This is a genomic window from Pseudomonas sp. p50(2008) (genome assembly GCF_015351605.1).
Classification (GTDB): Bacteria; Pseudomonadota; Gammaproteobacteria; order Pseudomonadales; family Pseudomonadaceae; genus Aquipseudomonas.
Window position 1 is genome coordinate 1 of sequence record NZ_JACMYF010000005.1, and the last position, 57671, is coordinate 57671.

Sequence of the window (57671 nt, forward strand, 5' to 3'; positions counted from 1 at the left end):
AGCTGACCGCCTGGTTGCTGGATCGGGCGAAAAACAACCCGAATGAAATCGGTGCCGCCTCGGTCGAGTACCTGCAAGTCTTCGGCTACGTGGCTTACGCCTACATGTGGGCACTGATGGCCAAGGCTGCATTTGGCAAGGAGGCGCAGGAGGATTTCTACGCGAGCAAACTGGGCACGGCGCGGTTCTACTTCGCGCGTTTGCTGCCGCGGATTCACTCGTTGAGCGCGTCGGTGAAGGCGGGTAGTGAAAGCCTGTACCTGCTAAATGCCGAGCAATTTTGATGCGGCACGTATCACGCCAACTGAATATCAAGGAATTCCCATGAACGTTTTAATCGTGCATGCCCATCCCGAGCCAAAATCCTTTACCGCTGCGCTGCGCGACCAGGCCGTTGAGACGTTGCAGGCCCAGGGGCATCAGGTCCGGGTATCCGACCTTTACGAGATGGACTGGAACCCGGTGGCCAGTGCCGGGGATTTCTCCGTCAGAGAGAATCCCGAATATCTGGTTTACGCGCTCGAACAGCGACGCAACAGCAAAGAACTCACCCTCGCCGCTGATATACAGCAAGAGCTTGAGAAATTGTTATGGGCAGACCTGTTGATCCTCAATTTTCCGATTTACTGGTTCTCGACACCGGCCATTCTCAAGGGCTGGATAGATCGGGTATTGGTGTCCGGCATCTGCTATGGCGGTAAACGGTTTTACGACCAGGGAGGCCTGAGCGGCAAAAAAGCACTGGTAGCCGTGACACTGGGCGGGCGCGAACATATGTTCGGCGAGGGCGCGATCCATGGTTCCCTGGAAGACATGTTGCGCCCGCTCTTGCGCGGGACTCTGGCTTATGTCGGGCTGGAGGTGCTGAAGCCTTTTGTCAGTTGGCATGTGCCGTACATCAGTGCTGAGGCTCGACAGGAATTTTTGCTCAGCTATTGCCAGCGCCTGGAGAACATCGATGCGGATGAGCCCCTTGAGTACCCGCGCTTGAGTCAATTCGATGATCGTCTTTATCCCGTCAAACCCATTCCGTAAAAACGGACACCGACTCCTTGTGATCCAGGCAGGCTAGGCGCTCGCGTCAGTTTCATGCTCGTCTGCAAACGCCATGAGTACCTCCAGATCGAGTACCTCCAGCTTGATCCGGGAAATAAAAGCGGAGAACGCCAGGTTGGCGGCGAGCAGACGCAGATCGGACGCCCAGGCCGGGACATGGACCGGTCCTTGGAGCCAGCCGGACTCGAAGAGCGGGGCCAGGCGTACGGTATCTCCCAGATTGAGGCGCCCGGCGAACAAATGGCCCACCAGTTCCGGCCGGTTGTCGCGGATCGCGATACGCAGCAGGGTGTGGACGCCGAGCAAACCCGTCAGGTAGGCGGCATCCTTGGTGAACGCCGAACCGCCGCGCAGGTCGGCGCCACGGAAAACCCGTTGGGTCGAGCGGAAGGATTCCTCTTGCGACTGACCGGCCGCGAGAAAGCTTTCGAACACCTGGATGAAATCGGCGCCATCCAGCGCCTGCTGGACCGCGAGCACGCGCAGAGCGAGGCGGCGCAAGCGATTGATGTCCATGCTGCCGGTGAACAGCTCGGCCAGCGTGGCGATGCCTTCCTGGGTCTGGGTCGTGCGTGGCGCCCCCAGCCCCAGGCTCTTCAGGTTAGGTTGCAGCGCACCGTTTTGTGCCGTGGCCACATGCACGAAAGCTTCGTGCTGCAATAGCTGATTCTTGTCCAGCTCGGAGAACAGGGCGCTGGCCCGCAGCCGGATGCGACTCGCCCCGGCGATGGCTTTGGCGGCCAGGGTCGGGTCGAGCACGACTGTGATCCGTCCCGGTCCGAAGAAACGGTCGAGTTCCGGCTGCATCCACCCGGCGAAGACTTCGGCCGGGATGTCGGCCGGGCTCGGTGGAATCCGGGCGCTGCCCAGAAGGGCGTCGGTGGTTTTGAGGAAGAATCGGGCCGCGTCCAGCATGCTTAACTTCTGGCTCGAATAGTAGAAGTCCGGGCGCCGGTACAGCGCTGACGAATACTGAGTAAAGGCGGGAGTGCCGATGGCACCGAGCATGCGCCCGGCGGTGGCATAGCTGCGCGCCGTCATGGCGAGGTGACGCCCGGCCGGATGGCCCTCATCGCAGCGGCCGATAAAGGCTTCGAGGGCGGCGATGTCGGCGTTGTGGTTGCGGGCGCGCAGCTCAACCCTGGGCAGTTCTGCCTGCCCGGCGCGCCAACGCGCCAGGAAGACTTCCTCAACCCCTTGAGGCCAGGCCAGGGCATCCAGCACACGGATCTTGCGGGCCAGACCGGGCAGGGCGGCATCGAGTTCGGACAGGGGCGCGGCGCTCATAGAGATCTCCCTGGGAAACAAGGTTCAACCGAAAAAGCTTAGTCGTTGTCGATGCATTGCGTTGTGACAGGCAAGGCTGCGCAGACGTTGAAAGACCAGAGGAACGAGGCACTTGGATTGATCCATGTGATCACAGGAGCGAAAAAATCTTTTCAACCTACACTCAACTGGGTTGAGAACGCCCTGGAAAAGAACCGTGCTTTTTATATTGGTGAGGTCTCGAGCATGGCAAAAGACAAGAAAAAAGCCCCCAAGCGTCACGCTGCTGAAAGCCTGAAACTGAAGAACAAGGATTATCTTGAGCAGCTGCGCAGCCTGCATGTCGAACTGGTCAAATTGCAGGAGTGGGTAAAAGCCAAGGGCATCAAGATCTGTATCGTCTTCGAAGGTCGAGATGGCGCGGGCAAAGGAGGGACGATAAAAGCGCTCACCGAACGCGTGAGCCCCCGTGTCTTTCGGGTGGTGGCGCTGACGGCGCCGAGTGAGCGCGAGAAAAGCCAGATGTACGTCCAGCGTTACCTGCCGTACCTTCCTGCGGCTGGCGAAGTGGTGATTTTCGATCGCAGTTGGTACAACCGGGCGGGCGTCGAGCGGGTGATGGGATTCTGCACCAAAGAGCAGGTTGTCAGCTTCCTGAAGACAACGCCTCTGGTGGAGCGTGCAATCGTCGACTCAGGCGTGATCTTGCTCAAGTACTGGCTGGAAGTCAGCGAAGACGAGCAGACCCGCCGGCTCCAGGCTCGCATCAAGGACGGACGCAAAATCTGGAAGCTGACCCCGATGGATCTCAAGTCATACAGCCGTTGGTACGACTATTCACGCGCACGTGACGAGATGTTCAAGGCCACTGACACCGACCATGCCCCATGGCTGGTGGCCAACTCGAACGACAAGCGCCGGGCGCGCCTTAACATCATCACCGATTTGCTCAGCCGCATTCCGTACAAGGATGTACCGCGCGAGGAGGTGATATTGCCCAAGCGGCAGAAACCAGGCGGCTATCGCGATCCGGATTATCCGCACCGGCGGGTTCCCGAAAAGTTCTGACGGACACGTTCAAGCGAATCGGCGCTGTACACAAAAAGGGCAACGTCCTATGAGCCAGCCGGATTCTTCGTCTCCCGTTCCGGAACCGGGCCGAATATTACGTCGCGATGCCAGCGGTGCGACCGGCTGGGACCGTTGGTTTCCGGGGCTTCAAACGTTGCGCGGTTACCAGCTTGCCTGGTTGCGTCACGACATCGTTGCCGGCCTGGTGCTCACCACGATGTTGGTGCCCGTTGGCATCGCCTACGCCGTTGCATCGGGCGTACCCGGCATCTATGGCCTCTACGCAACCATCGTTCCGCTGCTCGCGTACGCCTTGTTCGGGCCTAGCCGGATTCTGGTGCTCGGTCCGGATTCGTCATTGGCCGCCGTGATCCTGGCGGTGATTTTGCCCCTGTCGGGTGGCGACCCGCATCGCGCAGTCGCCCTGGCGGGCATGATGGCGATCGTATCAGGGGCCGTGTGCATACTGGCAGGCATCATGCGGCTGGGCTTCATCACGGAGTTGCTGTCCAAACCTATCCGTTACGGGTACATGAACGGCATCGCCCTGACCGTATTGATCAGCCAGTTACCCAAGGTATTCGGTTTTTCAATACAGTCCGACGGCCCGGGGAGAAACCTGTGGGCCATCGCCACGGGAGTGCTGGAAGGCAAGACCAACTGGACCGCGTTCATGATCGGCGCAACCACCCTGGTCGTGATCCTTCTGCTCAAGCCCTACAAACGGGTGCCAGGCATCCTGATTGCAGTGGTCGGTGCGACGATCACCGTCGGGGTGCTGGACCTTGGCACGCGTGCCGGGGTGTCGGTGCTCGGTGCTCTTCCACAAGGTTTGCCTGCGTTTGCCATCCCCTGGATCACCCGTGCCGATATTGTTCCCGTGCTCATTGGCGGTTGCGCCGTCGCCCTGGTGTCGTTCGCCGACACCAGCGTACTTTCTCGTGTCTATGCGGCGCGGACCCGCACCTACGTGGACCCGAATAGGGAAATGACGGGGCTCGGGCTTGCCAATCTGGCGGCTGGATTTTTTCAGGGGTTTCCAATCAGTAGCAGTTCGTCGCGTACCCCCGTGGCTGAAGCCGCAGGGGCCAAAAGTCAGTTGACCGGCGTGGTGGGTGCGTTGACCGTGGCCCTCCTGCTGATGGTGGCGCCGAACCTGTTGGAGAATTTGCCCGGCAGTGCATTAGCAGCCGTGGTGATTGCTTCAGCCATTGGCTTGATTGAAGTGGCCGACCTGCGGCGAATTTATCGCATCCAGCGCTGGGAGTTCTGGCTGTCGATCGTTTGCACCGTCGGCGTGGCTGTGTTTGGCGCGATCGAGGGCATCGGCCTGGCCATCCTGATCGCCGTCATCGAATTTCTGTGGGATGCCTGGCGGCCGTATTCCGCAGTGCTGGGGCAAGCCAAGGGCGTCAAGGGTTACCACGACATCCAGCGTTATCCCGACGCGAGCCTTATACCTGGCCTGGTCCTGTTTCGCTGGGATGCACCCTTGTTCTTCGCCAACGCCGAACTGTTCAATGAGCGAGTGCTCGACGCAGTGGCTGCATCACCTACGCCGGTGCGCTGGTTAGTTGTTGCGGCAGAACCCGTCACCAGTGTGGACGTGACCTCGGCCGACATGCTGGATGAACTGGACGAAACCCTGCACGCAGCGGGAATCAAGTTGCGCGTGGCCGAGATGAAGGACCCGGTCAAGGACAAACTGAAGCGATTCGGGCTTTTCGCAAGGCTTGGCGAAACGTCGTTTTTTCCCACCATAGATGATGCCGTCAGCAGCTATCTGCTGACTTACCCCGTGGAGGGAGCAAGTCGGCTGGACGAGGTTCGCTGAGTGTACTGAAGTCCCTCAGTGGCGGTCGTTCTCAGCCTTCTCAGAGGGCGGTATCGCCTTGATCGACTGCGGGGGCTCTAGCTCAAGCCATCCGTGCACGACTGAATGTTTCAAAATGTGAAAAAAATGTCGAAATGAAGAGAGTGATTGAGTTAGATTCCTATTAGCGTTCTCAAAAGTGGTCGCGCTTGACCCCCTTGCCGTAGGAATTTGCTCCTTGAAACTTCGCTTCTCCGCCAGTCTTCTACTCGCCGGTGCTTGCAGCGCCGTGTCCTTCGTTCATGCCGCTGATGATTTGACGTTGCCGGCTACGCAGATCGACGGCAGCACTGAACTTGTCGACGTTCCGAGCGTGGGTTACCAGAGCAATCCGGCTTCGAGCACGACCCGGTTGGGGCTGACAGACAGGGAAACGCCGCAGGCGGTGACGACGATTACCCGGCAGGCGCTTGATGATTTCAAGATCACCGGGATCAAGGACGCCCTGCGTTCAGCGCCATCGGTGACCGTGGAGCAAACCGAAACCGACCGGACCGAATTCACCTCGCGCGGTTTTGACATCAACACGTTCCAATACGACGGTGTGGGCATGCCGTTCGTGGGCACAGTGCTGGTGGGCGACCAGGATCTGGCGGAGTTCGAACAGATCGATGTCTTGCATGGCGCCAATGGCTTGATGAGTGGTGCGGGCAACCCGTCAGCCACGGTCAATTTCGTGCGCAAACGTCCGACCGAGACTTTCCAGGCGCAAGTCGACACCAGCGTCAGTTCCTGGGACGGGCGTCGGGTGGACGTGGACGTTGCCGGCCCGTTGACCCCCACGGGCAATGTCCGTGGGCGCTTCATCTACTCCCACGACAAAGGCAATTCCTGGATGGATCGCTACAGCCATGAGCGTAACGTCGCCGCTGGACTGTTGGCCTTCGATCTGTCCGACGCCGACACCGTGACGGTGGGTTTCTCTCAGCACAACAGCGATTCCAACGGCAGCACCTGGGGCAACCTGCCGCTGGTGGATAACGATGGCAACGCCATCCACTATGGCAGCCGCAGTTCCAGCATCGGTCAGGACTGGACCTACTGGAACCTGCACACCCAGCGCGCCTTCACCGAACTCAAACATGACTTTGGCAATGGCTGGAACGCGACGGTCACCGCAACGGGCATTATCGAGAAGCAGGACACCAACATGCTGTATGTCGCCGGGGTTTCCGGTGATGACACGTCGGTTTTTGCTGCCAACACCAAAAGCGAAGCTCATCAGTTGCTGGGTGATGCCAAGGTCTCCGGTCCGTTCAGCCTGTTTGGCCGCGAGCATGAGCTGACGTTGGGTGCTGCTTATGGTCGTACCCATCAGAAAGCCCGGGAATACGATGCGGTTGAAGGCGGCTACTACGACGCGTCATTCTCGGACGTGCTGGCGGGGAACCTGCCGCGTCCGTCGTTCCTGTTTACCAGCGACACCAACACCCAGAATTTCAGCGACACCCAGAAGAGCCTTTACGCAGGTGCCCGGTTCAGCCTGGCCGATGACCTGCACTGGATCGCCGGTGCGCGGATGATCAGCCTGGACGGTTCCGGCGATAACTACGGGTCCGATTACTACACGCGCGCACACGGCAAGGTCACGCCTTACACAGGCCTGGTTTACGACCTGGACGAGCAGTGGAGCGTGTATGGCAGCTGGACCAAAATCTACAGCGCGCAGTACAACCTGGGCACCGACGGCAAATTGCTCGCACCCCTCGAAGGCAAGAGCATGGAAGCCGGTGTGAAGGGCAGTTTGCTGGATCACCGCCTCAACGTGACAGCCGCTGCCTTCAAGACCGAACAGCAAAACGTGGCAGAGTCCGCCGGCTTCGTCGATGGCCGATTTGTCTACGACCCCATGGACTACAAGAGCCACGGCGTCGAACTGCAAGCCTCCGGCGAAGCACTGCCTGGCCTGGACCTGCTCGGCGGTTACACCTACGTCACCATCGACAACGATGACGGCGACAAGGCGCGTAAATATGTGCCGACCCATAGCGTGCGCGGCATGCTCACCTATCGTCTGCCAAGCTTGCCGCAAGCGAAGATCGGTACGCGGGTCAGTTGGCAGAGCGCAGTGGAAAACGACACCAACAGCGCTATCCGCCAAAACGCCTACGCCTTGCTCGACTTCATGGCCAGCTATGACATCGACAGCAACTGGAGCACGTCGGTGAACCTGAACAACGTCACCGATCGCAAATACCTGCTCTCGCTTTACAACAGCGCCACGACCGCCAGCTACGGTGCACCTCGCAACGTGGTGGCTTCCGTGACCTGGAAATACTGATGTCTTCTGAGGGCTCGGTGTGACTGAGCCCTCGCACCTTTCAAGCACCCGTCGCGGAATCAATCCAGCATGACTGCCCGAAAACTGCGTATCTGGTACCTGGTTCACAAATGGACCAGCCTGGTCTCTACCGTCTTTCTGTTGTTGCTGTGCCTGACGGGGTTGCCACTGATTTTTCATGAAGAGATCGAACACTACTTCGAGCCTCACCCGGAACTGCGTGCGCTGACCGCTGATTCGCCGCGAATCGATTACGACAAGGTCGTCGCCGGTGTATTGGCGACCTGGCCGGACGAGGTCGTGCGTTTCGTCGGATTCGACCCGGATAGCCCGCTCGGTGTGGTGTTCACGGCAACCAGCCTGACGCCTCCGCCGATCGAAGGTCACTCTCAGCCGTTCGATACCCGCACCGGCGAGCTGTTCCCGCCGGCGCAGCCGGACGATGGGTTCATGAACCTGATGTTGCGTCTGCACACTGATCTGTTCATGGGGCTGCCGGGCTATCTGTTCCTCGGTTTCATGGGGTTACTGCTGGTGGCTTCGCTGGTGTCCGGCGTCGTGGTGTACACCCCGTTCATGCGCAAGCTGGACTTCGCCACCGTGCGAACAGGGCGTAGCGCACGCTTGAAATGGCTGGACCTGCATAACGTGCTCGGCATGGTCACCCTGACCTGGGTGCTGGTCGTTGGCGTGACAGGGGTGATCAATACCCTCGCGCTGCCCATCTTTGGCCTGTGGCAGAGTGATCAGTTGGCAGACATGACTGCACCTTACAAGGATGCGCCGCCGCTTGAGCGCCTCGGGTCATTGCACAAAGCGCTGGAAGCCGCCCGCCAGGCTGCGCCAGACATGGAGCCGAGTTTCGTCGCCTTTCCCGGTACTCAGTTCAGTAGCCAGCATCACTACGCGGTGTTCATGCGCGGAACCACGCCCCTCACCGCACGACTGCTGAAACCGGCACTCGTGGATGCGGTGACGGGCGAGCTGACCGATATACGGGAGATGCCGTTGTACGTGAAGACGTTGCTGATCTCGCAGCCGTTGCATTTTGGAGACTACGGTGGCTTGCCGTTGAAGATTATCTGGACGCTGCTCGACGTCATCAGCATCGTCGTCCTGGGCAGCGGTTTGTACCTCTGGATCCGCCGACGCAATCGGCCGATGCCCAAGCATCTGGTTGAGTTGAACGCCAACCGTTCGAGCGTGGAGGGCAGGGCATGAGACGCGGACTGTGGATGATCTTTCGCTGGCCTGTGGTACTCGCTGTTGTAAGCCTGTTCGGCCTGCTGTCGGCACTGATTGGCGATGGCGTCTTTGACGTGTTGTCGTGGTTGGGCCTGGGTGTGCCGCTAGGGCTGCTCGGGGTGGTGTGGCTACGTTTACGGCGCGCAAACCGGTTGAACTTAATTCGCGAAATCGAAGGGAAGTGAACCCCGCAATGAAGCTGATATCATTCAGCAACTTACACGCTGGGTGGACACCATGAATCGTCAAAAGAAATTACAGCAGTTATTCAAGGCGAAGGCTAAAAAAGCCAGTGCCAAACTGGCCCCGGTCAGCAAGGATAAATACATCAGCAAAGCGGACCGGGCGAAGCTGGCTGAGGAAGCCGAGCGCGAGGCCATCAGTTCCGCCGAGAGCTGATCCATTGAGCTGCGTCTATTGAGATGCGTTCACCCGTCGGGCAAACTCCTGCCGCTTCACTGGCCGATAAAAGGAGTTTACGGATGCCATTTCCACTGACGGAATACAATGCCTTGTTAGCCCTGAAGGGCGTAGGTCCCGCCGTTATTGCTCGTCTTGAGCAGATGGGCATCGACTCCCTCGCTGAGCTCAGCACAGCGAATGTGGGTGACATCCTGGCTCAGGCATCCGCCGCAACGGGATCGACTTGCTGGAAGAACAGCCCCCAGGCTCGGGCCGCCATTAGCGCGGCCATCGGCCTGGCAAAAGATGCTCAGTTGAACAGACAGGCAAGTCCACCCAGCGCTTAGAGCAAGCTCCACGACACCCCGACGTAAACCCCCAAACCCTCACCCGGCGTAGACCGTGCGGCGTCCAGACCTTTGTCGTCGTAGCCCGGTGTGACGGTGGCGGCGTAGTGCTTGTTGGTCAGGTTGCGCATGTCCAGCCAGGTCTGCCAGTCACCCTTGGGCGCGTTGTAGCCCAGGGTTGCGCCGAACAGCGCGTAGGGATCGGCTTCGTAGCTGTTGGCGTAGTCGACCTCCACTTTGGAAACCAGCTGCGTGTTGAGGGCCGCGAAGAAACCCAGGGGCCAGTCGTAGCGCAGTTCGCCCTGATAGTAGTGCATCGGCAAGCCGGGCAGGCGATTGTCGCCGAAGCGGTCGTCGTCCTGGTAATGGAAGTCACTGAAGGTATAGCTCTGGCGCAGGCTCAGCTGACCACCGTCGTGCGGCGACCACAGGTTGCTTTGCAGGCTGGCTTCCACGCCTTGGTGGATGGTGGGGCTGGCGTTGAGTTCGTAGGGCGTGGTGGCGTTGGCGTCCGGCAGCACCGAGAGCAACTCGTTGTGCACTTGCGCGTAGTACCAGGCCAGGCTCCATTGCCCCATGGCGCTGTCGCCACGGCCGCCGATTTCCAGCGTGGTCGCCGTCTGGTTTTGCAGCTTGACCGGATCGCGCTGGGCACCCGTGGCGGCGCCGCTGCCTGCCGGGAATCGAACATTCGAGCTGTAGATCAGCGACCACGGGTGCGGCGCTTCGACCGAACGGCTCAGGTTGCCGAACAGTTGCAGGTCAGGCGTCACTTGGTAGCGCAAGCCGAGGCGGGGGGCGTAGTCCCAGTCGTTCAGGCTGGTCTTGCCGCCACTTTCCGGGTAGGTCACGGCGCTTTCGCGGCGGGTGTAGATGGCGGCCAGGCCGGTGGTCAGCCACAGGTCGTCGGCGATTTCCAGATCGTTGCCGATGTGCAAGACGCTGTCCGAACCCTGGTAGGTGAAGTTGCGCATGTGCGTGCCGGGCGCGTAACCGGCGGTGTTGCCGGTGGGGATACGCACCAGCTCGCTGGCGCCGGCATTGGGCAGGTGTTTGGTCACGCGCAAGCCCATCGTGCTTTGGCTTTCCAGACCCCAGAGCGTGTCGCGACGCTTGTAGTCGACCGTGCCGCTGACGTCGGTGTACGCCACCTTCAAACGGTTGGGGCCTTCACGCAGGTCCATGGGATAGTCGTGGTAGACAAGACCCGTCTGGAGGCTCGAATCGTCATCGATGTACCAGGTGGTTTTGTTGCCGAAAAAGGTGCTACCCGGCTGCTCGCGGCGGTCGTCCCGCGAGACGTAGGCCGGGTTGGCCGCGCGTGGGTCGTGCTCGATGGAATGTTTGGTCACCCGCCCGGCGAGTTCGTTGTCGGTCTGGCGGTAGCGCAGGTAAAAGCGTGTTTCCAGGTTCGGGTTAAAGCGATAGCCGACATTGGCGATGATGCCCTGGCTCTCGCTGTCCGTGTGGTCCTGATAACCGTCGGAGCGGGCGTCGGTCAGGGCCACGTAGTAGTCGGCGTTACCCAGCACCTGACCCGAACTGACCTGGCGCTGCAGGTAACCGTGGCTGCCCATCGAGTAGCGTACTTGCAGTTTCGGCGCGTTGTAGCCGGTGTGGCTGATGTAATCAATTGCCCCACCCAGGGCGAGGGCGCCCCTGTCGAAGCCGTTGGCACCGCGCAGCACTTCCACGTGGTCGAGCCACAAGGGCTCCAGCAATTCATAGGGCGTGCCGCCCGGGCCGGTCAGCGGCAGACCGTCGAGCATGGCGTACAACCCCGAGGCATGGGCGCCGGGTGCACGGTTGATCCCTGAGCCACGGATCGAAATCTTGACCCCTTCATTGCCCGCAGACTGCGCATAAATCCCCGGCTGATAAGCCAGCACATCCTGATTGCTCGCCACGCGGCCCTGCAGGTTGCGGCGCATGTCGACCACATTGGTGCCGCCGGGCACCTGTTCAAGCCGGACCTCAGCCTCCTCGATCGACGCGTCTTCGCCGCTGCGATCCTCAGCGCCAATCAGCACCTGGCCCAGTTCCATGCCCTCGGCTCCAGCCATGGCCGGACAGACAAGGGCCAGGCCCAGCAGCGCAGCGGGCAGGGATTTTGGCGAGGGCATGGGGAGAACTCCAGACGTATGGGAACAGGCAGTGAAGAACTGCGACGTAGGGAAGGACGAAGGAAACACATGGCAATTTTGTTTTTTTAGGCCGGGTGCGGCGGTGACGAGTTTGTTTGACGGCGATTCTGGCCCCATCGCGATGGGGCCGGAACAGTCAACACATGCATTGAAACCAGATAATCACTGTAGGGAGGGAACGTGTCGCGAGTCGGATTGCATTTATGTGCGCAGCGGCGCTGACCCCGGCGCACGAGCCGCGCTGTTGCGCACTTCGGTCGCGGTGCAGCCGAAGTGCTGGCGGAAGCTGCGGGTGAATTGGGCTTGATCACTGAATCCCCAGCGCATGGCCAATTCGCCGATCGACAGATGACAGTTAGGGTCGAGCAGGCCTCTATGGACGGCCTCCAGACGTCTCAGACGAATCCATTCCCCAAGACTGTAGGGCGTGCTGTTGAAGAGTTTGTGCAGGTAGCGCACTGACAGGCCACAAGCGTCAGCGATCAATGGCGGCGTCAGGTCGGGGTTGCCCAGGTGCTGCTCGACGTAGTGTTCGATGCGTTGCAAATGCAGCGCGGCGAGGTTCGAGTTTTCGCTGCCGAGCACGCGCTCATCTTCGCGCAGCGCCATCAATAAGGTTGAAAGTGCCTGCTCCAGCAGCATGTGGCGGGCGGCTTCGTTGCATTCATCGAAACGTGCGGCGCACATGGCCAACTGATCGACGAAGATTCGACCGAGCCCGCGCCTGGCATCGAAGCAGAAGCGGGTATAGCGCTCGGCACCGCGCAGTTGTCCGTGCAGCGCGCGCTCCGGGAGTTTGAAGACCCACAGATCGTTGTCGCTGGCGTAGTGAAAGCGGTATGGGGCATCGCCACGTTCGACGATGAAGCCTCCGGGCTGGCAATGCAGTGCCCGGCCATCCTGTTCGAAATGCACTTCACTGCGACGGGGCACGGTCACGAGGTAGCAGGCTTCGTTATCTTCACTGACCTGCGCTTTGCTGCGCGAATAGCCGAGCTGACTGGAGCGCAGGCGGGACAGGGTCAGCGGGGTGCTACCGGTTTCCCAGATTTGCAGGCTGCCACTGAAGGAGGCACTGGGGGCGAATTCCAGGGACAGCGGAAAATAGGCGCAGGCGATGGCGTCTGCCCATAGGGGCTGGCGTTGACTGTCGGACCAGGAGCGTGTGGAAAGTTTGTACGCCATGGCTGCCCTCGTATGATTTTTATTATGAGGACGGTGCCGACGTAAACCACCGTCGGCACCGTGGGGTTGCCATCATTTGCCAATGCTTACGGACGGTCAATCACCAGGCGTCAGCCGGTACGTGGCCGACGGCGCCAGCATTGCCTGCCAGCCGGGTGGCACGACGATGTTGGTCGTCGATTCTTCAATCACGCAAGGGCCCTTGACCGTCTGCCCGGATTGCAACCGATCACCGTCGTACACCGGAGTCTGCTGCCAGTCCGATTGAGCGCTGAACAGCATCGACCGATAACCGCTGGCGCGGGGTACAACATCCTCGTCAGGTGGCGGCAGTTCAGGCATGGGCGGGCGTTGCAGGCGAGCAATCACCGAGCACTCGAGGTTGACCAGTTCCACCGGGCTGTCTGGCTCACTGTAGGAAAACAGCGCTTTGTGCCGCGTATGGAATGCCTCGCGCAGAGTGAGCAGGCCGGCCTGATCCAGTGGGGCGCAGGTCAGTTCGACGCTGCATTCGTGAATCTGGCCGAGGTAGCGAATCTCAAGGTTGTAGAGGCACTCGACATTGTTTTCAGCGCCGAAACCGTCTTCTCGCAAGTTGCCCATGCCGCGTTTGCGCAGGTCATGCAACGTCTGATTGAGCAGGGGCAGGTCGACCAGTTCGTCGTCAAGGCGCATCGGCAGGGTGGTCAACTGGTCGTAACGAATGTCCGACAGAATCTGCCCGTAGGCGCACAGTCCCGACGCCACTTTCGGGATCAGCACCACCTGGCTGCCGATCTCCTCGGCCAGACGCATGACATGCATGCCCGCGGCGCCACCCGCGCCGATCAGGGCGAAATCCCGAGGGTCGTAGCCGCGTTCTACAGACACCCGCCGGATACCGCTGACCATGTTCAGGTTCACCAGGGTGATGATGCCAATGGCTGCGCGCTCTACGCTGATACCCAAAGGCTCGGCGATTTTGCGCTGGATCGCCTCGATGGCCGCCTTGCGATCAAGCCGGATGCTCCCGCCCAGCAGCGCGCCGTCGGCCAGGTAGCCGAGGGCGAGGTTGGCGTCGGTGACGGTGGGCTCGGTGCCGCCCTTGCCGTAGCACACCGGCCCTGGGTTGGCACCGGCACTGCGCGGACCGACCTGGAGCATGCCGAAGTCATCGATGAAGGCAATCGAGCCGCCGCCGGCACCGAGGGTTTCGACCTGAATCATCGGCACGCCGATGCGATAGCGCAGGAAGTCAGTGTCCTTGCTGAAGTTGGTGCGTCCCGACTTGCTGAGGGTGATGTCGAACGAGGTGCCGCCCATGTCCACGGTGATCACGTTGTCGATGCCGAACGGCTGCGCGACACATAACCCGGCTTGCGGTGCGGAAGCCGGGCCGGAATTGATGGCATTGACCGCCCGTTCGCGCATCACTACGCCAGGAGCCAGTCCTCCGTTGGATTGAAAGTAACGGGTAGGTTGCTGCGCACCGAGCTCTTCGAACAAGGCGTCGATCCGTTCGATGTAGCGGCCCATGACCGGGCTCAGGTAAGCGTTGACCACAGTGGTCGAGGTGCGGGTGTACTCGCGGATTTGCGGGAACACTTCGTTGCCGGTACAGACGAACACACCCGGCAGCGCCGCTCGTACCATCTCGGCGGCGCGCTGTTCGTGACTCGGGTTGCGCACCGACCAGACGAACGAGATGGCCACGGCCTTGACGTCCTGCTCGCGGAAATATTCGATCGCGTCGCGAATCGCCTGTTCATCGAGCGGCGAGTATTCACTGCCGTCGCTGATGATCCGGCCGCGAATGGGCCGTCGCAGGTGTCGTGGCACCAGCATGTAGGCGGGTGGGTAACTGGCGTCGTAGCGATGCCCGTCTTCCTTGTGGCCCAGGCGGATTTCCAGGCTGTCTTCGTGCCCATCGGTACACAGCAGGCCCACCTTTACACCGGTTTTTTCGATCAGCGCGTTGAGGGCCACGGTGGTGCCGTTGATGCACAGGTCGCAGTCGCCAATGATTTCGGCGGGCGTGCGCCCGATGGCATCGGCGATTTGCGCCAGGCCGTTACGGATCGCGATCGTGCCGTCCTGAGGTGTCGAGGGCGCCTTGAACAGCTGCACGTTGCCGCTGCGATCCGCCAGGATGAAATCGGTGAAGGTGCCGCCGGCGTCTATGCCCAGACGATATTGTTGCTTGGTCATGATGAAGGTTCCAAATGGCTCAAAGGGGCGGGGTCGATCAGTGCGTGGTACGGCAGGCGCGCGTCGCCACGTCGTCGACCTGGCCATTGCTGTCGATCACCACGCCGTACTCCAGGCGGGCGCCTTCAAGGGACACCAGGCCGTTGCGCACGTCGTCCAGCACACTGGCAATCGGGCGCAGCAATGGGTTGCCATAGCCCCCGCCCCCCGGGTTGACGTTGATGACCCGTTCCCCCGGTTGCGCCGTGAGTTGCGCGTTGTAGATAAAGTGCTGTTCTTCGCCGTCGTGTTTGCGGTGAATCAGCCGGCCCAGCTTGGGCTCGAGCATGACATTGGTCGCGCCCGCGGCCCCCGACGTCGGCAGTTGCCGACCCTCACCAAAACCCACCACGGTCATCGGATGGTTCAAGGGTTCGATCTCGAGACGAGTCCCCGAACCGCCGCGAAATTCCCCCGCGCCGCCGCTGTCGGTCATCAGGCTGTAGCGGTGAATGAGGATCGGATAGGCGTACTCCAGCAACTCGATATCGCCAGACATCAGCGCACCGAAACAACACAGCGGACCGCAGGCCGGCCATCCGTCCATGGCCTTGTTCGCGCCGGCACCGGAGATGATCGATGCGAGCACCATGGTCACGTACTCGTCGTTGCTATTGCGCGGGTCATGGCCGGCAATGTTGATGCCGCTGGCGTGGCCCCAGGAGGCCGTTACGCGATCCGGTGCCGCCTGTTCCAGCGCCTGACGCACGGCATCGGCCAGGGTTTCCATCGGTGTGGTGGTGCTGTTGACGTGTGGCGCGGGTTCCTGGGCATTGCACAACGTGCCCGGCGGGCCGAGATCGACCGACACGCAACGGTACAGGCCTTCGTTGTAGGGCGGCGGCACCTGGGCAAACATCATCAACCCCAGGTACACCCCGGACACCGAGTTGCCCGCGTACGAGTTGATGAAGTAGGGCACCTGCGGCGGGCTCTCGATCAGGATGTGCGCCTCATCACCGCGAATTTCCACCTGGGCCGTGATCGATAATTCACCCAGGCCGTGGCCCGAGTCTTCAAGCACTGCGGTGCCGGTGTAGACGCCATCCGGGACGTCACGCAACAAGGCGCGCATGTGACGGTCCGCCATGTCTTTCAACTCGGCGATGCACGCGCGCACCTGTTCCACGCCATAGCGATCAAGCAGCTCGAGCAAGTGCCGCTCACCGACGTTGCAGGCGCCGTACTGAGCGTTGAGGTCGCCTTCCTGGTAGGCGCGGGCGCGCATGTTGGTCAGCAGCAGATTGATCACGTCCTCACGGCGCTTCCCTTGCGACCACAGTTTCACAGGCGGAATGCGCAGACCTTCCGCGTAAATTTCCTTCGCGTCGGGGTTGTAGCCCGCCGGCACAGGGCCGCCGATGTCTGTCAGATGGCCTTTGCAGACGGCCCAGAACACCAGCTCACCCTGGTAGAACACTGGTTTGTACATGCAGCAGTCGAGGATATGGCTGCCCATGTAGGCGGGGTCATTGTGATAAATCACATCGCCTTCCTGGACGTCGTCACCGAAGAAACCGGCGACGCATTTCATTGCCGGAATCAGTGATCCGAGATGAATAGGGATGTCCTGACCTTGCAGGATCATTTCCGGAAAGTGGTCGAAGAGCGCATTCGAATAGTCGTGAGCGAGATTGAAAACGCTCGAACGACCGGTTTTTTCAAGGGTGATGGTCATTTCGCGCTGCGCGGTTTCGAGCGCGCCTCGCACGACGGCCAGGGTGATCGGATCTACTGTGCTCATGGGTCACCAGAAATCTTGTTGTTATCAGGTGAAGGTCAGGACGAACGTCTAACCCACGGCACAAAACTACGCGTTCGAGCGGGTGAATGGCTTGGCGCAAAGTGCACTGATTGTTGATTCTGAGTGCACCTCTTAGCGAGTCTTCTGCTGGCCGCTGGCAATGATGCACAGGACGCAGTTTTCGAGGACTTCCATCAGTTGTCGTTCGGTCGTCTGCCCCTCGTACCACTGCAAATGGCCGTACAGCAGGCCGATCACTGCATGGGTGATCAGGCAGACCTCACCGTCGCGGGTATCCGTCACGCCATATTCATCGCCGATGATGTCGCTCAACAGCCTGCGGTACGCCTGTTTCAATGCGTCGGCCTGCTGTTTGTGCTCGTCGTTGAGGTTCACGAACTCACGGGTGACCAGGACCAGGCGGTGCTTTTCCTTCAGGTTGAACGCAACAAACGCCTGAACAAAACGACGCAGGCGTTCGCACGGCGTCCTGGCGCCTTTCATGCGGCGCTTCGTCAGGACGAGCAAGTCCGATAAGGCCGACTCGATGAGCTCGAACAACAAGCCCTGTTTATTGTCGATGTGGTGATACAGGGAGCCGGCCTGCAGCCCCATGTGGCCTGCCAGATCGCGCAAGCCGATGGCCTGAAAACCGCGTGTGGCGAACAGTTCGATCGCGGCCTCATTGAGCCGGTCACGAGCCGTGGGTTGCGAATGGGCTGAGGCGTTGACTGCAAGCATGGTGAACCCGTCAAGTAAAGGGCGATCGAGGCGTGGCAGGAACAGGGGCGGCGCGGAGCCGCCCTGTGGTGAAAAGGATCAGAGGGTTTCCTGCGGAAGGATCAGTCGAGCGGGAATCCGTTGCCGCGAACCGCGTGCCACCCAGTAGTAAACCAGGGCGGGGACAGTCAGGCCGATGACCCATGAAATATCGGTGCCGCCTAGCGTTTCGACCAAGGGGCCGGTGTAGAAACTGGTCGCAATGAACGGCATCTGAATCATCACTCCGAGGGTGTAGACCGCAATACCGGGCACGTTCCAGCGCCCATAACGGCCATTTGGGTCGGACAGCGCGGGGATGTCGTAGCGTTCCTTGGTCACCAGGTAGAAGTCGACCAGGTTGATCGCGCTCCACGGGGTGAAAAAGGCCAGCAGGAAGAGTATGAAAGCGGAGAAGTCATGCAGGAATGTATGCCTGCCCAGCAGTGCGAGCGCGGTCGCGAGACCGACCATGAACAGGATGTAGACCATTCGCAGGGTGGTGGAGATTTCCTGGTTCCCGCGAAAGCCGCTGACAATCGTCGCCAGTGACATGAAGCTGCCGTAGGCGTTGAGGGTGGTGATGGTGACCTTGCCGAGCACAATGCTGCAGAACAGCAGCGAAGCCACCACCCCGCTTGCTCCCATTCCAACAATGTACGAGACCTCATGCCCGGCAAACTGATCCCCTGCCAGGGCCGCGACGAACACGCCAAAGACCATCGAGATCTGTGTGCCGATGACGGATCCCAGCCCCACGGCCAGAAAGGTTTTCAGGGCTGAAGTCTTCCTCGGCAGGTAGCGTGAATAGTCCGCCACGTAGGGGCCGAATGCGATCTGCCAGGACGCCGACAGCGAAATCGCCAGCAGAAAACTGCTCAGCGAAAAATGCCGATTACCCAGCAGTTCGCCGATGTCATGGACCGACATCAACCGGTAGAACAGATAGAGAAAAGACACCACGCCAATCAGGCTCGACAACCGTCCGATCAAATGGATGGTCCGGTAGCCGAGCACGGTCAGCACAACGATCATTGCCGCGAAAATCAGAATCCCGGTGGCATCACTGACGTCGGCCAGCTGGCTGATCGCCTGGCCCGCGAGCACCGAACCGCTGGCCGAAAACCCCACATACATCAGGCACGCAAGGACGATGGGAATGACCGCGCCATAGACCCCGAACTGCACCCGACTGGAGATCATCTGTGGCAGACCCAACTGCGGGCCCTGTGCGGCGTGCAGCGCCATGATCGCGCCGCCCAGCAGTTGCCCGATCAACAGGCCGATCAGCGACCAGAACACGTCGCCGCCCAACACCACGGCCAGCGCCCCGGTGACGACAGCCGTGACCTGCAGGTTGGCACCGAACCACAGTGTGAACTGGCTGAGCAGTCGACCATGACGCTCGGACTCGGGGATGTAATCAATGGATCGCCGTTCTATATACGTCTTGCGCTGCGCACTTTCTTTGGAGGCGGACATGGCGGTTCCTCTCGGGCGTCGTCGGATACGACAGCCTTCTCGTGATTGAGGCGTTAAGGAGGAGGCCTGCAGGACAGGCCCCGGTTTTTCGCTCGGTTAGCGCTGGGCGTCGAGCAGACTTCGCGAAATAATGATTTTTTGTACTTCCGAGGTCCCTTCGAAAATCCGCAGGATCCGCGCATCGCGCACATAGCGCTCCAGCGGCAGATCGCGGATGTAGCCATAGCCGCCATGCAACTGGAGCGCGGCGTCCGTGACGAAGCCGGCACATTCGGCGGCCACCAGTTTGGCGGTCGCCGAATCCAGGCTGAAGCGTTCACCGCTGTCGCGGCGCGCGGCGGCTTTCCAGGTGAGCATGCGGGCGGCTTCCAGCTGCGCGTACATATCCGCCAGGCGCCATTGCGTGCCCTGATAGGCGGCCAGCGGCTTGGGCCCGATCTGCCGTTCGCGAACCCAGTTCAAACTGGCTTGCAGTGCGGCGTTGGCGATGCCCAGCGACATGGCGGCGACTTCGACCCGGCCGCGATCGAGCACGGCCATCGCGGTGTTGAAACCGGCGCCTTCGCTGCCGAGCAAGGCCGACTCGGGCAACCAGCAGTCCAGGGCCAGTTCATAGATCGTACTGCCGCGCAGCCCCATGGTTTTCTCCGGTCTGGAGAAGCTGATGCCCGCGGTGCCCTGGGGAATCATGAAGGCGCTGATGCCCTTGTGCCCGGCGTCTGCGTCGGTCTTGGCGTACATCACGATGAAACCCGCCTCGCGGGCGTTGGTGATGTAATGCTTGCTGCCGCGTATTCTCCAGCCGCCGTCTTCGCGTTGTGCACGGCAACGCATGTCGGCGGGGTTGGAGCCGGCGGCGGGTTCGGTCAGGGCAAAGGCGCCGAGCAATTCACCGCTGGCGGCACGGGGTAGCCATTCCTGTTTCTGCGCTTCGGTGCCGCCGATCAGAATCGAATCGGTGGCCAGAAAATGCGCGGTGAGTGCCGAGGCGGTCGAGGCGCACGCGCCGGCCACGGCTTCCACCACGCGGCTCATGGCCAGGCTGCCGATGCCCAATCCGCCGTAGGCCTCAGGCAGGTTGATACTCAAGCCGCCCAACTCGGCCAGCGCCTGCAGGCTTTCGGCGCAGAAGGTTTCGGTTTCGTCGTAATGCTGGGCTCGGGGCTGGATCACCTCCCGGGCGAGTTTTTCGACGGTTTCAACGACGGCCAGTTCGACCTGATCCAATTCAAAGTTCATGGGAAAGCTCCTGTTTTTGCAGTCCGAATGCCGCGTTGTCTGCGCCCAGGCGAGGGGCGAGGGTGAGGGCATGGGGTTTGTGGCCATTGAAGAAAACCGGTTGTGGCACCAGCGGCTGCGTTGCGCCTTCTGGTCGAACCAGCAGTTGACGGACTTGTGCCTGTTCGCTGTCGGCGGCCTGGGCAAGGTTCCACACGGGAGAGGAGGGCACGCCGGCATCCAGCAGGACGTCGCAGACCTGTTCGACGCTCAGTTGGCGCGTCCATATTTCGATTTCAGCTCGCAGTGCAGGCTCGTTCTGCGTTCTTTGCGGGTCGTCGGCATAGCGCGGGTCACTCGCCAGTTCCGGCTTGCCCAGGCATTGGCAAAGGCGCAGGAACAACTTGTTGCTGGCCACGGCAATGACGACCTGGCCATCGGCTGCGCGGTAGGTGTCGAAGGGCGTCGACACCGGGTGGCGGTTGCCGACCAGACCGGGGGCGACACCGTTGGCGAACAGGTTGGACAGGCCGGTCATCTGCAGGCTGAACAGCACATCGAACATCGCGACGTCGATGTATTGCGCGCCCGGTGCATGGCGTTCGCGCGCAAACAGCGCCGAGCTGATTGCCCAGGCCGCATACACGCCAGCGCATAGATCGCCGATGGCTTCGCCGCAGCGTGTCGGTCCTGTCTCGGCAAAACCGGTGACGCTCATCAGCCCTGACATCGCCTGGGCAACGATGTCGTAGGCGGGGTTGGCCGACAGTGGGCCGTGCTGACCGAAGCCGGAAATACTCGCGTAGATCAGCTTGGGGTTGTAGTGCTTGAGCGTGTCGAAGTCGATGCCCAGGCGCTGGGTCACGCCGGGGCGAAAGTTTTCCACGACAACGTCGGCGTCACGGACCAGTTCATAGAGCCGGGCCAGGTCATCGGTGGACTTGAAGTCCATTTCGACACTGCGTTTGCCGCGGTTGATCAGGCCGAAATAAACGCTTTCGCCGTCCTTGAAGGGACCCAGGTGACGGCTGTCGTCACCGTGCCCCGGCACTTCGAATTTGATGACATCGGCACCCAGGTCCGCGAGCATTGCCGTGCAATGCGGACCGGCCAACACGCGGCTCAGGTCCAGGACGCGAACGCCCTGTAACTGTTGGGTAAACGGGCTGCTGGTCATGTTGCAGACTCCTCGGAAAAGCGGCGGGTGATTCTGTTTTTTCAGGTTTGCTTTTCTGTAGGAGCCGAGCTTGCTCGCGATGGCGGCGTATCTGATACACCGCGTTATCGTTCATCGCGAGCAAGCTTTGCTCCTACAGGGGCATCCCTGTAGCAGCTGCCGAAGGCTGCGTCGGGTTGCGAAGCGATCCCCGCATTCCAGAATCAGATGAAGGTCCTTCGGCCCTTAACGCAGCCTGCGGCAGCTGCTACACGGGTTGTTTATTTGCCGGTAATCATCGGCAAATTCAGGCCTTGTTCCTTGGCGCAGTCGATCGCGATCTGGTAGCCCGCATCGGCGTGGCGCATGACCCCGGTCGCCGGGTCGTTGTGCAGCACGCGAGCGATACGTTCGGCCGCTTCGTCGGTGCCGTCGCAGACGATCACCATGCCCGAGTGCTGGGAGAAGCCCATGCCGACACCGCCGCCATGGTGCAGCGACACCCAGGTCGCGCCGCTTGCGGTGTTGAGCAGGGCGTTGAGCAGTGGCCAGTCGGACACGGCGTCGGAACCGTCCTGCATCGACTCGGTTTCACGGTTCGGGCTGGCCACGGAACCGGAGTCCAGGTGGTCACGGCCGATGACGATCGGCGCGGACAGCTCACCGCTGCGCACCATTTCGTTGAACGCCAGCCCCAGCTTGGCGCGCAGGCCCAGGCCGACCCAGCAGATACGCGCCGGCAGGCCCTGGAAGCTGATGCGCTCGCGGGCCATGTCCAGCCAGTTGTGCAGGTGCGCGTCGTCCGGGATCAGTTCTTTGACCTTGGCGTCGGTTTTGTAGATGTCTTGCGGATCGCCCGACAGTGCCGCCCAGCGGAACGGGCCGATGCCACGGCAGAACAACGGGCGGATGTAGGCCGGTACGAAACCCGGGAAATCGAACGCGTTTTCCACGCCTTCTTCCTGCGCCATCTGACGGATGTTGTTGCCGTAGTCGAAGGTCGGAATGCCCATTTTCTGGAAGGCGAGCATCGCTTTAACGTGCACGGCCATCGATTGCTTGGCGGCTTTCACCACGGCAGCCGGCTCGGTCTTGGCGCGGGCGCGGTATTCGTCCCAGGTCCAGCCGGCGGGCAGGTAGCCGTTGAGCGGGTCGTGGGCGCTGGTCTGGTCGGTGACCATGTCCGGGCGCACGCCGCGCTTGACCAGTTCCGGCAGGATCTCAGCGGCGTTACCCAGCAGCGCGATGGAAATCGCTTTGCCTTCCTTGGTGTATTTGTCGATGCGCGCCAGGGCGTCGTCGAGGTCTTTGGCTTGCTCGTCGACGTAGCGGCTGTTCAGGCGGAAATCGATGCTGACCTGCTGGCATTCAATGTTCAGCGAGCAGGCACCGGCCAGTGTTGCGGCCAGGGGCTGAGCGCCGCCCATGCCGCCGAGGCCTGCGGTCAGGACCCAGCGACCTTTCAAGTCATCGTTGTAATGCTGGCGACCGGCTTCGACGAAGGTTTCGTAGGTGCCCTGGACGATGCCCTGGCTGCCGATGTAGATCCAGCTGCCGGCGGTCATCTGGCCGTACATGGCCAGGCCTTTCGCGTCGAGTTCGTTGAAGTGCTCCCAGCTCGCCCAGTGCGGCACCAGGTTGGAGTTGGCGATCAGTACGCGCGGGGCATTGGTGTGGGTCTTGAACACGCCGACCGGCTTGCCGGATTGCACCAGCAGGGTCTCGTCGTCGTTCAGGTTGGTCAGGCTTTCGACGATCTTGTCGTAGCATTCCCAGTTACGTGCCGCACGACCGATACCACCGTAAACCACCAGTTCTTTAGGGTTCTCGGCGACTTCCGGGTCGAGGTTGTTCATCAACATGCGCAGCGGCGCTTCAGTCAGCCAGCTTTTGGCGGTCAGCGTGTTACCGCGGGCGGCACGGATTTCAACGTCACGGAAGCGGGTGGTCTTGGTGGTCATGGTCATCTTCTCAGGCAGTGATTAGAGGGTCGGTAGCTACACTACACGCATGTACATATGCGCTTATACCAACCTGTATGTACAAGTGAATGCAAGTGAAGGGCCAGAACCTGGAATGATGTTAGTCATCGGAGCCTGAAGAAAAGAGAAATATGATTTAAATCAAATAGATAAAAAACAGGAAAAAATAAGTCTGATAAGAGGAGGCTTCAAAATCCTGTTGCAACTTTGATGATTTTGTATGGGAAGGATGAGTGTTAGGTAACACTTTGGTGCGCGATCAGCCGCGAAATGTCACTTTTCTACCACTCGGGCCGGTGGCAGTAACAGTGTCAGGAGGGAAGGTGCAACAAAAAGCATGTCGAGCGGCAGGCGGGGGCCGCTCGATCAGTGAATCAGTTACCGAATTTGCCTTCCAGGCGATAACGCGAGCCGGGATAAACCAGACGGGCGCAGCCCACCTGACCCTTCGCCGCCCACGTCCGACGGCGAATCAACAGGCACGGCTCATAGCGTTTGATCTGCAGCAGTTTGCACTCCGCGGCTTTGGCGTGGATCGATTCGACCACATGCTCGCCTTCGGTCAGTGGCGCCAACTGGATCAGGTAGGCGTAGGGCGTGACTTGGGTGAAGTCCTGCTGCAGATAGGCTGGTGCCACCTCGGCATTGACGAAGCGTTCTTCGATCTGCACCGGCACACCGTTCTCGTGGTGCACCACCACCGAGTGGAACAAACGCTTGACCCCCTCGAGCGGAAAGGGCATCGACGCACGTGCACGCTCGGGCATTTCCTCGAGCACGATCACTTCGCAGCGATGCTCATGACCGCGAGCTTCAATCTCTTCCGCGATGTTGTGAATCTCGAAAAGCGCCGCATGCCCCTTGGGCTCCGCCACAAAAGTGCCGACGCCTTGCATCCGCACCAGCGAGCCCTCGATGGTCAACTCCCGCAGGGCCCGGTTGATGGTCATGCGACTCACGCCCAGCAGATTCAGCAGTTCGCTTTCAGACGGGAGCTTGGAATTGGGCAGCCAGGCACCGGAGCGAATCTTCTGCATGATGATTTGCTTGACCCGCGCATACAGAGGCGAGGGGCTCTCGAGAGAGAAGGACTCGAGGGATGCAGTTTCCTCAATAGATTTGGCCACGTTGATTCCTGATGTGAAAAAGAATTGCTCCGACAAGCATGCGGGCTAGTTTACTCAGCTAACGGTGATACGCCTATGCGCAGACCTGGCGTCGACTTGAGGAGGGCAATGTCACCCCGTTGCCTTCTTCGAATGGGAAGCCCCCAAAAAGTAAAACACACCACCCGCCACGATAAAGAGGGCGAGCATGTAGAAGATAAAGGGGGGCGGGTAGCTGGCCAGAACGATGCCGCACAGCACCGGGCCGAGCGCTGCGCCAAGGTTGGAGAGGTTTTGTGCGCCGTAGTACATGCCGCGCAGATGATCGGGTGCGATTCGGTCGATGAACATGTATTCGGCCGGGAACACGATGATCTCGCCGACAGTGAAAATCGCCATGGACAGGACCCAGAGCAAAAGCGTGGTCGACAGGGCAAAGCCTGCCACGCCGGCCATGAACAGACTGAGCCCTGCCGCCAGCCACAGATTCAGGTGTCGTTGGGAGATCCGTCTGCCGATGGCGTACTGCAGGGCAATCACCATCAGCGCATTGGTCGCCACCACGGCGCTGATGATCTGGTAAGTGGTTTCAGGCGTCGTTGTGACCACCAGGTACTGCGAGAGATACGCCGTGAACTGGCCAAACACCACGGCGGTGAGCAACCCTCCAAGGGTGAAACACACCAGCCGATAGTCCTTGAGCAGCAGCTTTCCCACGGCCAGGAAGGGGGCGGGTTGTTGTGCTGCATCGATTGCAGTCACGCCTGTATTGCCCCGAAAGAAATAGACCCCACAGAACCCTGCACCCAGCCCCGCAGATAGAAGGAACGGTAAACCGATATCCAGTTTCGCCAAGCCGGCGCCAAGAAACGGGCCGACGGCATAGCCGACGTTGGTCAATGTGTATTTGATCGAGAACACTTCGCTGCGATCATTCACCGCCAGCAGGCTGCCAAAGCCGGATTTGACCGCGATTTCAATGACCGCGTAAGCCAGGTTGATCAACACCAGGCAGCCGTAGAACAGCCAAAGATCGCGCGCAAAAAACGTCCCGAGAAAACCCAGTGTGAATGCAACGCTGAAGCCCAGGATGAGCCGGTAACTGGACATCTTGTCGACCAGAAAACCACCGTACAGACTCAGCAGCGATCCAATGATCAACGTGCTGCCAATGACCAGGCCGATATCGGCGACGCTCAAGCCAAAACTGCTGGAAAGGTAGATGACCAGATAGGGCAGGGTGATCGCTCGCGCCAGGGTCAATACAAAAGACGCCGACAGCAGCAATTTGATCGCTGCCGGGTAGTTTTTTAGCGTGGTGAGCATCCTTGCCTCGTCATTGAGCAGGTGGTTTCAGGGCAGTTGCGGGCAGCGTAGCGTTGATAGATCCGCAGGAATCAAGCTTACTGGGGAATGCTGTTCTGATTAGTGACGTTTTTTATCAAATGATCGGAACTGAATTCATGAGTATGGAACGTTTATGTTTTCCTCTGAGCGATTAAAGGGCATTGATGTATTCGTCTGCGTAGCCGATTTCGGCAGCTTCAAGGCGGCTGCCGAGCGGATGAACCTGACCGCGTCGGCCGTCAGCAAAGGCATCGCTCGATTGGAGAGCCGGCTTGGCAGTCGGTTGTTTCACCGCACAACGAGAAGCTTGTCACTGACGGATGCGGGCGTTGCCTTCTATCGAACCTGCACGGGTGTGCTGGCCGATCTGGAAGAAGCCGAGCTGTCGCTGCACGCCGAAAACACCGAGCTTCGTGGCAGGGTTCGCATCGGCCTGCCAGGGGCTTTTGGCCGTTTGCAGGCACTTCCCGTCATTTTGCAGTTTGCCCAAGAACACGGACTGCTGCTCCCGCACATTTCGTTTTCAGACCGTCTCATCGACCCCGCCGAAGAAGGCCTCGATATCGTCGTACGCATCGGTGGCTCGCCCCTATGGCCTGCCACGTTGGGGCATCGCTTCCTGGGCAACGAATGGCATGTGTTCTGTGCGTCGCCTGAGTACCTGAGCAAATACGGCACGCCCATGACGGATCGCGATCTGGACCATCACCAGTGCATCGCCTACGGCTGGGCAGATGGCAGCGTCCACCCCTGGAGTTTTTCCGGGAGCAACCCAGGCGAGATTGAACGCCGGGTCGTACCTGCAAACCTCGTGGTGGGCGATGGAGAAGGTCTGGTGATCGCGGTGTCGGCGGGGTGCGGTATCGCGCAGTTGCCTACGTGGTTGATCAAGCGCCAGCTTGAAGAGGGCACGCTGGTTGAAGTCCTCCCGGATCGGGCAACCGATGGACAGGCGATCAATCTGGTGTGGCCAAAGGGCCGTGAGCGACTTGCGAAAGTCGGTGCTTTGCTGGAGGCGCTAGCCGCAGGTTTAGAGCAGATTCAAACGGGGCAACACCAGGGTTGTCGCCCCGACATGATTGTGAAACTTTGAGACGCTCGCCAATGGCAGTCATTGGCCAGTCGCCAACACCCGCTATCGATCCTGATCGATCTGTCAGAGCGCTGGTAAAGCCAAGGCAACTTAAACGCTTTCCTCTCGTTCAATAACCAGAATCCGCGCTTCGCCACGAGGATGCGCAACATGTTCACATCCAACCCCTGCGAAAAACACGTCGCCTACCTCCAATGTCACGACCCGTTCAATGCCTGACTCGCGATAGTGCATATCAACCGTGCCGTCGAGGACTGCGAAAACCTCCTCACCGTCATTGACGTGCCATTTGTAGGGCTGGTCGGTCCAGTGGAGGCGGACGGTGGTTCCATCCATGTTCGCTATGTCGTGAGCCCCCCAAGCGCGAGAGGCGGTGAAATCCTTGCTGCGAATAACCTTCATGGGTGGTGTTTCTCGACAGAGAGTGAATCGGTAGCAATCTATCAGAATCGTTAGTCGTCCACTGCTGACCGAAAAGAGGCCTGGACTGAATGTCGGCTTCTGGCCGGATTGCAGGCTTGTTGACCGGCTGATATCGGCCAAAAACAGCCGCTTGAAAGGGATCGCTCTCGGCTCATCGTCTGCATCGAAGTATTGTTGACTATTTCGAAGATAGTAGCTTTCTAACTTCGGCAATCATCAAGTCAATGTCGAATGGCTTTGGCAACACCGCATCAAACAGGTCCGATCTCTGCATACCGATGTGCGCCTGAGCACCGCTCATCAAGATGATCGGCAAATGATGGTTGGAAGGAAGGGCTCGGACAGCTGTGGCGAATTCCAGGCCGTCCATGACCGGCATCATAAAGTCGGTAATGACCAAGGCAGGCCGTTCTCTATCCAGCACCTCAAGTCCTTTTCGACCATTACTCGCCGTTACCACCATGAACCCTTCATCCTCCAGCGCGAAGCTGAGAATGTCAGCGATCAAATACTCGTCGTCGACGACCAGGATGGTTGTCATGTTAATTCAATCCGCACAAAGGCTTAAGATGTTGAACCGGGCGATGACTCAGCGAGGACTGATGGTTCATGTCTTGAAGCCTTTTTCAGGAAAACGTCTTGATCACGAATGACGACCTCGAAGCGCGAAGCGTCGTAAGAGCTGTCTCGTACCTTAAGAATGGAAAGCGTCCTGCTTAGTTCAGACTGATTCTCAGAGAACCGCATGAGCATAAGGTTGTCGACGATACTGGACAGATCAGAGTTCGGTGCGCTGACTTCGGAGCCAAAAAGATCGCGCATTTCCCAAGAGGCAAATACCGTAACGCCCCTGGATCGCAGTTCGTTCATCAAAGCGCTGAAGAAGTCATTAATCCGCGCCGGATTTGTCGAGACTCGCGTCATACCACTAAGGCTATCGATGAACAGGCGCTTGATGCCCTTTTCTTCAACAAGACTCAGCAGTCGTGCACCCAACCCATCCAGCAATCCCTCAGTAGTAGGCTGCCAGGCAATGCTCAGGGCGCCGCTGTCTTCCATTTTTTTGATATCGATACCCAGGGATTGGCCTTTGAGTCGCAATCTTTGTGGGCTTTCGTAGAAACCAAAATGTAGGCCCGGCGCCTCTACAGTCGACTCAGCCAGAAATTTGAGGCCCAGTGTTGTTTTACCAATCCCGGACGGGCCTATTACCAGAGTCACACTGGAACTGTGCAAGCCTCCGCCCAAGATGTCGTCCAGTGATTTAATTCCACTGGCGATACGGGTCATGTCGGCGCTGTCGGGGGACGACGGGTGGCTGTAGAGACTTTCAAGTCGTGGGTAAACCACCAAGCCATTTTCGGTTATTTCACACTCGTGAAGACCCGTCATTGCGGGGCTGCCGCGAGTTTTACGAAGCTGAATTCGACGCACCGAACGAGTGCCATATAGCTCCTCACCCATCTCAATCACGCCGTCAACCATGGTGTGCTCAGGACTGCCATCGTCGAGGCGGGAGCTGGTAAGAAACAGCACTGTGCAACCAGCGAAAGCAGCATGACCTTGCAGCTCTGAAATGAATTTCTTGGTATCGATGGGCGAATCAGCTTTCGACCGCGCATTGAGCAAACCATCTACGACCATCACCGTGGCTTTCTGGCGGCTTATTTCGCGCCGAAGCAGCTTCACCACCTCATCCAGGCCTTCGTTTTCCAAGGTGTCAAAAGCACTGACAAACTGAATTTCGACGCCGACCTTAGATGAGTCGAAAAAGCTAAGGGTAGAAAGAAACTGAAAAAGACGGTCATGCGATTCAGCCAACAGGGTGGCGACCAGAACCCGCCCCCCGTTATTCGCATGATGAAACCCAAGCTGGTTCGCGAGGATGGTTTTTCCAGACCCCGGACGCCCCTGGATTATGTATGAAGCCCCCTCGACCAGCCCGCCCTTGAGCAGAGCATCGAGCCCTTCTATTCCGCTTTGAAGGCGTTTTAGCTTTTCCACAATGCGACCCTGATCCGAAAAACAATCTATTTATACTAAGTTAATGGAATGCTAACGCCAATTCTGCTGCGGAGCCATTCAGGTTGAGTGAAAAGCTGGAGCGACATCGCACTCTTGGTGTCGTAAGAGATGCTCACGAGCGCCTGCTTTTGGCCGTTATCTGCCAGTCGCGAGAGGCAGAAAACGACCCAGGCCGTACGTTCGACGATTGGCAGCTACCTGGGCACCAGAAAATATTCACCAAATGCACACTTCAATTTCTTTTTTCAACCCGTCTTACACACCAACCAAGCCCCCCAAAACAAGCTGCTGAAAAACCGGGTAGCGTCCCCGAATCCACACTCATGCAGCAGCTTCTGAACGGCCGCCTCGGAATGCGGAGGGTCAGCGCCTTGCAGGATTTTCCCCAGCTTGGCCTTTACTTCATCCGCGCTCGCACCGTGCTGGCGCCACCGCTGACCCCAGGCAGCCAACAGTAGCGGCTGGCTGGCATAAGCGTATTGATTCCCCGCGACAATCAGCGGCGCACCCGGCTTTAGATGAGCCCGAATGGATCGCAGAATCTGTCGTTTCGCTTCATCCCCGTCGAGATGATGAAGGACACCGATCAGGGTGGCTGCGTCGTATGACTCGTCGGCGGGCAGGTCTTCAACATGCCCAAGATGCAGGTCGGTTTTATCCAGCAGGTTGTTGGCGGCTAGCTGCTGCTTCGCTGCCTCCAGCATGGGCTCCGAAGGGTCAACGGCAGTGAAGCGCCAACCGGGTTCGAGCTTGGCCATTGCAATGATTTCCTGCGCCGTACCGCCAGCGCCGATGACCAGTATCTTGGCCCCAGTTGTCGTGCCCAGGCTTGCTGCCAGCATGCACGCGGCCAAGTCCTGGCAGGCGTCGTAACCGGCGAGTGCAATACGGCTTTGTCGTCCGTACTCGTTGGCGCGAGAGGTATCAAATTTTTCAGCGGAGTTGAGCGTGGTTGATTTCAAGGCGGTTCTCCATGTCCTCAAATCAAGCTACGCCACCCAGTGGGATAACAAAAATTCAATAATTTCATGCCCTGCATTCCTGTGCGGAATGCAGGACGTTGAGCTGTTCCTGGCGTTCAAGCCAAGCTGAAAATGCTGGCTTCTCCAGTCTGCAGGTCGTATGCAACCAATGCTTCCTGGGTGGCGTCGAGGCTGCAAACGAGTTCGCCGTCACGGTTCCAGACGGCCGACTGGCCGGCGCCAATATAGTCGTCGGCGGCGCCTACACAGTTGGCCATCAGCACTGTCATGGAGAGCTTCCTGGCAATCATTGGATAATGACTGTACCCCGACTTAACGCCTCTCTCGGACTTGGCCACACTCGCCAGATAGACCTGAGCGCCGGACTTGGCTGCATGTTCGGCATGGCTCAATTGCAATGACTCATAGCAGATGGCGGGTGCCAGGACTGTGTTGGCATGCTCAAACACACACCCTTTAGTGCCCGGGGTGAAGAACGGAAGTTCGTCGGCGTGCAGTTGCTGTTTTGAGTAGGCCGTGCGCGCCAGCCCTGGCTGGAAGGCAATCATGCTGATCTCGGTGCCTTGGAGCCCCTTTGTCGGTGCGCCCACTGCGATGAGCATGCCGTATCGATCGCTCAACACCTGGAACTCATCAAAACGGTCATCGCTCGGGTGGACTGCCAGAGTCTCCGCCAGCCTTGGCTCGTAACCGGTGACAGAGAGCTCGGGAAAGAGCAGCAGATTGGCACCTTGGCGCGCAGCCAGGTGAATGACATCAAGGTGTCTGGCGATATTTTTTTCGATGTCGCCGGGTGTTGAACGTATTTGCGCAGCAATCAGCTTCATATCCAGTCTCGCGTCCTTGTGTTGGGGTTAAGGTTTTCTGACTCGCTCATCCTGGGGCTTTCGATAGGCCGTGCTGGATGACGTCACTCCAGCACCGGCCATTCATGGCTACTCCATCGCTTCAGCCACACCCTGATCCTCGCCCAGAAACCCACCGCTCTGATGGTGCCACAGCCGCGCGTAGGTGCCGTTTTTGCGCAGCAGTTCGGCGTGGGTACCTTGTTCGATGATGCGTCCGTCATCCATGACAATCAGCCGATCCATGGCCGCGATCGTTGACAGCCGATGGGCGATGGCGATGACGGTCTTGCCCTGCATCATTTCATCGAGGCTTTCCTGAATGGCCACTTCGACTTCCGAATCCAGCGCGCTGGTGGCCTCGTCCAGCAAGAGGATCGGGGCGTTCTTGAGCATCACCCGGGCGATGGCGACGCGTTGACGCTGGCCGCCCGAGAGCTTGATGCCGCGCTCACCCACCAGGGTGTCATAGCCGGTATGGCCCTGGCGGTCGCTCAGTTGGCTGATGAACCCATCGGCCTGGGCATTTTTCGCGGCCATGTGGATCTGCGCGTCGGTCGCATCCGGGCGGCCGTAGGCGATGTTGTCACGAATGGAACGGTGCAGGAGGGAGGTGTCCTGAGTGACCATGCCGATGGCGCTGCGCAGGCTGTCTTGCGTCACGTGAGCGATGTTTTGACCATCGATACGAATCTCGCCGCTGTCCACGTCGTAGAAACGCAGCAGCAGGTTGATGAGTGTGGATTTGCCGGCGCCGGAACGGCCGACCAGGCCGATTTTTTCGCCCGGGCGGATGTTCAGGGTCAGGCCATCGAGCACCTGGCGTTCACCGTTGTAGTTGAAACCGACGTTGTCGAAGGTCACCGCGCCGCCAGCGGGCACCAGCACACCGGCGTTTGGCGCGTCCTGCACCTTGGCACCCTGGGTCAGGGTGGCCATGCCATCCTGGACGGTGCCAATGCTCTCGAACAGCGAGGTCATTTGCCACATGATCCAGTGCGACATGCCGTTGATACGCAACGCCATGGCAGTGATGGCCGCCACGGCACCGGCGCCGACGTCGCCCTGGTGCCAGAGCCACAGGGCATAACCGCCGGCGGCCATGATCAGCGCCACCACCAAGGCCTGGTTGACGATCTCGAACTGGCTGACCAGGCGCATCTGGCGAAAGCCGGTTTGCTTGAAGTCCTCCATCGCAGCGCGCGCGAAGTGCGCTTCTCGATTGGAATGGGAGAACAGCTTCACCGTCGTGATGTTGGTGTAGGCGTCCGAGATACGCCCGGTCATCATCGATCGGGCATTGGCCTGTTCCTGCCCGACTTTCCCCAGGCGGGGCACGAAATACACCATGGCCAGCCCGAACAACGCGACCCACGCCACGAAGGGCAGCATCAGTTTCAGGGCGAAGCCGCCGGCCAGGGCGATGATGGCGATGAAGTACACGCCGATCCCGGGGGCGATTTCGATCAGGGTGAAGAGCACGTCGCGCACCGCCAGCGCCGTCTGCATTACCTTGGTCGTGACCCGGCCGGAAAACTCATCGGAAAAAAACGAAAGGCTTTGCCGCAGCATCAGGCGATGGAAGTCCCAGCGCAGCCGCAACGGCAAATTGATCGCCAATATCTGGTGTTGCACCATGGTGCGCAACGCCACTAGCCCGACGCTGGCCACCATGACGATGCCCATGCCCCACAGCACGCGGCTTTCCTGCGCCGCCGCATCGCCGCCTGCCTGCCAGGTCGAAAGCAGGTCCACGACCTGACCGAGGAAGGAAAACAACCAGGCTTCGTAGATCGACACGCCGGCACTGAGCAGCGCAAACGCAAGGATATAGCCGCGTGCGCCTCGGGTGCAGGCCCACAGGAATCGCGCCAGGCCGTCGGGTGGCGGGGGTACCTCGTCAGGCGGAAAAGGGTCGAGTCTTCGTTCAAATGCCCGAAGCATGGTGGTCTCCAAAACGATCAAGTTAAGGGGATTCTGCCATTGAACGGTTGCTTTGAGGATTTTGCTGGTCAGAGGAGGGCAAATCGCGACGCTGTTTTTGACCCGACACTAAAGAGAGTGACGGGGGCATGCCGGCGCCATTTTACGTGGCACCGGCATTGCGATGAAGATCAGGCTGGATTATTGCGGGTCGTCGGGAACCACCTTCCAGCTGTCATCCGGATCAAAGCGTTTCATCGCCTGCGCGAGTTTTTCGCTATCGGGCCCCAGGTCTTTCTCGAACACCTCGCCTTCATGGCTGATCAAGAAGCTCATGACGCCGGTGTCATCGTATTTCGCCGGCCAGGCAATCAGCGCAAAACCCCGGCTCATCTTGTCGCCGATCAGGTAACTGTAGGCGCCACCCGGTGCCGAAGGGCCTTGGCCATCCAGGATACGAAAGCGGTAGCCATGCCAGTCTTCGCCTTCAATGATTTTGCCGAACGAGGGGCCTAACGGGCTGATCTGGTCCGTGTCGTCATCCGCCCAATACAGTCCGTCGTGCTTGCCGGGGGTGCTGACGATTTTCTGCGCGTATTCGAGCGCGCCGTCTGCGTCACGATCAACGGCGGCATATTCCATCTGGGCGTCGTGGTAGGCCAGCACCGATTGCACCGCAGCAATTTCGTTGCGACCAATGCGACGTATGCGGATTTCGGCATTGCCGGCCTTCATGTCGAAACGCCAACCGGAAGCCTCTTTTACCAAGGGTATTGGCAACGTCCAGTGGTCATTGCCGACCGCCAGATGGGCTTTGTTGTCACCGGTTTTTTCGATCTGGTGTTGCTCCTTGTATTGCTTGATGAACGCATCCACATCTTCTCGCTGCACACCTTCGCGCGGGACGAAATTGTGCCATTCCTCCCCCAGCAACTCGGTCAGGCGCGCCTTGTCTGCGTGCTCTGTCCCCAGGGCTTCAACGAACGCTTGCGCAGCCGCTTCCGGCGTTGGAAATGCCTGCTGCGCCGCTGCAACGCACGACCACAGCAAACCGGCCGCTATCGCGATGACCGTAGGGAGCACGCCCATGCTTATTTTCACTCCAGGATAATTGTTCACCGACGGCCCCCCCGCGAACGCGCTGGCGGACTTGAAGGCCGACTGATCTGGTGACCCGATGGTCGAGAGGCCGTTTGGCGTTGGGCTGAGGCCTGACTGGCCCGACCACGATTAACTTGGGCGTTGGCCTGTGACGGTGTCCGTGCGCCGGCAAATGCATTGTTGCGGGCACTGCCCGTGCTGGCGGCCGGGCGATTGTTGTTCGCCTGGCGCGTCTGCGGGGTTCTTTCTGAACGCTGATTCGCCTGAGCGGTGCGGGGCTGCTGATTCTCACGAGTATTTCTGGCAGGGGTGCCCTGGCCTCGGTCCACTGTCCTGGGTCTATCGGCACCGGCTTGCGCCCGATTGCGATCGTTGGTCTGGGCCTGGGCTTTACGCGTTTGATCCCGGGCTTCGCGGTTGCTGGTGGCTGGGCGCTCGATACCGTGCTTGTCCATGGAGTTGCGGGCATTTTCACGCGCCTGGGCACGTTGGGCATTGTCCCCTCGGTAGGCCTCACGCTGATTAGCCCCGTTCAGTTGCCGGCCGTACTGTTCGCGACTTTTGCCGTCACGATAGGGCACGCCATTGCGATGAACCGGGTTGTGCTGCCATTTGTTCTGGTTGTTGGTGATCTGGTTGTTGCGATTGATGTTGTTGTAGCGATTAACGTCTATGTCGACGTCGTTGTTGCCCCAGTCGCATTCGCCCCACAAGGCGCCGACGATTGCCACGCCGGTCCCGAATGCCAGCCCGGCCACCAATGCCTGACCCGGGTAATAAGCGGGAGGAGGGGGATAGTACGCGGGAGGTGAGGCCGGGTAGGCCCACGTACCGTAAGCGGTGGTCGGGTTATAGGTGGGTACGTACACCACTTGCGGGTCGGCGGGCTGAATGATGATCGTGGCAGGCGCGGGCGCTGGGGCAGCTTCGGGTGCTGCGGCCTTCGGAGCCGGTGCGGGGGCAGTTGCAGGTGCCGGTGGTGCAATGTTCTGAACCGTCACGTTCTGATATTGGTTGCTCTGCAGGTTGCCAGCGGCTTGCGCCTGGCGACGTAAACGCTGAACGCCGTCCATGAGGTCGTCAGGTTGCGCCAGGAAAGCATCACCCAGGCGTTGTACCCAGACGGGATCCTGTCCCAGCGTTGCCAGGACCTGCGGGAACGCGACCAGCGCTTGCACGCTCGGGTCCCAAGGCTGGCTCGCCACTTGTTTGACCGCATCGTCGCCCTTGGCGTCAGGGTGAGCTTTGGACCAGCCCACCGCGTCGGTGATTTCACCGGGGTAGGTGCTGGCCATCAGCACCTGTGCCAGCAACGGGTCGGGGTAAAGCGCAATGGGCGCCAGCATCTGATCCAGCTGCTCCTGGGTAAATACTGGATCTTTGGCCACTGCGGCGACGGGCGCTGGATTGGCAGCGGCGGCCGGGGCCGGGGAGGGCTCTTGCGCCGACTGAGCCAGGGAGGCAGATCCGCTCAACAACAATACAGCTGACAACGCGTACAGTACTGGAATGCGCATTGCACCCCCTATGAGGTCAGGCAGGCTCGAAATGAGCAGATCAATGCCCGGCAGGAGGAGACTGACTGGCTAGCCAAAGCCCTCGGTCCCGATGCCGCTTGGTAATGGTAGCAAAGCTGTGATTTTTGCCAGTTATTCGGTGCTACGTTCGTCCGGAGTCATCGAGATTCGACGAAGCCTGGGAGCGCCGGCAGCCCGTACGTCATCGCAAGTTCCAACGCCGGTTACAAGGGCTATAACTATCAGAACAAACGCCGGGTCACCCGCAATCGGCCCTCCAAAGGCAGCGCCCGAGCAGACGCCCCCCGGCCTGATAGGCACCCGCGGCGCGGAGTGACGTGATGAGTTCCAAAGCATGGCGATGCGCTCGCAAGCGCCTTCTTGGTTGCATCGGACTGACCTTGCTGGTCGCTCCACTGTGCGCCAGCGCCATGTTCAAGTGCCAGGGCAAAGACGGAACCATCAGCTACACCAGCCAGGCCATCGCCAGCGCCCGCTGCACGCGCGTGAATGGCATGCCGGGCGCCGGTGCAGGCGCCAATGCAAAAGCACTGCCACGGGTTGTGCGGAACGACGACCCCGGTGCGGTGCGGATTCGGGTGTTCACCTTCATGCACAAGGGGGTTCGCCAATACGTGAGCCGGCGCCCTGTCGGGATCTCCGCACGGGTCGACGTCCTTGAACTGTATTACATCAAGGACTGCTATCTGTGCATGGCGCCGAAGGATTTCAAGGTCGCCTCACTGAGCCTGGACACCCAGTCCTATCGGCGCGAGATCGAAGCTGCTTCGGGTGATTATGGTGTCGACAAGGCGCTCGTCCGCGCAGTGATACATGCCGAATCGGCGTTTCGCCCCAACGCCATTTCCGTCGCGGGCGCCCAGGGGCTGATGCAGTTGATGCCCGCCACCGCCGAGCGTTTCGCGGTGAATGATCCGTTCGACGCACGACAGAACATTCGTGGCGGCGTGCGTTACCTGGCCTGGCTGCTCAAGCGCTTCAACGGTAACCAGATGCTGGCATTGGCAGGGTACAACGCTGGCGAAGCCACGGTAATCGAGTACAACGGGGTGCCTCCCTATGACGAGACGCGATCCTACGTCACCCGGGTGCAGTCCTTGACCGAACTCTACCGCAACCATCGCTAGTTCAAGCCCGCCTCGCCAACGTTTGACTTCATAAACCAGGCGTCTTATTGAGGCGTGTGGACTTCAATCAAAACCCTTCGGCGTATTGTTCGTCGCTGACCTGTTCCATCCAGTCGACCACCTTGCCGTCCAGTACTTCGGCGATGGCGATATGCGTCATGGCAGTGGTGGCGGTCGCGCCATGCCAGTGTTTGACATGCGGTGGAATCCACACCGTGTCGCCCGGTTTGATGGAGCGAACCGGTTGCCCCAGTGCTTGCACCAGCCCGGATCCCGCCGTGACGATCAAGGTTTGTCCTAACGGGTGCGTGTGCCAGGCCGTGCGGGCGCCGGGTTCAAAGGTCACGGTGGCGCCACTGACCCGCGCCTCTTCCGTTCCCTTGAACGGCGCGTCGACACGCACAGTGCCGGTAAAGTAATCAGCGGGCCCAACGGCAGAGGGCTGCGATCCATTGGGATGAACGATGAGCATGGATTTTTCTCCTTCTGCTCATTCGGCACGTGCTCAAAGACTTCCTTCCCAAATACCCCGACATCTCGGTGGAAGTCTGCTGCGATTACAGCTTCGTCGACATCGCCGCACAGGGCTTTGATGCCGGGGTCAGGTTGGGCGAGGACGTGGCGGACGGCATGATTGCCACGCGTATCGGGCCGGATATGCGCATGTCGGTGGTTGGATCCCCAGACTACTTCGCCAACCGCGAATTACCCAAGACGCCTCGGGCGCTGACCGATCACTTGTGCAATAACCTGCGCTTGCCTACCAACGGCGGTCTGTATGCCTGGGAATTCGCCAAGGATGGCGAGCGTCTCAAGGTCCGTGTGTCAGGCCAGGTGACCTACAACGGCGTTTATCAGCTGTTGGCAGCAGCGCTGGATGGTTTCGGGTTGAGCTATGTCCCCCATGACGTGGTCGCGCCTCACCTCGGTTCCGGGCGCCTGATACAGGTGCTGGAAGACTGGTCGCCATGGTTTTCCGGTTTCCACCTCTATTATCCGAGTCGACGTCAGTCGTCACCTGCGTTTGCGTTGCTGGTGGATGCGTTGCGTTACAAGCAATAGACGTTATTTGATCTGGGTACCCGGCACGAAAAACTTACCGGGATCATCGGCCTCCTTCAGGTCAATCAAGGCGCGGCAGACACAATGCGAGAATTGTTTTTGCAAGGTGTCGGGGTCTTTCCAGGCTATCTGCGAAGCTTGCAGGTGTTGGTTTTCCGGCGATTTATAGCAGGCACAGTTATCAAGCCGGGTGATGCCGTCGTTGTTGCTCTGGCAAGCCGTGGTCAGCAAAGAGATCGCGATGAGCAATACAAGGCGTTTCATTGACTCCCCTCCGAGACGGGCGTGAAAAGCTGACAAAGCGAGGCGCGATCTGCTGAGCAAGCCTGGCAATAGAAGGAAGCTTAGCTGTCATTTTCCGTCGTTCAATTCATGGCTGCTTTGGGTCCATCGTCGCTGGCCGGCAGGACCCGTTCATCACCCGAATTTCACCTCTCGTTGCACAGTGATTGCTCGTAAGCGTTGGTCATTACCTCCCAGGTCCTGGGATCGGCGGGAATCAGGTGCTCGATGCGCAATGAGGTCACGGTGATGTCCTGGGGCATGCCGAACGTCGTGAAGGTGGACAGGAAGTTCAGCTCGCCCTGAGTGGAGGTGATCCGGGTCAGCATCAGCGGGGGGAGTTCGCTGGTCATGAGGGGAGGGCTGGCTGGGGCGGGCAGACTTTCCAGGATGCTGGCCAGCCCAGGGTTGACCAACGCCTCACGGGAAGCGCGCTGCCAGGCGACGGTTCTGATTTCTTCGGCGTTGATCAGATGATCTCCCAAGCCTCCAGGCTGCAGCAGGGTGACGAGAAGGTTCAGTTCCTCTGTCGCGTCGACCGGCAGTCCCACCAACCCGAACAGTACAGCGGTACTGGCGTTGGCGGCGAGGACTTCCCAGTGGCTGCCCAGCACAATCGCCGGCGCGGGATTATTCGCGTGAAGCACGTGAGTGATCGCCCCTCTGACCGCGTCCATCGAGGGGGAGGTGAGTGCCGTCGCTTCGTAGCGAGGGGCGTAACCCGATGCCAGAAACACGCTGTTGCACTGATCCAGGGGGGCGTCCAGACCCGTCAGCAAATTGTGCAACGTGCCGGGGCTCGGTTTGGCGCGGCCCGTTTCAATACAACTCAAATGGCGTTGGGAAATCCCGGTGATCAGGGCGAGGTCGAGCTGGCTCAACCGGGCCTGTTGGCGTAGCTGGCGCAGTTGCGCGCCGGCGGTTGTCGGGGGTGTCGTGCGGGGAAAGGGGCGAGTGCTCATGGGTTGACTCTGGCAGTGCGGATTGTTGGCGTCCATGACCTGTCAGGTCATTGAGGTTGGGGCGACGATAGCACTAACTTGCTTGTGCCCATCACCCCGCTTGTTTGCAAAGGACGCCATGAAAAAACCTTATCTCGCGCTCATCACCTTGCTGGTGTTTTCCCTCTACACGGCATGGACGCTCTGGCACGCCGAGCAGTCGCTTATCGAATTCGGCCTTGCGCTCATGTCGAGCCCGGACACCGCGCAGGTCGTCATCGATCTCTATGTGCTCGCCTGCTTGGCCTGCGTCTGGATGTACCGGGACGCACGTTCGAAAGGACGATCGCTGGTCTCGGTGCTGCCGTACTTCCTGCTCACGGCGATCTTCGTGTCAATCGGACCGTTGCTCTACATCGTGATCAATGGATTGCCGCGCCAACCTCGGCCGGTGGGCAATCCTTGATGGGGAGCTTGTGATCAGATCGTCCGGTTACTTCGCTGCGAGGGGCTGAGCCAGGAATTCGGTGATCAGCGTGATCGTCTGCTGCTGGATCACGTCTCGTGGACGAGCGCCGTCGCCATCCCGGCAAATCATGCCATCGCCCGGCGACGATTCTTCGATCAACGCCACCGCGCCAGGTTTGCAGATCGACATAAAACTGAAGTGGGTGGCGTCGCTGATTTCGACGTAGCGCGTCGACGCATGGGGCAAGCGTTTGGCCAGGTTGGCGGACTCCAGATGAGCGGGAAGGTCTTCAGACGGCACACCCGCTGCAATCACCAGGGTCGGTACCGGTAGCGCTGCCAGGCTTTCGTCCGTCATCCCGCGTGACAGGCCAATGTCTAGTGAAACGATGGCGCTGACGCGTTTATCGCTCAAGTCCGCGGCCAGTCGGGTCTTCGATGCCGGGGAGCTGGCAGGGTTTATTTTTTCGTAGACCGCGCAAGGGGCCAATGTCGGATGAGCGCCGCAATCCTGAGTGAAAAGGTCCGGGTCGAAACGTGCACCCGCGATTTCCAGGGCAGTCCAGCCACCGAGTGAATGGCCCACTACGGCAATTCGGCGCTGCGCGACCACGCCAAATTTTTCCGGCTGTGCGGTAACCGCGTCGATGGCACGGCTCAGGTCAGCGGGTCGCAACCATAACTGCGCCGCGGCTTCAGGACTGCGGTCCTTGCTGGTGGTGCCGGGGTGGTTGACTGCCGCCACGATGTAACCCTTATGAGCGAGTGCGCTGGCCAACCACACCTGATTACCCCAATTGCCCCAGACACCGTGAGAGAGCACCACCAAAGGATGCTCGCCGGTGGCCGGGGGGGCGTCTTGAACGGCGAGGGCGCCGAAAAATACTGGATTGTCGGAAATCAACTGCGGTGGCGAGGTCGTTGGACTGGGATACCAGACGACCATTTCAAGTGGCCTGTCAGTGTGTGCATCTGCCAGCGTAGAAGCGCGGAAGCCGACGAGGTTTTCGTCGGCAAGCACGCTAGAACTGAGGCAGACGAGCAACAGGGCGCCGAGAGCTTTCTTCATTATTTTTATCTTCCTTGATTGAACTGACTCATCAATGCCCGAGACCACCGTCATGCGAATGGCTATCTCGAACGCAGGGTTCGAAAGCCGGCGAAGTGTATCGGCAAATCCTGCGGACAGAAAACGATGCCGCTGGACACATCGCGCTTGGATTACTGATCGTCGGCAATCTGTACCATTAGGCGACACAGATAGTAGCCAGCCCGACGCGTTAATCAATGAGGCTTGCCACTAAAGCAAACAAAACTATTGAAAAAAACCGTTATAAGCCTTAAACGGAATGCGTGCCGGCACATTGCTTGCTATCCATAAGCGGTATCGCCATTTTCTGGCTCAGGGAGCGTTGATGAGTTTTAGTCCATTGCAAGACGCTCCTCGGCAATCGAGCGCGTACGACGTTGACGCGTCTCAGTTGAAACGGAATTCGGATACGGTCGGCATGGCCCTGGCGAGTGGACATGACACGGTCCAGCGATTGCTCGACTCGGCGCGCAATGGCCTCCACACCCGCGCCTGGGTGGTGTACCGCGCCGGTGAGCAACTGCATTTGATCGGGCAGGGTGATCCGCAGGTGCCGTGGCCGGCAATCGTCGCGAATGACGAGTTTGAAGCTTTCTGCCAGACCCGGCGCTTGCACCGCTGGCCGACCGGTAAAGGTGAAACGGTGCTCGGCTGGTTGCTTGCACCCCTCGACGATGCGGCAGACCCCGCGCTCGCCGAATTCGCTCAGCGGCTGGGCATCGAAGTCCAGACCAACACCCTTGCCCGCGCGCAGATCACTCAGCGTGTCCTCTATGAAATCACTTACCTGGCCAGTTCGACCCGTGATCGATCGGTGTTCCTGGTGGGCGTCCACCGCCTGCTGGCCAGCCTGATCGATGCCGAGAACTTCTATCTCGCGCTGTATGACCCGCACTCCGGAAAGATCGACTACCCGTATTACGTCGACATCATCGACGTGGATGCCGTGGAGGCCGAACACTATGAATACCTGGACGTTTCGCACTTGTCGTTGACGGGCCAGGTGCTGACTACTGGCCAGCCGTTGCTGATCGATGCTGCGGGCATTCTCGCGGCGCAGACCGAAGGCCGCTTCTACTGCGTGGGTGATCGTCCCGAGTTCTGGATGGGCGCACCGCTGAAAAATGCCTCCGATGAAGTGTTCGGCATGCTTGCCATGCAGGTCTACGACGTGTCCCGTACCTACAGCGCTGAAGACCGCGCGCTGTTCCTGGTGGTGGCCCGGCACGTGGCCATGGCGCTGGACCGGATTCTGCACCGGGAGGACCTGGAAGCAACGGTCATGCGTCGCACCCTGGAGCTTTCGGCACTGAACGACGAACTGAGGCAGGAAGTGGCCGAGCGTGAGCGGGCCGAGCATCTGCAGAGCGCATTGTTCCAGATTGCCGAACTGTCGAGCCGGCCCGGCGACATGACCGAATTGTTCCAGGCCTTGCATGGCATCGTCGGTGATCTGCTGTTCGCCCAGAACTTCTACATTGCGCTGTTCGACGACGCGACCACCGAAGTGACCTTCCCGTACTACGTCGATGAGCGGCAAACCACCTGCCCGGCTGCACGCCGAGGGCGTCGGGGCCTGACCGAATACGTTATTCGTCAGCGCCGACCTTGCCTGATTGACTCCACCGAGGCTGAGCGCCTGTCGATCAGCGGTGAAGCGGACCTGGCCGATGAGTACGTCCGCTCCTATTCCTGGCTGGGCATTCCCTTGTTCGACGGCGACGTGGTGCGGGGCGTGCTCGCGGTGCAAAGCTATACCTCGCAGGTGCGCTATACCCTGCGTGATCAGGAACTGCTGACGTTCGTGTCGCGGCACATTGATACCGCGTTGTCGCGTCGTACGGCCGCCGAAGCGATCCACGCCGCCAACCTCAAGCTCGAAGCCCGGGTGCAGAACCGAACCCGCGAGCTCGATCACGCCAATGCCAAGCTGCAGCATGAAAACTCTCACGACGCGTTGACCGGGCTGCCGAATCGTACCTGCCTGCAACAGCGACTCAGCCTCGCCTGGTCGCGGTTTGGCAGCGAAGGTGGGCACCTGGCAGTAATGTTCATCGACCTCGACCGTTTCAAGTTGGTCAACGACAGCCTCGGCCATCATTTTGGCGACCTGCTGTTGATGCAGGCGGCGCACCGTTTGCGCGGTTGCTTGCGCGAGACCGACCTGCTGGCGCGTCTGGGCGGCGATGAATTCTCGGTGCTCGCGCCGGAGGCTCCGCTGGACGTGGTGATCGAAATTGCCGAACGCATTCTGGTGGCGTTTGACCTGCCGTTCTTCATCAATGGCCACGAAGTTTTTTCGTCGTGCAGCATCGGTATTGTCAGCGCCGACAGTCAGTTTCATCACGAGCCGGCCGATTTGCTGCGCGATGCCGATGCGGCGATGTACCGGGTCAAGAGTGCCGGGCGCGACAGCTATGCCGTGTTCAATCAGGAAGTGCGCCGTGAAGTCTCGGACCAGGTCGAGCGGGAAGGGGCCTTGCGCAACGCGCTCAAACGCACGGACGAATTGCTGCCGTATTTCCAGCCAATAGTCAGCGTTGAAACCGGCGAGCTGCTGGCCCTTGAAGCGCTGATTCGCTGGCATCAACCGGGGGGCAGGGTAATCGCCCCGGGCGACTTTCTACCGGATGTCGAGGGCCTGCGCCTGATTGGTCGACTGGACCTGTACATGCTCAACAGCATTGCAGCGATACTCGCCCAACCCGAACACGCCAACTGGCCTGCGGTGCACGTCAATTGCTCCAGCTACAGCATGACCCGCCCGGATTTTGCCAGTGATGTCCTGGCACTGTTGGCCAGGCATCAAGTTGAACCTTCGCGCATCTGTCTGGAGTTGACCGAAGGCGCACTGGTGGCGGAACCGACCATCGCCCGACTGACCATGCAGCAATTGGCCGACAACGGCATGTCGGTGGTGCTCGATGACTTCGGTGCAGGGTTTTCATCCCTGAGCTATGTGCATCAATACCGTTTCAGCGGCTTGAAAATCGACAAGTCGTTCATCCTCGAACTGACCACCAGCGCCCGCAGTCGCGCGATCGTCCGGGCGATTGTGCGCATGGCCGAATCGCTGGACCTCAGCGTGGTGGCCGAAGGCGTCGAGGATCAAGCGACCCTGGACCTGCTACGGGAAATGGGCGCCACGCAAGCCCAGGGTTATTACTTCGCCAAGCCGATGGGGTTGGAGGAATTGCTGGTCATGTTGCCGGCGGCCCCTGTGTCTGTTTGACCTTCGTGGGGCTGCCGAGCAAACACGAATCAGGTTCTCTGGTCCAGATCAGCGGCCTGATGCCGCTCGGGCACCTGGCTCGCCTCATCGCCCCACGTCCGGTTGACCCGCTGACCACGGATGACCGCCGGCCGATTGGCGATTTCCTCTGCCCAGCGCTGCACATGGGTGTATTGATGCGCGGATAGAAACTCCGCCGCCGAGTACACGTTGTCCCGCACCAACTGCCCGTACCAGGGCCACACTGCGATATCGGCAATGGTATAGCTGTCCCCGGCCAGGTAGGCGCTTTCGCCTAGACGACGGTCGAGGACATCCAGCTGACGCTTCGCCTCCATCGTGAAGCGGTCGATCGGGTACTCAAGCTTTTCCGGCGCATAAGCATAGAAATGCCCGAACCCACCGCCCAGGTAAGGCGCCGCGCCCATCTGCCAGAACAGCCAGTTCAGGGTTTCGGTGCGACCTGCGGGATCCTTGGGCAGGAACGCGTCGAATTTTTCCGCGAGGTAAAGCAGGATCGATCCCGATTCGAAGACGCGAATGGGCGGCTCTGCGCTGCGGTCCAGCAGCGCCGGGATCTTCGAATTCGGGTTGATCTCGACAAAGCCGCTGGAGAACTGGTCGCCTTCATTGATGCGGATCAGCCAGGCATCGTACTCGGCGCCGGTGTGCCCGAGCGCCAGCAACTCCTCAAGCAGGATGGTGACCTTCACGCCATTGGGGGTGGCCAGTGAATACAACTGCAACGGGTGCTTGCCGATCGACAGCGTTTTGTCATGGGTCGGCCCTGCGGTCGGCCGGTTGATGCTGGCGAATTGACCTCCAGAAGGGGCATCGTTTTTCCAGACCTTGGGAGGAACGTAGGGCGCTTTGCTCAAGAGAGGGACCTCATAGCTTGCTTGCGGTAACTGACGGATCGTGGAACACCGTAACTGTGGCGGGGGATTGCACGCACCTGCGATGAGACTGTGCACCGTTCCGCTTCAGCGCTACCCGGCTGTCCAGTTTGACGACTGCTGCGCAGTTTACGACGCACGCCACGTCAAGGCGAAAATACTTTCACCCGGAACATCAAAACGAATGCGTCCATCCCGGCAATCGACAGCGGCTTCGCGACTACGGCTGTCAGGGCCGAAAAGGCTGAGGGACGGGCAGGCGGTGCCTGCGCCCTGCAAGCTGATCCGTTGCAAGCGCTCGCCCTTGTTTACGCCTAGCACGGTGCGTTCGTTGCCGCGGGCCATCGCCAGGGCATCGACCTCGAACGCGCTGTTGTCCATCCGCCGGACCTGATCGAGCCAATGCGATTGGATGAATTGTTGCGCCAGACCTACCGGCTTCAGCTCGAAGCGATCAGGCCCAGGCATGCGGATCATGCCTTTGAGGTGGTTCGGGTCGTCGGCGGCCTGAAACCAATTGAGCATATCGAGCAGCCCGTCCTGGGCTGAATTGATAGCCACCGAGGCCCACCACAGTGATGCGAAGTGTGTTTCCTGTTCGTAGGGGCTTACGCTTGACCCACTGGATATATTGGTCTGGTCCAGCAACAGCGCCTTACGTGGCCGACCATCGGATTGCAGGCCGACGACTTCCGCAGCCTGGCGCACAGAGTCTCGGTACACCCGAGTGGCCAGCAGGTCGCGAATCATCCACTCATGCCAGGCCAAGGCGTCGATCTGCGGTGCCGATTCACTGAGCATGCGCCGGGCCCAATCGATGCCACGGCGCTGCGCACCTTCTGGTGTAAACGGCCCATTGACGAATCGCGAGCTGGCGGGCATGGCGATGCGCACACCCGCTTCGCGTGCGCCCGGGTAGTCGCGTACCTGGCGATACATGGCGTCGAAGAAGTGCTTGTAGGTCTCATAGTCGGGGTAGTTGTAGTTGGGCTCGTCGGCAAACGACAGGTAGTGAGTGCCTCGACCCAAGGCCACGGTTGTCGCCAGCCAGGCGTCAAGGCCGGCGGCGCTCTGGCTGTTGGCCTTCAAGTCGGCCTTGCGACGACTGCCCGCCAGCAAGGTGATATCCATATCGATGCCACCGCGTTCCAGATAAAAACGTCTGAAGGCCTCTTCGTAATGAGGCTTGGCGGCCATGATATCGACGGCGCTGTAAAAGCCACCCGCACGGGGTTTGAGCGCGTCGAGGGCGGCATGGCTTGCCGGTGGTGGCAGCAAGTAAGGCAAGGCGACACCTAGTCGCGGCGTGGGGCCAAGCACCTCGGGATGCAAATTGAGCTCGGTACGGCCGCTGTTTTGGCGCAGCGGCTGCAGGTGTTGGGGCCGCTGGGCAAACAGGTTGGCGGTGCCGTCCAGCCAGAACGCCGCCTTGCCACTCCCTTGCAGGCGCAGGCGCCAGTCTTGATCCCTATCGCTGACAGGCAAGGCAATCTGGTCGAACTTCGGGTAGTCCTGGTAGGGTTTGAGTTTCAGCTCGACGTTGTTGCCATCGCCCAAACGCACGGCACGCAACCCACTGACACCACCGAAATACTTGCCTGCGAGTATCGCCTGTTCACCGGCGCGGACCTTGAAATAGACTTCGACATTGGAGGCAGTCTCGGCGCTGAAATGCACCTTTGCCGGTGCGAACAGGGCGACAGTCTTGTCGTCGTGCTCAAAGCGATAACGCCTGAAGCTGTAGCCCGGGACTTCCACGCGGTAACTGGCAGCGCTCGCGGGCAATGCCCAGGTCTGCTCGCCGCGCCTTTCGCTGGCAGGGATAAAACGCTCGCCGCGCAACTCTCCCTCGGCATCCAGCAGGTAGATTCGTTCTTCATTGGCATCGGTTTGCCAGGCAGGTACCCAACTGACGCGCAACGTGTCGTCGCCACCTGGCTGCAGATAGAGGCTGCCGTCGCGAATATCACCCCAGCGCATGGGCGCGGCGTGGGCCAAGCTGCTGAGCGCAAGCGTCAATACGATAAGGGTGCATTTCATTCGGTGCTTTCCATTGCGTCTGTCCCAATTTCCGAAAGCGTCGGCATTCGCCCTACACATTAGTCTCGATGTAACAAACGTGAGAAAAATAAAGCGCGGGTCGACGATGGACGGTAATGAAAAGTTATGTGCGTTTGTTGCGCAAAGCTGTAGTTGTGAAAAGACTATTGAGGTCAATATCATTAGCGGTTTTTTGACGCCGTAATTGCGTCAATAGTGCATTCATCTTCACGCTGAAAAACTGCCTTGCTCTTTCAAGGACTGATGCTAACGTGATATCAGATCAGCGGTTTGATAGACGTCGTCTTATCTTTTAGAAATTGCGTTAGACCCTTCGGTGCAATAGTGGAGGGGGCTGCAGTCATTCAGGGGACGGGTGGCACGTTACCAGGGTGAAGCCGGGCGAATCCCTCGCCGACCCCGCGAAGTAGTCATCGCAGGTGATCCAAGACGTGCCGCCTATGCAAGTAAGGGAGCCTGGATATGCGCGCAGAGAAGCGATTCTATTCGCTGGACAGTTTCAGAGGGTTGATGGCTGTTTCAGTGATGATCTATCACTTACGCGTTAACGACAGTTTTACCGAGTGGTCGTTGTTTCGCCATGCCGAAGTATTCGTATCGTTCTTTTTTGTATTGAGTGGCTTTGTATTGGCGCACGCCTACGCAAACTCCGTGCAATTTAATTTTCGCAGATTCTTCATAACGCGCACCTTCCGCTTGTTGCCCTTGCACCTCTTCATGTTGGGCGTCTTCATACTGTTGGAGTGCGGACGATATATGGCTGTCCAACAAGGTATGGAGTTTAACAACACGCCATTTTCTGGAAAGTTTGACCCGGCTGAAATTCTGCCTAATGCGCTGCTGCTGCAATCCTGGACGCACTGGACTAATCCACTGTCGTACAACTATCCGTCGTGGAGCATCAGTATCGAGTACTACACCTATATGATCTTCGCCATGATCCTGAGTATCGCCTTCGGCATCAGGACATGGGTGTGGGCGACGATAGTCGTCGTGGCCCTGGCGCTGATCTATGCCGACCATAACTTCTTCACGATTGAGTCGCTTAGAGGCCTCGCCTACTTTTTCACTGGCAGCCTGGCGTATACCGTGTACCTGAAACTACCCCATCCCGGCCGGGCCAAGGTCTGGTTGCTGACAGTGCTTGAAGTCGTGGTGGTAGCTGTAGTGCTGTTGTTCGTGACCAACGATTTTGAGGGCAAGGCGTTGGTGGCCAGCCCGTTGTTCGGCGTCGTCGTTGTGATATTCGCCTTTGATGGCGGGGCGGTGTCAAGGGTGTTGGCGGGACGGGCCTTCGCGTTTCTAGGCAAGTTGTCGTATTCCATTTACTTGACCCACGCGGCCATCCTGTTTTGCATCGTGTCGGTGTTCATGGTAGCGAACAAAGTCCTCGGCGTTAACATGACACCGATGATTGACGGGACTCGCCACCTGGACACGGGTGATGTGCTGTTCAACAACCTCATCGCTCTGTTGGCAGTGGGATCAGTAGTGTTGGTGTCGATGTTTACTTACCGGTACGTCGAAATGACCGGGCAAGCCCTTGGTCGAGCACTTGCCAACAAACCTGCACAAACAAGTCCTTTGTTGAGACCTGATGCCGACTGAATGTCGGGCTGACCGGATGCTGTCTGCGTTTTTGACGCGCTGCTGGCCAGATTTTTACACCCAGCAGATTCTCGCCGAGTTCGTTCTGGGCATGGCTGCTACGCCATTTACGCACGCACGGCGGCGTGGCGCGCTGCCGGCCTCGGCAATGGTGCATGGATTGTCGGGTGTGCGCTTACCCGGGTTGCCGGGATTGATCGGCGACGCCAGTTGCTCCCTGCACCTGTTCCACCCTTATGTGTTGAAGGTTTTCAATAAGGTATTCCATGTTGCGAGTAAGTCAGTTGCCTCTGAACAAACCCTGCCAGGCGCCTCAAACGTTCTTCTTGCAAGTCATCTCCTTGGCGCCATACCCCCAAGTCACCCGAGCTTCCCCCTGATGCTCCCAGAAACTTTCGTTCTGACCGGTGTAGTGCACGCCGCTGCCCGATTGCACCGCGACCATCAATGAGCGCTGGCCTTTGTAGCTGGCAATAAGCGAAGAGGGGTCGGTCTGGTAGAAGGTGGCGCTGATCGTGCCGTCACCGCCGCAGTCGAATGTGATCGGGCCTTTGCCGGCAACCAATCCGTAACCGGCTTGTACTTCGACGATGCGCTGGCTGTAGCTGTCGCGAACGCAGGCCTGTTTGTCGTCGGACTTCCAGCATTCATCACGCCCCTTGATCCACCCACGCTGCTCGGCCTTGAGAGTCTTGGCGCCATTGCCAGCCTTTTTCAGCGCGGCGTCATACGCGGCTGCCAGCTTTCGGTCCTGCGCTGCAAGGTCCGGGTTTTTGCAGATCAGGTCTTCCACCGAACTGGCCATTTTCTCGCTGCACTTGAACGATGGCCCATCCTGAGCCGTAGCAAGTGATGCGCCCAGCAACGCCGATACGCCCGCGCTGACCAGCAAAACGCGATTCAAAAAACGCATAATCAACAACTCCTGAATTGACCCCGAGACGAGACCCTCGGAAATCATAGCAAGGGTTCGCGCAATTCCCTCCGCCGGTGATCTCATCCGCGCATGTGCAATGTCGAGGCCATAGCCTTACGTGAGAGGATGCCCTGCGCAAAAAAGGGCGTCCGGAGAAAGGTCGTTCAAGAGTCAGCGCTTCCTTCATCCTGATGTCATCAAACCCCATCACGACGACACCGCCCAGACCTGAGGTTTCAATGATAGAAACGCGCCTGCTACAGCAGTTCATTGCCGTTGCCGAAGAACTGCACTTCAATCGGGCTGCGGTGCGTCTGCATATGGCTCAGCCGCCCCTGAGTCAAGCCATTCGCCGGCTGGAGAGCGAGATCGGTTCCCCGCTGTTCGAGCGCACAAACCGCAGCGTGTTGTTGACCCCTGCCGGCACATCATTTCTGGAGACTGCCAGGTGCATTCTTCAGTCTCTCGATGAGGGCGTGACACGAACCCGTCGTGTTGCCGAAGGAGTCGAGGGCCACCTCACGATGACATTCATCAACATTGTGTCCTATGCCCCGTTGCTGCGGGCGTTACGCGGCTTCCGCCTCGCGTCCCCAGAGGTAGCGTTTACCATGAAGGAGGCCACGACCCACGAGCAGGTGGAGGCGCTGGAGAGCGGCGCTGCTGATATCGGCTTCATGCGCACACCGGGGACGACCACGCCCCATCTGCGCTTCGAGACTATCCTGCGCGAGCCGATAGTCGTCGCGCTACCGGCTGGACATCGGCTTGAGGACCACGCGTCCATCGAGTTGGCGTTACTCAAGGACGAGGCTTTCGTGGCGTCGCCCCGACCGCTGGGGCAAGGCTTTCACGACCAAATTATCCGTCTTTGCCAAGCCGCAGGGTTCCTGCCAAACATTGTTCAACAAGCACGGCAGTTGCAAACCTTGATCGCGTTAGTCGCCAGTGGGTTCGGCATTGCCCTGATACCCGCATCGTTGGCGACGGGAATGCAGGAAGACGTCGTCTTCCGCCCCATCATCGTGGATGCGCCCGAAGATCTGCTGCATTTGGACCTGCTGATGGCGTGGAACGCGAATCAGGATTCGCCGATCCGGGACCGGCTGATCGAGGCAGTCCGAGGCACTCTTGCGCCACTGACCCATTGAGACGTTCAGCGTCTTGTTTCGCGATTTAAACAGTATTTTACGGACATAAGCGTTGGCACTACTGTTTGGCAGCACCCGATCCGAGGGTGAGGACACGGGCGTTCCTACTCCCGTGACTCACGTCGAAGCACTGCATTGGACTCGTGAATAAGGCCTGCCATTTCCTTGGCAATACTTGTTCTTTGCGCAGTTGTCTCGAGGTCACTTCACTACTGCCGAACCAGGGACAGCCATGCCTGCCGCCATTTATGTTTTTTCATTATGTACATTTGCATTCGGTCTTTCCGAGTTTGTCGTCGCAGGTCTGGTTTCCGCCATCGCGACCGACCTTGACTCAAAAATTGCTGCAGTGGGCACCGCTATCGCTGCTTATGCCTTTGGCGCAGCCATTGGCGCACCATTTATTACAGCGCTCGTTTCGCATTGGAGGGACAAGCACATTCTGATGCTTGCCATGGCGGTCCTCGCTGTCGGCAGCGTGCTGATGAGCCTTTCGCCGAATCTCTCCATGTTGCTGGTGATCCGGTTTCTGGTGGGGCTGGGCCATGGTGTTTTCATGGCGGTGGCATCGGACGCCGCCACCAAGCTGGTTGATCAGAAGCGTTCCGGACGGGCGCTATCCGTGGTGTGGGTAGGGTTGACACTCGCGCTCGCGTTCGGCGTCCCGATTGGAACGTTTCTGGGTAGCATCTGGTCATGGCGGGGCATTTTCATGTCTATCGGGGGACTCAGCCTGTTGAGCATGCTGGGATTACTCCTCTTCATGACCAGCAGCACAGAGAGTTCGCACGGCGGGCAAGCGAGCGCATGGAAAGGGATCAAGGCCATCACCCATCCGCAATTGCTCATCACCGCCGGCATCGGCGTACTCGTGAGCATTGCGACCTTTTCATTCTTCACCTTCGTCTCTCCCTACTTGCTTCAAATCACCGAGGTGGACGTGCAGCAGTTGAGTCTGGGTATGCTGCTGTTCGGCCTGTGCTCCATCGTGGGGAATCTGCTTGGCGGTTATCTGGTGGACAAGATGGACGCGAACCGCAGCACCGTGATGGCATTGGCGGGCCTGGCCATAAACTTGATCGGACTTTACTGGTTCAGTGACTCTGCGCTCATGATGACGCTCCTGGTCGGCACATTGGGTGTCTTTTTCTTTTCCATCGTGACCATGTTGACACTGCGTCTGCTGAAACAGGCTCAGTGCTATATCCCGGAGTCAACCGCCGTAGCCGCCGGGTTGAATATCGCGTCCTTCAACCTGGGTACAGCATTGGGTGGGGTACTCGGCAGCATCACCATTGCGTTCGGCAGCTTGTCGGACATCCCGCTAACAGGGGCATTGGCTGCTGCATTGGCAGCCTCTGTGCTTTTCCTGCAAACCAGGCACTCCAGCACGCAGAGTGCATCAGTTAGCTGATGTACTCAGCCAGGTGAGCGATTTCCAAAATTCCGGGTCACCTTCGATAGGCAGGAAAAAAGTTGAGTGAGGACTCTGCTTTCTTTATGCCAGGCGTCATTGTGGCTGCCAGTGATTGTCCGGCTCTTCAGCGGGCTGATATCGTTACTGGCACTACTTCAAATGGGTCGTAATCGACCCACAGTGTGGACATCGGAGGATGAAATGAAAGGAAGCTGCGCGTGTGGGGCTGTTGGCTATGAAGTCGACAGCATTGATATGCCCATCAGCCATTGTCACTGCCACACCTGCCGCAAGACCCATGCGGCTGCGTATGTCACCACGGCCGGCGTGCTGAGAGAGCATTTCAGATGGACACGAGGGCTGGACGCGTTGAGGGCTTTCGAGTCATCTCCCGGAAAGATTCGGCACTTCTGCGGCCACTGCGGATCGCACCTTGCGGCTGAACGCAACGGCGCTGCCGCAATGATCGTGCGCGTAGCGACGTTAGATGATGAGCCTGGCGCCAGGCCCGAGTATCACATCTGGACGGAGCAGGACGTCGCGTGGCTGGAGGGGGAAGGTCTGCCTGAACACCGGCAGTGGCAGCCTGATCGATAAGCGATCGGACGCTTGTTCAACGACCCGCTCAAACCTCCCCGGAAACAACCATTTGACACGTGGATCCGCTATCGCCCACTTCCTGTTCGAGCCATTCAAGAAACTCGCAAAACCCGCTCGAACGCTTCACCCGCTTTGGATAGACCAACGTGTAGCGTCCGCCCGTCACGATGCTGCCGGCATGCACGCGTATCAGTTGCCCGGTGAGCAACTCATCGCGTGTCAGCACCGCGTCGACCAGCGCGATGCCCTGGCCACATTTCACCGCGACGATTGCAGACTCCAGCGTATCGAAGGTCAGGTGAGCGTTATCGGGGCCGGTTGAATCGGGGTAGTACTCGTCCCAGCGACGCCAGTCCAGGCGATCCATGCTCGCGTCCACGAGACGCGCGGTCTTGAGCACCTCTTCCGGTGTCGAACCGGCGAGCAGTGCCGGCGAGCACACCGGGATCAATGCTTCCTCCCACAACTCCAGCGCTTCGAAGTCGGGCCAGGTGGCGGTGCCGTACGCGATCATTGCGTCGATGGATTCAAACGCAAAGTCGGGGAAGCGGTGATACACCGTGTCGACACTGACGGTTACTTGCGGATGCTTGCGGTAAAACGCAGTCAGCCGTGGAATCAGCCAGCGTGCCGCCATGGTCGGGTGCGCGCGCAGGCTGACGCTTCGTCCCACCGTGGCGAGCATCTGCGACGCATCCGACAGCAGGCCGATGACTTGTTCCGCCACCGGAACCAGTGATTGACCTTCAGGGGTGAGCACGATTTTGCGTGTGTGCCGCTCGAACAGACGACTGTCCAGACGCGCCTCCAACTGCGCAACCTGCCGACTCACCGCGCTCTGGCTCAGGTTGAGCTGCTCGCCTGCCTTGCCGAAATTGCCGGTTTTCGCGACGGTCAGGAAGGCCTGCAAAAGCTCGATGGATGGCAGTTGGCGGCTCATGTTTCTATGCGCTCCTCGCATGGGATTAATGCAGATACATCACTGTTATTTCGGCGAGACGGGGCACATTCTTAGCCGAAACCACGACGCGGCGCTACGCGTCATTCTCCACCGGACGGTTGCCCTTATGAACACTCCAGCAGCGGCATTCAATACCGTGTCAGCGACCCAGGACGACCGCCTGCCCCGTGAAGTCGACGTGGCGATCATCGGCGGCGGCCTGATGGGGTGTGCCTGCGCGTACTACCTTAGCAAGGCGGGCGCCAAGGTGCTGTTGATCGATAAAAGCATTCTCGCGGGCCAGCAATCGTCACGCGCCTGGGGCTTCGTTCGCCAGCAATCGCGAGACGAAGCCGAGGTGCCGCTGATGCAGGCCAGCATCGAGATCTGGCGCTCGCTGGAACGCGAACTGCAGACCGACCTGGGATGGCGCAACGACGGCTGTCTGTTCGTCGCGGGCAATGAAGCCGAGCGTGACGGATACGAATCGTGGCTGAGTGTCGCGCGCAGCTTTTCGATCGACACCGTGATGCTGTCGCCGCGGGAAGTGGAGAAGAAATTGCCGGGCTACGCCGTGCCGCAACTGGGTGGTTTGTTCACCGCCAGCGACGGCCAGGCCGAGCCCACGCTGGTGGCCCGAGCCTTTGCAATGCGTGCCCGTGAACTGGGTGCGCACATCGTCGAACAGTGCGGTGCCAAAGGCATCGACGTCGCCGCCGGCCAGGTTGTGGGCGTGGAAACCGAGCGCGGTTATGTGAAGGCGAAAACCGTGGTGTGCGCTGCGGGCGTCACGACGTTCCGTCTGCTGAAGATGCTCGGCATCTCCCTGCCACAGCAACTGGTTCGGGGAACAGTGGCACGGACCACGTCCGGGCCGACGCTGAGCGGCATTTCCACCATTGCCAACGGCGTCGGTTTCCGGCAACGGCTGGACGGCAGCTTCAACATCGCCGACGACGCCCACGTCGACGTTGACATGACGCTTGGCCATCTGCGTGCACTGCAGTGGTATGCGCCGTCGCTGTGGGCGCATCGCAAGTCGTTCCGCTTCAATCTCAATGGCGCGTGCCTGACGGATCTGAGTCAGCGCATGCCGTGGTCGCAAGCGTCGCGGCTGGGGGCGGGCATTCACGAGCGAAACCCAATGATCCCGCCAAACGACAAAGGCCTGGTCACGGCGATGCGTGCGCTCAAGGCGGCGTTCCCGGGGCAGGTGGGCACACAGATCGTCGACCGATGGGCCGGTGGTATCGATGTCTTGCCCGACGGCATCCCCGTCATCGACGCCAACACGACACCACGGGGTCTGGCGGTGGCCACCGGATTCTGCGGTCACGGTTTTGCCATGGGCCCCATCGTCGGTAAAACCCTGGCCAACTGGATTCACTCGGGCGAGCCGGGGCTGGACATGCGTCAGCTGCGTCTGTCGCGCTTCGCCGAGGGTGACGTCAAGCCGCCGTCTTCGCTGTTCTAGTCGATACCCAATTGCCAGCGCCCATGCGTCAACGCTCACGCGCCTACCTCCCGGGGGATACACGGTGAAACGACCTCTCAAAGATATCTATTACGATCCCGCGTCGGTGGCAGGCAAAGCGCCGCCCATCAGCGACGAGACCGATATTCTGATCGTCGGTGCAGGCCCTGCGGGGCTCGCTGCCGCATTGACCGCCGCCGGGCATGGTCTGCGCGTTACGCTGGTGGACGAAAACCCGGTCCCCCTCGACACCATGGGGGAGGAAGTGCCGCTGCATTTCGGTGGCCGCATGGGCGCCGCGGTGGCGAATCGCAACAGTGTGCTGCAAACGCTTCTCGACGCCCGCCCGGAGATCGCCGATGCGCTCGAAGCCGGCGTCGACGTGCGGCTCGGCACGGCAGTCTGGGGGCTGTTTCCTCAACAACGCACCACCGCCTGGATCGAGGGCGCAGTCGCCGGTCTCGCCGATGACAAAGACGCCAGCCTGCTGCGCTTCAAACAGGTGATCGTTGCCGCGGGCAGACGCGACATGGGCCTCGCTTTCGACGGCTGGGATCGGCCTGGTGTCATGGGTATCAGTGCTGCGCATCGGCTTGCCACCGTTTACGAGGCGCTGGACTGCCAGCGCGCCGTACTGGTCGGTAGCGATACGCACGCATTGGCCACGGCCCACGCGCTGACCAGCAATGGCGTGCAGATCGTCGCAATCATTGAGCAGGCTGAACAGGTATTCGGCGATCAAGCGCTGCTAGGCCTGTTGGTGGAGCAGGGCGCACAGGTGTTGACCGGGCATGTGGTGCGCGAGGCGGCGGGGGATGCACTCGGCGTCAAGCGGATCACCGCTGTCGCGGTCGACGCGACGGGTAACCCCGTTGGCGGAGCTTTGACTGATATCGACTGCGACACCGTGCTGCTGGCGGTGGCCGCCATTCCCGCGATCGAACTGATCGAATCAACAGGGTGCAGCACTTCCTTTCAGGCCGAGCGCGGTGGCCACGTCCCGGACACAGACTCTGCACAGCGCACCTCGTTGCCGTTCTTCCTGGTGGCAGGTGATTGCGCCGGCGTCTGGGTCTCGAAAAGTCTCGACGACGAGATTGCCCGCCGCGAAGGCCGCATCGCGGCGCACACGGCGCTGGCCGCGCTGGGTGTCGACATCGCGTTAAGCGACACCGTACCGCTGCCCGACGCAGCCGTCTGCGATGTTGCCGCCAATCGCACGGCGTGGGTCCGGGCGTCCACCGTCCATGCGCAAAACCAGCCTTTCGTTTGCCAGTGCGAAGAGGTGACGGCCGGCGAAATTCTCGGTCAGCAACCGCCGCGCTATCTCGACTGGACGCCCACCGATGCCGCGTTGAAAAGCACGATGATCTCGTCGCTGCAGGACGGCTCGCCCAACCCGGACGTGACAAAACGCCTGACACGGGCCTGCATGGGACCCTGCCAGGGCCGCCGTTGCCGCGAACAAGTGGCCACTTTGCTCAGCATTGGTGCCGGGGTGAACGTCGACGCCATTGCCTTGGCCTCGTTTCGGCCGCCGGTCCGACCGCTGTCGATGCGTCAGCTCGGCCAGATCGAGGAGACGCCACAGATGATCAGCCGATGGGATGCCTGGTTCGACATGCCGTCCCAGTGGACGCCGTTCTGGCTGTGCACCGGTCAGCAGACCGTCGCCAAGCGCCCGCAAGACGGCGTTCGACTCAACCATCAAGCGCAGAACGAGAGCTGACACCATGCAGACAGTCAAGAAGTCCTCTACACGCGCGTCGGTCGTCATCGTCGGTGGCGGCGTGACGGGTTTGAGCGCTGCCTGGTGGCTCGCTCGCGATGGCGTTGATGTGCTGGTCCTCGACGCCGGCCTGATTGGCTGGGGCGCTTCGGGCCGTAATGGCGGCGGGTGTTCCCATCACCACAGCCCGCTTTTCAGGGAGGAACAACGGCTCTGGCCGATGATGGACGAATTGCTCGGGTATCCGACCGAGTATCGCCCTGACCGCATCAGCATCGACCTCACTGAACACCAGGTGTCGATCGATAAAAAAGTCGTGGACGAAGCCGCTTACTACGGGTTGCGTGTCGACCTGCTGGACCCGCAACAGGTTCGCGAACTCGTGCCCTTTGCCGGCGACAACGTGCTGGCGGGCTTCTACTATCATTTCGGCGGCCACGCTAACCCGCACCGCACCTTGCAGGCGTACGCCTGGGCCGTGAAAAACCTGGGCGGCCGGGTGCTCGAACACACGCAAGTAGTGTCGATTGAACGCCAGGGCGACCGCGTGACAGGCGTACGCACGGCAGATGGCCTGATCACCTGCGACCAACTCGTGATTGCCGCAGGTCCGCACACCGGCGAGCTGGCCGCGCAGCTGGGCGTCAACATTCCGCTCGTCACTGCACGCGCCGAGATGGTGGTGACCGAACCGCTGCCGTTGCTCGACATCGGCGGTGTGGACGGCAACGGTCTGTATGGCCGGCAAACCCTGCGCGGCAACCTGGCCTATGGCGGCGGTCCACACGAGTGGGTCGACCTCGACGATGTGCGCGGCACCCGTGCGCATTCAACACCGCTGCAATGCAACATCGCC

The 57671-nt window shown here is 59.8% G+C and carries 48 protein-coding genes and 1 pseudogene (1 of these 49 running past the window's edge); 21 read left to right on the plus strand and 28 right to left on the minus strand.

Annotation, left to right across the window (positions count from 1 at the left end):
- Nucleotides 1-284: acyl-CoA dehydrogenase C-terminal domain-containing protein (locus H7698_RS14775; protein WP_194691875.1), on the plus strand; the 284-nt coding region annotated here is incomplete at its 5' end.
- 40 nt (nucleotides 285-324) lie between these two features.
- The gene (locus H7698_RS14780; protein WP_194691876.1) at nucleotides 325-1035 is read left to right on the plus strand and encodes an NAD(P)H-dependent oxidoreductase; all 711 of its coding nucleotides are present in this window, start codon (nucleotides 325-327) and stop codon (nucleotides 1033-1035) included.
- Between the two features lie 33 nt (nucleotides 1036-1068).
- On the opposite strand, the gene H7698_RS14785 is transcribed toward H7698_RS14780, so the two are convergent.
- Nucleotides 1069-2343 carry a flavohemoglobin expression-modulating QEGLA motif protein gene (locus H7698_RS14785; RefSeq protein WP_194691877.1) on the minus strand — a complete coding sequence of 425 codons (1275 nt, stop codon included), beginning with the start codon at nucleotides 2341-2343 and terminating at the stop codon, nucleotides 1069-1071.
- Nucleotides 2344-2568: 225 nt separating this feature from the next.
- On the opposite strand from H7698_RS14785, the gene ppk2 reads away from it, so the two are divergent.
- The 7 genes from ppk2 (at nucleotide 2569) to H7698_RS14820 (ending at nucleotide 9541) form a co-directional block, all read left to right on the plus strand.
- Nucleotides 2569-3390: a polyphosphate kinase 2 gene (gene ppk2 / locus H7698_RS14790; RefSeq protein WP_194691878.1), complete on the plus strand. Its 822-nt coding sequence runs from the start codon at nucleotides 2569-2571 to the stop codon at nucleotides 3388-3390.
- Between the two features lie 49 nt (nucleotides 3391-3439).
- Nucleotides 3440-5227 (plus strand): SulP family inorganic anion transporter, encoded by a 1788-nt coding sequence (locus H7698_RS14795; protein ID WP_194691879.1) that lies wholly within the window; start codon nucleotides 3440-3442, stop codon nucleotides 5225-5227.
- 217 nt (nucleotides 5228-5444) lie between these two features.
- The gene (locus tag H7698_RS14800) at nucleotides 5445-7547 is read left to right on the plus strand and encodes a TonB-dependent siderophore receptor (RefSeq protein ID WP_194691880.1); all 2103 of its coding nucleotides are present in this window, start codon (nucleotides 5445-5447) and stop codon (nucleotides 7545-7547) included.
- A gap of 69 nt (nucleotides 7548-7616) precedes the next feature.
- Complete coding sequence (locus H7698_RS14805; RefSeq protein WP_194691881.1) at nucleotides 7617-8768, plus strand: PepSY-associated TM helix domain-containing protein; 1152 nt, start codon at nucleotides 7617-7619, stop codon at nucleotides 8766-8768.
- Nucleotides 8765-8977 (plus strand): hypothetical protein, encoded by a 213-nt coding sequence (locus H7698_RS14810; protein WP_194691882.1) that lies wholly within the window; start codon nucleotides 8765-8767, stop codon nucleotides 8975-8977. The genes H7698_RS14805 and H7698_RS14810 overlap by 4 nt, the downstream gene beginning before the upstream one ends.
- Before the next feature lie 52 nt (nucleotides 8978-9029).
- Nucleotides 9030-9191 carry a DUF2986 domain-containing protein gene (locus H7698_RS14815; protein WP_162440721.1) on the plus strand — a complete coding sequence of 54 codons (162 nt, stop codon included), beginning with the start codon at nucleotides 9030-9032 and terminating at the stop codon, nucleotides 9189-9191.
- 83 nt (nucleotides 9192-9274) lie between these two features.
- Nucleotides 9275-9541: a helix-hairpin-helix domain-containing protein gene (locus H7698_RS14820; protein ID WP_194691883.1), complete on the plus strand. Its 267-nt coding sequence runs from the start codon at nucleotides 9275-9277 to the stop codon at nucleotides 9539-9541.
- Here the strand turns inward: H7698_RS14820 and H7698_RS14825 are convergent.
- From H7698_RS14825 to H7698_RS14875, 11 genes are all read right to left on the minus strand, one after another.
- Nucleotides 9538-11664, minus strand: coding sequence for a TonB-dependent receptor family protein (locus H7698_RS14825; RefSeq protein WP_194691884.1), 2127 nt, complete (start codon nucleotides 11662-11664; stop codon nucleotides 9538-9540). The two genes, H7698_RS14820 and H7698_RS14825, sit on opposite strands and share 4 nt — an antisense overlap.
- Nucleotides 11665-11886: 222 nt before the next feature.
- Nucleotides 11887-12870: a helix-turn-helix domain-containing protein gene (locus H7698_RS14830; protein ID WP_194691885.1), complete on the minus strand. Its 984-nt coding sequence runs from the start codon at nucleotides 12868-12870 to the stop codon at nucleotides 11887-11889.
- 96 nt (nucleotides 12871-12966) lie between these two features.
- Entirely contained in the window at nucleotides 12967-15057 is a 2091-nt protein-coding gene (capA, locus tag H7698_RS14835; protein ID WP_194691886.1) for a caprolactamase subunit alpha, read from the minus strand.
- A gap of 37 nt (nucleotides 15058-15094) precedes the next feature.
- Nucleotides 15095-16840: a caprolactamase subunit beta gene (capB, locus tag H7698_RS14840; RefSeq protein WP_194691887.1), complete on the minus strand. Its 1746-nt coding sequence runs from the start codon at nucleotides 16838-16840 to the stop codon at nucleotides 15095-15097.
- Nucleotides 16841-16972: 132 nt separating this feature from the next.
- Nucleotides 16973-17581, minus strand: coding sequence for a TetR/AcrR family transcriptional regulator (locus tag H7698_RS14845; protein WP_194691888.1), 609 nt, complete (start codon nucleotides 17579-17581; stop codon nucleotides 16973-16975).
- A gap of 78 nt (nucleotides 17582-17659) precedes the next feature.
- Nucleotides 17660-19081: a purine-cytosine permease family protein gene (locus tag H7698_RS14850; protein WP_194691889.1), complete on the minus strand. Its 1422-nt coding sequence runs from the start codon at nucleotides 19079-19081 to the stop codon at nucleotides 17660-17662.
- 96 nt (nucleotides 19082-19177) lie between these two features.
- The gene (locus H7698_RS14855; protein ID WP_194691890.1) at nucleotides 19178-20320 is read right to left on the minus strand and encodes an acyl-CoA dehydrogenase family protein; all 1143 of its coding nucleotides are present in this window, start codon (nucleotides 20318-20320) and stop codon (nucleotides 19178-19180) included.
- Nucleotides 20310-21476, minus strand: a complete 1167-nt coding sequence (locus H7698_RS14860) for a CaiB/BaiF CoA transferase family protein (protein WP_194691891.1) — start codon at nucleotides 21474-21476, stop codon at nucleotides 20310-20312. Before H7698_RS14860 ends, H7698_RS14855 begins: the two co-directional genes overlap by 11 nt.
- 260 nt (nucleotides 21477-21736) lie before the next feature.
- The gene (hutU, locus tag H7698_RS14865) at nucleotides 21737-23416 is read right to left on the minus strand and encodes a urocanate hydratase (RefSeq protein WP_194691892.1); all 1680 of its coding nucleotides are present in this window, start codon (nucleotides 23414-23416) and stop codon (nucleotides 21737-21739) included.
- Between the two features lie 395 nt (nucleotides 23417-23811).
- The gene (hutC, locus tag H7698_RS14870) at nucleotides 23812-24564 is read right to left on the minus strand and encodes a histidine utilization repressor (protein WP_162439056.1); all 753 of its coding nucleotides are present in this window, start codon (nucleotides 24562-24564) and stop codon (nucleotides 23812-23814) included.
- Between the two features lie 111 nt (nucleotides 24565-24675).
- Nucleotides 24676-25869, minus strand: a complete 1194-nt coding sequence (locus tag H7698_RS14875; protein ID WP_194691893.1) for an MFS transporter — start codon at nucleotides 25867-25869, stop codon at nucleotides 24676-24678.
- A gap of 154 nt (nucleotides 25870-26023) precedes the next feature.
- On the opposite strand from H7698_RS14875, the gene H7698_RS14880 reads away from it, so the two are divergent.
- Nucleotides 26024-26983 carry a LysR family transcriptional regulator gene (locus H7698_RS14880; RefSeq protein ID WP_194691894.1) on the plus strand — a complete coding sequence of 320 codons (960 nt, stop codon included), beginning with the start codon at nucleotides 26024-26026 and terminating at the stop codon, nucleotides 26981-26983.
- A 90-nt stretch (nucleotides 26984-27073) separates the two neighbouring features.
- On the opposite strand, the gene H7698_RS14885 is transcribed toward H7698_RS14880, so the two are convergent.
- The 8 genes from H7698_RS14885 to H7698_RS14920 form a co-directional block, all read right to left on the minus strand.
- Nucleotides 27074-27385: a cupin gene (locus H7698_RS14885; protein ID WP_194691895.1), complete on the minus strand. Its 312-nt coding sequence runs from the start codon at nucleotides 27383-27385 to the stop codon at nucleotides 27074-27076.
- A gap of 199 nt (nucleotides 27386-27584) precedes the next feature.
- Nucleotides 27585-27947, minus strand: coding sequence for a response regulator (locus H7698_RS14890; protein ID WP_162439052.1), 363 nt, complete (start codon nucleotides 27945-27947; stop codon nucleotides 27585-27587).
- Nucleotides 27948-27970: 23 nt separating this feature from the next.
- On the minus strand, nucleotides 27971-29413 hold the full coding sequence (locus H7698_RS14895) for an ATPase domain-containing protein (protein ID WP_194692223.1): 1443 nt from the start codon (nucleotides 29411-29413) through the stop codon (nucleotides 27971-27973).
- A 263-nt stretch (nucleotides 29414-29676) separates the two neighbouring features.
- Nucleotides 29677-30393, minus strand: coding sequence for a class I SAM-dependent methyltransferase (locus tag H7698_RS14900; RefSeq protein WP_194691896.1), 717 nt, complete (start codon nucleotides 30391-30393; stop codon nucleotides 29677-29679).
- Nucleotides 30394-30509: 116 nt separating this feature from the next.
- Nucleotides 30510-31241: a carbon-nitrogen hydrolase family protein gene (locus H7698_RS14905; protein ID WP_194691897.1), complete on the minus strand. Its 732-nt coding sequence runs from the start codon at nucleotides 31239-31241 to the stop codon at nucleotides 30510-30512.
- Between the two features lie 108 nt (nucleotides 31242-31349).
- Nucleotides 31350-33203, minus strand: a complete 1854-nt coding sequence (locus H7698_RS14910) for an ABC transporter ATP-binding protein (RefSeq protein WP_162439048.1) — start codon at nucleotides 33201-33203, stop codon at nucleotides 31350-31352.
- A gap of 180 nt (nucleotides 33204-33383) precedes the next feature.
- Nucleotides 33384-34271, minus strand: a complete 888-nt coding sequence (locus H7698_RS14915) for a DUF2950 domain-containing protein (RefSeq protein ID WP_194691898.1) — start codon at nucleotides 34269-34271, stop codon at nucleotides 33384-33386.
- A 26-nt stretch (nucleotides 34272-34297) separates the two neighbouring features.
- Nucleotides 34298-35800 carry a DUF3300 domain-containing protein gene (locus H7698_RS14920; RefSeq protein ID WP_194691899.1) on the minus strand — a complete coding sequence of 501 codons (1503 nt, stop codon included), beginning with the start codon at nucleotides 35798-35800 and terminating at the stop codon, nucleotides 34298-34300.
- Nucleotides 35801-36141: 341 nt separating this feature from the next.
- Between H7698_RS14920 and H7698_RS14925 the strand changes: the two genes are divergently transcribed.
- Nucleotides 36142-36948, plus strand: coding sequence for a lytic transglycosylase domain-containing protein (locus H7698_RS14925; protein WP_194691900.1), 807 nt, complete (start codon nucleotides 36142-36144; stop codon nucleotides 36946-36948).
- A 67-nt stretch (nucleotides 36949-37015) separates the two neighbouring features.
- Here H7698_RS14925 and H7698_RS14930 read toward each other — a convergent pair whose 3' ends face one another.
- Entirely contained in the window at nucleotides 37016-37420 is a 405-nt protein-coding gene (locus H7698_RS14930) for a (R)-mandelonitrile lyase (protein ID WP_194691901.1), read from the minus strand.
- A 17-nt stretch (nucleotides 37421-37437) separates the two neighbouring features.
- Here H7698_RS14930 and H7698_RS14935 point away from each other — a divergent pair.
- Nucleotides 37438-38010 (plus strand): annotated as a pseudogene (locus tag H7698_RS14935) (LysR substrate-binding domain-containing protein); the annotation flags it as partial.
- 3 nt (nucleotides 38011-38013) lie between these two features.
- Here H7698_RS14935 and H7698_RS14940 read toward each other — a convergent pair.
- Together H7698_RS14940 and H7698_RS14945 are read right to left on the minus strand one after the other, a co-directional pair.
- Nucleotides 38014-38274 carry a hypothetical protein gene (locus H7698_RS14940; protein WP_194691902.1) on the minus strand — a complete coding sequence of 87 codons (261 nt, stop codon included), beginning with the start codon at nucleotides 38272-38274 and terminating at the stop codon, nucleotides 38014-38016.
- 164 nt (nucleotides 38275-38438) lie between these two features.
- The gene (locus H7698_RS14945; RefSeq protein WP_194691903.1) at nucleotides 38439-39254 is read right to left on the minus strand and encodes a helix-turn-helix domain-containing protein; all 816 of its coding nucleotides are present in this window, start codon (nucleotides 39252-39254) and stop codon (nucleotides 38439-38441) included.
- A gap of 118 nt (nucleotides 39255-39372) precedes the next feature.
- Between H7698_RS14945 and H7698_RS14950 the strand changes: the two genes are divergently transcribed.
- Nucleotides 39373-39699 (plus strand): DUF2834 domain-containing protein, encoded by a 327-nt coding sequence (locus tag H7698_RS14950; protein WP_194691904.1) that lies wholly within the window; start codon nucleotides 39373-39375, stop codon nucleotides 39697-39699.
- 27 nt (nucleotides 39700-39726) lie between these two features.
- Here H7698_RS14950 and H7698_RS14955 read toward each other — a convergent pair whose 3' ends face one another.
- Entirely contained in the window at nucleotides 39727-40770 is a 1044-nt protein-coding gene (locus H7698_RS14955) for an alpha/beta hydrolase family protein (protein WP_194691905.1), read from the minus strand.
- A gap of 346 nt (nucleotides 40771-41116) precedes the next feature.
- Here H7698_RS14955 and H7698_RS14960 point away from each other — a divergent pair, with 346 nt between their 5' ends.
- A complete protein-coding gene (locus H7698_RS14960; protein ID WP_194691906.1) occupies nucleotides 41117-44023 on the plus strand; it encodes an EAL domain-containing protein in 2907 nt (968 codons plus the stop codon).
- A 29-nt stretch (nucleotides 44024-44052) separates the two neighbouring features.
- On the opposite strand, the gene yghU is transcribed toward H7698_RS14960, so the two are convergent.
- Nucleotides 44053-44901 carry a glutathione-dependent disulfide-bond oxidoreductase gene (gene yghU, locus H7698_RS14965; RefSeq protein WP_194691907.1) on the minus strand — a complete coding sequence of 283 codons (849 nt, stop codon included), beginning with the start codon at nucleotides 44899-44901 and terminating at the stop codon, nucleotides 44053-44055.
- A 147-nt stretch (nucleotides 44902-45048) separates the two neighbouring features.
- On the minus strand, nucleotides 45049-46959 hold the full coding sequence (locus H7698_RS14970) for a hypothetical protein (protein ID WP_194691908.1): 1911 nt from the start codon (nucleotides 46957-46959) through the stop codon (nucleotides 45049-45051).
- Between the two features lie 483 nt (nucleotides 46960-47442).
- Here H7698_RS14970 and H7698_RS14975 point away from each other — a divergent pair, with 483 nt between their 5' ends.
- Nucleotides 47443-48588 carry an acyltransferase family protein gene (locus H7698_RS14975; protein WP_194691909.1) on the plus strand — a complete coding sequence of 382 codons (1146 nt, stop codon included), beginning with the start codon at nucleotides 47443-47445 and terminating at the stop codon, nucleotides 48586-48588.
- Between the two features lie 313 nt (nucleotides 48589-48901).
- Here H7698_RS14975 and H7698_RS14980 read toward each other — a convergent pair whose 3' ends face one another.
- Nucleotides 48902-49501 (minus strand): MliC family protein, encoded by a 600-nt coding sequence (locus tag H7698_RS14980; RefSeq protein ID WP_194691910.1) that lies wholly within the window; start codon nucleotides 49499-49501, stop codon nucleotides 48902-48904.
- A gap of 242 nt (nucleotides 49502-49743) precedes the next feature.
- Between H7698_RS14980 and H7698_RS14985 the strand changes: the two genes are divergently transcribed.
- The 3 genes from H7698_RS14985 to H7698_RS14995 all read left to right on the plus strand — a co-directional run bounded on the left by H7698_RS14985 (nucleotide 49744) and on the right by H7698_RS14995 (nucleotide 52669).
- Nucleotides 49744-50655, plus strand: a complete 912-nt coding sequence (locus H7698_RS14985) for a LysR family transcriptional regulator (RefSeq protein ID WP_194691911.1) — start codon at nucleotides 49744-49746, stop codon at nucleotides 50653-50655.
- 232 nt (nucleotides 50656-50887) lie between these two features.
- Nucleotides 50888-52069 (plus strand): MFS transporter, encoded by a 1182-nt coding sequence (locus tag H7698_RS14990; RefSeq protein WP_194691912.1) that lies wholly within the window; start codon nucleotides 50888-50890, stop codon nucleotides 52067-52069.
- A 204-nt stretch (nucleotides 52070-52273) separates the two neighbouring features.
- The gene (locus H7698_RS14995) at nucleotides 52274-52669 is read left to right on the plus strand and encodes a GFA family protein (RefSeq protein ID WP_194691913.1); all 396 of its coding nucleotides are present in this window, start codon (nucleotides 52274-52276) and stop codon (nucleotides 52667-52669) included.
- A gap of 28 nt (nucleotides 52670-52697) precedes the next feature.
- Here the strand turns inward: H7698_RS14995 and H7698_RS15000 are convergent, their stop codons facing one another.
- Nucleotides 52698-53612 (minus strand): LysR substrate-binding domain-containing protein, encoded by a 915-nt coding sequence (locus tag H7698_RS15000; protein ID WP_194691914.1) that lies wholly within the window; start codon nucleotides 53610-53612, stop codon nucleotides 52698-52700.
- A 127-nt stretch (nucleotides 53613-53739) separates the two neighbouring features.
- Here H7698_RS15000 and H7698_RS15005 point away from each other — a divergent pair, with 127 nt between their 5' ends.
- From H7698_RS15005 to H7698_RS15015, 3 genes are all read left to right on the plus strand, one after another.
- Nucleotides 53740-55086, plus strand: a complete 1347-nt coding sequence (locus H7698_RS15005; protein WP_194691915.1) for an NAD(P)/FAD-dependent oxidoreductase — start codon at nucleotides 53740-53742, stop codon at nucleotides 55084-55086.
- A gap of 64 nt (nucleotides 55087-55150) precedes the next feature.
- Entirely contained in the window at nucleotides 55151-56815 is a 1665-nt protein-coding gene (locus tag H7698_RS15010; protein ID WP_194691916.1) for an FAD/NAD(P)-dependent oxidoreductase, read from the plus strand.
- 4 nt (nucleotides 56816-56819) lie between these two features.
- A protein-coding gene (locus H7698_RS15015) for an NAD(P)/FAD-dependent oxidoreductase (protein WP_194691917.1) crosses the window boundary here: on the plus strand, nucleotides 56820-57671 show its 5' portion. Its footprint extends 318 nt past the window's final position; the window shows 852 of its 1170 coding nt (coding positions 1-852); its start codon is at nucleotides 56820-56822; its stop codon lies beyond the right edge, outside the window.

Coding starts and splice junctions, on each gene's coding strand:
- H7698_RS14980 (WP_194691910.1), bottom strand. CDS start 49,501: ATGCGTTTTTTGAATCGCGTTTTGCTGGTCAGCGCGGGCGTATCGGCG.
- H7698_RS14820 (WP_194691883.1), top strand. CDS start 9,275: ATGCCATTTCCACTGACGGAATACAATGCCTTGTTAGCCCTGAAGGGC.
- capA (WP_194691886.1), bottom strand. CDS start 15,057: ATGACCAAGCAACAATATCGTCTGGGCATAGACGCCGGCGGCACCTTC.
- H7698_RS14915 (WP_194691898.1), bottom strand. CDS start 34,271: ATGGGCGTGCTCCCTACGGTCATCGCGATAGCGGCCGGTTTGCTGTGG.
- H7698_RS14950 (WP_194691904.1), top strand. CDS start 39,373: ATGAAAAAACCTTATCTCGCGCTCATCACCTTGCTGGTGTTTTCCCTC.
- H7698_RS14805 (WP_194691881.1), top strand. CDS start 7,617: ATGACTGCCCGAAAACTGCGTATCTGGTACCTGGTTCACAAATGGACC.
- H7698_RS14780 (WP_194691876.1), top strand. CDS start 325: ATGAACGTTTTAATCGTGCATGCCCATCCCGAGCCAAAATCCTTTACC.
- H7698_RS14810 (WP_194691882.1), top strand. CDS start 8,765: ATGAGACGCGGACTGTGGATGATCTTTCGCTGGCCTGTGGTACTCGCT.
- H7698_RS15000 (WP_194691914.1), bottom strand. CDS start 53,612: ATGAGCCGCCAACTGCCATCCATCGAGCTTTTGCAGGCCTTCCTGACC.
- H7698_RS14830 (WP_194691885.1), bottom strand. CDS start 12,870: ATGGCGTACAAACTTTCCACACGCTCCTGGTCCGACAGTCAACGCCAG.
- H7698_RS14970 (WP_194691908.1), bottom strand. CDS start 46,959: ATGAAATGCACCCTTATCGTATTGACGCTTGCGCTCAGCAGCTTGGCC.
- H7698_RS14875 (WP_194691893.1), bottom strand. CDS start 25,869: ATGCTCACCACGCTAAAAAACTACCCGGCAGCGATCAAATTGCTGCTG.
- H7698_RS14885 (WP_194691895.1), bottom strand. CDS start 27,385: ATGAAGGTTATTCGCAGCAAGGATTTCACCGCCTCTCGCGCTTGGGGG.
- H7698_RS14990 (WP_194691912.1), top strand. CDS start 50,888: ATGCCTGCCGCCATTTATGTTTTTTCATTATGTACATTTGCATTCGGT.
- H7698_RS14945 (WP_194691903.1), bottom strand. CDS start 39,254: ATGAGCACTCGCCCCTTTCCCCGCACGACACCCCCGACAACCGCCGGC.
- H7698_RS14920 (WP_194691899.1), bottom strand. CDS start 35,800: ATGCGCATTCCAGTACTGTACGCGTTGTCAGCTGTATTGTTGTTGAGC.
- H7698_RS14955 (WP_194691905.1), bottom strand. CDS start 40,770: ATGAAGAAAGCTCTCGGCGCCCTGTTGCTCGTCTGCCTCAGTTCTAGC.
- H7698_RS14815 (WP_162440721.1), top strand. CDS start 9,030: ATGAATCGTCAAAAGAAATTACAGCAGTTATTCAAGGCGAAGGCTAAA.
- H7698_RS14985 (WP_194691911.1), top strand. CDS start 49,744: ATGATAGAAACGCGCCTGCTACAGCAGTTCATTGCCGTTGCCGAAGAA.
- H7698_RS14880 (WP_194691894.1), top strand. CDS start 26,024: ATGTTTTCCTCTGAGCGATTAAAGGGCATTGATGTATTCGTCTGCGTA.
- H7698_RS15005 (WP_194691915.1), top strand. CDS start 53,740: ATGAACACTCCAGCAGCGGCATTCAATACCGTGTCAGCGACCCAGGAC.
- H7698_RS14995 (WP_194691913.1), top strand. CDS start 52,274: ATGAAAGGAAGCTGCGCGTGTGGGGCTGTTGGCTATGAAGTCGACAGC.
- H7698_RS14855 (WP_194691890.1), bottom strand. CDS start 20,320: ATGAACTTTGAATTGGATCAGGTCGAACTGGCCGTCGTTGAAACCGTC.
- H7698_RS14930 (WP_194691901.1), bottom strand. CDS start 37,420: ATGCTCATCGTTCATCCCAATGGATCGCAGCCCTCTGCCGTTGGGCCC.
- H7698_RS14850 (WP_194691889.1), bottom strand. CDS start 19,081: ATGTCCGCCTCCAAAGAAAGTGCGCAGCGCAAGACGTATATAGAACGG.
- H7698_RS14975 (WP_194691909.1), top strand. CDS start 47,443: ATGCGCGCAGAGAAGCGATTCTATTCGCTGGACAGTTTCAGAGGGTTG.
- ppk2 (WP_194691878.1), top strand. CDS start 2,569: ATGGCAAAAGACAAGAAAAAAGCCCCCAAGCGTCACGCTGCTGAAAGC.
- H7698_RS14905 (WP_194691897.1), bottom strand. CDS start 31,241: ATGAAGCTGATTGCTGCGCAAATACGTTCAACACCCGGCGACATCGAA.
- capB (WP_194691887.1), bottom strand. CDS start 16,840: ATGAGCACAGTAGATCCGATCACCCTGGCCGTCGTGCGAGGCGCGCTC.
- H7698_RS14960 (WP_194691906.1), top strand. CDS start 41,117: ATGAGTTTTAGTCCATTGCAAGACGCTCCTCGGCAATCGAGCGCGTAC.
- H7698_RS14785 (WP_194691877.1), bottom strand. CDS start 2,343: ATGAGCGCCGCGCCCCTGTCCGAACTCGATGCCGCCCTGCCCGGTCTG.
- H7698_RS14845 (WP_194691888.1), bottom strand. CDS start 17,581: ATGCTTGCAGTCAACGCCTCAGCCCATTCGCAACCCACGGCTCGTGAC.
- H7698_RS14940 (WP_194691902.1), bottom strand. CDS start 38,274: ATGAAACGCCTTGTATTGCTCATCGCGATCTCTTTGCTGACCACGGCT.
- hutU (WP_194691892.1), bottom strand. CDS start 23,416: ATGACCACCAAGACCACCCGCTTCCGTGACGTTGAAATCCGTGCCGCC.
- H7698_RS14890 (WP_162439052.1), bottom strand. CDS start 27,947: ATGACAACCATCCTGGTCGTCGACGACGAGTATTTGATCGCTGACATT.
- H7698_RS14860 (WP_194691891.1), bottom strand. CDS start 21,476: ATGACCAGCAGCCCGTTTACCCAACAGTTACAGGGCGTTCGCGTCCTG.
- H7698_RS14925 (WP_194691900.1), top strand. CDS start 36,142: ATGAGTTCCAAAGCATGGCGATGCGCTCGCAAGCGCCTTCTTGGTTGC.
- H7698_RS14795 (WP_194691879.1), top strand. CDS start 3,440: ATGAGCCAGCCGGATTCTTCGTCTCCCGTTCCGGAACCGGGCCGAATA.
- H7698_RS14910 (WP_162439048.1), bottom strand. CDS start 33,203: ATGCTTCGGGCATTTGAACGAAGACTCGACCCTTTTCCGCCTGACGAG.
- H7698_RS14825 (WP_194691884.1), bottom strand. CDS start 11,664: ATGCCCTCGCCAAAATCCCTGCCCGCTGCGCTGCTGGGCCTGGCCCTT.